The organism is Curtobacterium sp. 8I-2 (assembly GCF_902506155.1).
Lineage (GTDB): Bacteria > Actinomycetota > Actinomycetes > Actinomycetales > Microbacteriaceae > Curtobacterium > Curtobacterium poinsettiae.
The window spans coordinates 282,587-339,350 of the sequence record NZ_LR732826.1 but is presented as its reverse complement, the minus strand read 5'-3'; the positions used below and the strand labels follow the sequence as shown (position 1 = coordinate 339,350).

The window sequence follows — 56,764 nt, the reverse complement described above, 5'->3', positions numbered from 1 at the left end:
ATGGAAGCGCAATCATCGAGTCGCCCATATTGCGTACGCGGACCTATACTTCGGGCGCCTAGTGTCGAGCGAGCTCTTGGCTGCCCGCTGGGCCGAAGGGGCTCTCGAGGCAATGAGTGATAGGTGTGCGCTGGCAAGTCATATCGAGGCAATCCCTCCCGAGCAGATTGAAGATGCTCTGATCGCTCTTGGAGCGCTCGCCTCTGAGTTTCGACAAGAGATGGTGATCCCTTCGGCCGCAACCCTCCTATCGACTGTCGACCTCATTCCCGAGCGCGATCAGCGTGGGATGTTCGACATGATGCGCCCTGACTTGGTGGTGAGCAGGGTAGTGCTGCAGCTACTCCGCCTCCTCCCGACTGAGCCGGAACGAGAGGCGGCTGTGGAGGCGATTCTGCTGTTGCTAAATTCGTATTCGTCACAAGAGCTGCTCCTTCGCGATGTGGGCCACCAGGAAAACGTTGGGGCTAAACTGATTTCGGTCGCCGAAGCGGACCGGCTAGAGCATCAATTCGTGGCGAGCGTTATGGCCAAACATTCCGACGTACCCAGCCGAGAGTTCAGTCTCCTGAGAGTGTACTGGATTGCGGGCAAGCGCTTGGGTGACCGGTATGTACCGCCGACTTTCGAAAACGTTGACGAGATTCGTTCTCTACTACGTTCCGGTCGCACAGTCGCCCGAAGCCAGACGAGCGGATCACGACATGTGCGCACCGAGGCTCGTCTCTGGTGGGATGGCCTCATAGGCGTCTTCGGAGGGGAGGCACCGCTCCGGGCTGCTGTCGTTCGACTTGAGGAAGTGGATGGACAGTCGCCGCTCGTTGAACTTGGGATGCGGTATGCCGCGGGCTGGCGGCCGGATGACGAATAGAGTCACGTCTGGTTAATTAAGCCATATAGACCATCAGTGCAGTTAGGTGGCAAGCTGACATAAGAGCGCGCTATCGGCTCCGACGACGAAGGCCGGCTGACCGTGCGGGCAGGCGGCCTTCGTCGTGCTTTGTGGGAGTGGCGTCAATGTGCGGGGTCGTACGCGTCACGAACGGCCTGGCTGATCCGGCCACGGCTGGAGACTTCGTGGCCGTTCTCGTGTGCCCACTCGCGGATCCTTGAGAGGTTTTCCGAGTTGCCACGCTTCCCGGCGCTGGTACCCGCCCGTACCCCGAGGCCGTGATCACCTCGACGCAGACAGGCGCACCTGCCCATACCTAACATAATCAATGTTATCGGCTCGTGTGGTGGGTTCGCTCCGAGGAAGCACTGCCCGAGTTGTGTAGCAAGAGCCAATGTCGTCCGGCAGCGTTGAGGCAGGGCGGTGCCCCACCACGGGGGGTAGAACCATTTGGTCGTGACGTCCTACCGTGAGCGTGCGCACACCGAACATGAGATTTTTCGAGCGTTGCGTCACGGACTGCATCGAGCGTGGGGACGTCTTCGCTCGCAAAGCCCAACGGCATCCGGGGACATCATCCGTCGCTCGGCCGCGTTCGGCCGCGTCTCAACGAAGAAGGCACCATGTCCGATCCGATCAGCGCAGACACGGCAGCGGCTCCGAAGGGTCTTGGCGTCATCGGCCAGATCCGCGACCAGCTGAACCAGGTGCTCGGGGGAAACAACCCCAATCAATACTTCATGATGACCGTGCCGGGAACGATCCTGGACCCGTCGGAGTACGCGTACGACGTCACGAAAGCGAAACCCGTCGTTGTTGCGGCGAACGAATCGCGGCTTGTCGACCAATTGTTCGACGTCACGACGGTGAGTCCGGCACCGAACGGCCAGCGGCTCTCCTCGCAGTTCCTGCAAGCGCTGAGCGTGCTCGTCCCCAAGTTCGATCCGATGATGCCGCGGATCAAGAACAAGCTGCGGGCCTACCTCCATTCGCCTGCGCCGGCTTCAGCGACGGTGAGCGGTGAACCGTTCGTCGGCAACCTCGAGGAGTTCTACTTCGCCCTCTACGAAGCTTGGCTCGCCGAGAAGTCGAAGTGGGAGACCGAGGTCATCGAGCAGCGAGAGAAGTCGACTCCCGAGGTGTTCCTCGAGTGGTACGAGGAAGTCGCCGAGACTCGGCTGGCCATCGTCGACGCCGCAGAGGGCCGTCTCTTGGCCGTCTTCTCGCCGGCGGACATGAACGCGATCCTCGGAGCGCTTGCTGCTGGACCGGGCGGGGCGATCCAAGAAGCGTCGCAGCAGGTGATGGACCTGCGTGTGCCCTCACCCGACGGCGGCTTCATCTACCCCGTCAACTTGACACCCGACAACTGGTTCCTGGATCTCGCAAGCGATCAGGACCCAGTCGATCTGCTGCAAGACCCCGCGTTCATCGCACTGACGCTCACCGCCCGCCGGCAAGCTCTCAGCGCATCGGTGTCCCAGGTGCAGAATCTGGTCGCACAGATGCCATCCAACGCGGACCTCGCCGGCGCGGCCCGAGCCTTCTCCACAGCACAGACCGCATACGCGACAGCACAGTCCAACCTGCAGACGGCGTACACCGCGAACACCATCACCGCGGCGAACATGGCTGCCCGCTACGAAGCAAGCACGTCGGGCGTCGGCAAACTCGATGCAGACGTCGCCGAGGTGAGCAAAGCAGCGAAGGACACAGATGATGCCGTCCACGACAAGGCAGCCAAGGCCGATGGCACTGGGCTGAGCCCGAAGGACATGGCGGCCCTCACCGCGGGGATGAAGGCCGTGTCCGACGCGCAGACCGCGTTGCTCGCCGGGGCTCAGGGTCTCGTGAGTGCCGGGCTGACGCTCGGATCCGATCAAGCAGCGACCTTCGCAGATGCGCCTGTGTTGCTCAGTCGGCTTCAGCAGCAGCTCGCGGACATCACAACGCTGCAGAATCAGCTCGCCACCCCCCGCCCTCCCGTAACCACACCACCAGTAACCGCAGTGGTGACGGGCGACTCCCCCGCGACGATCAGCAAGATTCTCGCGGCGGCGGATGGACCGAGTGTTGATCCTCAGGCCTACTTGGCATCTGTAGGCGAGGCGCTTCCCTCGAACGTGACCCCTGATGCAAGTGCGGCTGCGAACACAGTCAAACCGGACGATACGACCAAGCCAGCTGCTGCAGACGTTGATCCTCCGCTGACATTCGCTGCTGTGCTCGCTGCCGGGTACAGCGCATGGGGCTCGGCGCTGAATGACGCGGTCTCTTTGGCAGACGACGATCTGACGACATGGATTGCCAGCGTGCAAGAAGCGCTCGACACAGCGAGCGCCGCCGCAGACGCGACCCCCGAAACGGTGAAGACAGCCATCGGTACAGCTGTCAATACGCCCCCTTCTGGCATGGCCGATATCGGGACATCCATCAGCACCGCCGCGGATTCGACGGCTGCGACCGAGGTGGCGACGCTGGCTCAGCTGATCGAAACTCAACTCGCCGCCATTGTTGCCAGGGCGAACAATTGGGTCGATGAAAGCGCGACGAAGCTGGCGCCTCTTCAAGCGGGTACGGCTGCCCCAGCGGACGTGAACCTTCTTGCGAGCTTCACAACTGCGCCCGCGCCAGCTGCAACAACGAACGTCGCCGGTGTCGACAGCTACGTGGAAGGCGTACTCAGCGGGCTGAAGGGAAGCGACATTGTTCCGCGGGTCAGGACGGCCGTCGAAGCTCGCGCGTCAAGTTTTGTAGCGGCGCCCTCCACGACTGGAGCGATGACGCCGGCTGTCACGTCGGATCGCTGGTTGAGTCTGCAGTACTCCGTGTCAACCGACGATGCAACCGACATCAGCAGCGCCGCGAGTTCGTCGTCGGAAACCAGCTGGAGTGTCGACTTGTTCCTCGGCAGTGCCAGCGGCAGCAGCAGCAGCTCGTCTGCGAGCGACAGCAAGTCGCAGCTTGACTCTTCAGTCAGCGTCGACATCGGTATGAAGGTCACCAAAGTGGAGATCGAACGGGGCTGGTTCGACCCTGGAGTCTTCAAGCTCAGCGGCGACATGAGCCGTATCTCGTCCCTGCCGATTTCCTTCGGAACCGTAGACGCCACCGACGAAGCCGTGGCGGGCACCGCCAACAAGGCGATCCTGCCGGCGTTCCCGGTCGCGTTCGTGGTGGCGAAGGACGTCACGATACGGTTCCAGGCGCACTCTGAGGCACTCGCTGACATCCAGACTGTTCTCGACAGCAAGTCGGCCGTTGGGGGCGGGTTCCTGTGCTTCAGCGCCTCGAGTGCATCGGCGGCGCACAGCGATGCGTCGTCGTTGCACACCAAGGTGACGGACACGGTCGTGAACATCTCGATGCCTGGCCCGCAGATCCTCGGATGGTTCAACGAGTTCACCCCCCATGACAAAAGCGTCATCATGGGACAGGCCGACCCGAACAGCACCACGGCCGATCAGCTCGACATCGTCGACTTCGTCGATCAGCTCCAGACATTCGCGGGAACAGCCGATCCTGCTGCACCTTCGACCTTCGCTAGCTGATGCTCACCTCGATCAGACAGCGCTGAGGGGGCGACAACATGGCCGGCGCAGTGCAACTGCACGTATGGGAGCTCGACACACACAGCGGCGACAAGATGGCTGAGGTGATGGCGGAGCGAGGGTCGTTCCCATGGGAGATGACACAGCTGCAGCACCTGCAGAAGCAGATAGCGATCCAGGCCTCATACCTTCGGGAAGCCATCGGGTCTCAACGCGTGGACGAAGTCCTCCCGGTCTTCGTCGCCCCCCAGTTCACATTCACGACGCAGGACAACGGCCCCTACGACAGGGGAACCGTGTACCGGGTGCTGCCCTACCTGGAACAGATCAGCAGGACCTACCCACACGTGTTGTGGTGTCCGGGAACCGTCTGGTGGCGGGAACGGGTGCTCGATCAGCGCTCCATCCAGTACCAGGTGCACGACACAACGCTCCTCTACCAAGGAGGCCGCCTGCTGCTCAGCTTGCAGAAATCGCTGATGTCGGAAATCGACCCGCCCGGCACCGCCTCACCCATGCTGTGGGACCAAGCTCACCCAGACGCAGCCGGGATCACCGAGAGCAGGCACAACCCGTTCTGTGAAGCCCGGATTCCAGGCACGCAACAGGCAGTCTCCGTGGGCATCGAAGTCGCACGGATGCACACCGCAAGCTGGGATCCACGGACGGGGCTTCCCTCTCCTCACGGAGCCCTGCGCACTCGCTACACCAACGGAGACCGCCACGACGCCGGCGTCGACATCCACCTCCTCCTTGGGGCAGCAACGCCTCTGCAGCCCGGCAACGTGGCCGCTCGTGACGGCGGTGCTGTGCTGCGTGTTGACGGGGCGGCAAACGCGTCCCCTCGCTCGCAAGCAGGAAGCGTCAGCCGCGACAATCCAGACGCAGCAACCGCACTTCACAGCTGGAATCCAACGATCGCAGACGAAGCGGCGACTTTCACGGGTGAGGACCCTGCCAACCGTTTCGCGGTCTTCCCACCGATCGTCCTGGGCTGACGAGAAGACGGCCGTCGCGTCGACGACGCCCCCGCAGCAACTTCTTTCTTCGACCGGAAGCACCGGTGTCCCCCGTGAATTGGGACTCCGGTGAATCGTTCTCAGTCTGCAAGCCGGCGAGTCTGGCCCAATTCGCCTCGATGAGGCGAAGCGTCTTGTTGTTGAAAGACACCGCCTTGAGCCCTCAGCGCCGCCTTCTGAGGACGGGCGCTCCGGCTGCGGCTCACCGCCGCCGCACCCCGAGCCCCACCACCGCAACCAGGTTCACCGCACTCCCGACCAAGAACCCCGTGGTGCCACCCGCGACACCTGCGACGGGCCCGAGCACTGCCATGAGCCCAGCGCCGACGACGAACCCGGCGACCGAAGCCAGTGCGACCTGCCGTGAGCGTCCAGCGGCGAGCAGCAACGCCGCCGGCACGAGCCCGACGGTGAACACCCACACCGCGACCATCAGGTACCGCAGGTCGGCGACGGCAGCGGCACCCTCGGCGGGGTAGACGATCGGCAGGAACCATCCTGCGAGCAGGGCGACCAGGCCGAACACGACGGCGGATACCGCCGCGAACCCGACGACGAGCAGCAGCGCTCCGCGGGAGCGCAACGATCCACCATCGGTCCGGTGTGCGAACGCCGGCACGAGCACCTGCCCCAGCGCCTGCCCGAGCATCGACGCCGGCGTCGCCAGGGTGAAGGCGGCGGCGTAGACACCGGCGTCGTGCGCGGACGACGTCACCTGCGCCGAGATCATCGTCAACTGCAGCAACCCGTTCGAAGTCACCACCGCCAGCACGTTCCACGCTGCGAACCCGAGCACCCCGGCAGCGGGTTTGTGCGAAGCCGGCGAGAAGCCGTTGCCCCGCGGCCAGCACGCGATCGCGAACACCGTGTACCCGATGGCCAGGGGCAGCAGCACGAAGGGCTCGAGCCGCGCGACGCATGCCACCACGAGCAACCCGAGCGCCAGCACGCTCGTCACGGAGTCCCACAGTGCGACCCGGGGTGCCCGGTCGTAGCCGAGCTGCGCGCCGCGGGCGTAGCAGTAGAGGCCGTAGCCGACGACGACCGCTGCACCACCGAGCACCATGCCGGGGCCGTTGCCCCAGGCCAGCGCGATCGGCACGGTGACCGCCGCGAGCACCACGCTCGAGACCAGCATCGACACCCCGAGCAGCCGGTTCACCGCGGCGTCCGACCGCCGACCCCGCAGCGCGATCGCCAGGAACCGCGATGCAGTGTTGCCCGCGGCGTTCGGCCAGAGCAGCGCGACGAACACCGAGAGCGACAGCAGGGCGGTGGTCTGCCCGAGGGTCTCGGTGCCGAACACCCGCCCGACGACGACGGTCACGAGCAGCTTCGCGACACCCTGCACCCCGATGCCGACCGTGGCGAGCACGGCCGACGAAGCCACCGAAGACGACGGAGCCGCAGGAGAACCAGGCCCGGCAGACGAAGCGGGCCCAGCCGGAGACGCCCCGCTCACCGCGCCAACGCCTGTTCCACCCAGCCCCGCCGGTGCGCCCGCACCCCGAGCGTCACCGCCCGGACCCCGATGTAGCCGAGGGCGAAGGCCGCCCACAATCCCGCGAGCGTCCCGCCGGCCCACCAGAGCAGCGGCAGGTAGACGACGAGGTTCACGCCTCCGGCGATGGCCAGGTACCGCGCATCACCGGCGCCGATCAGCACTCCGTCGAGCACGAAGACGTACCCGGCGACGGGCATCCCGACCGCGATGAGCACCAGCACGACGGGCAGGGCGTCCCGCACCGCCTGCGAGTCCGAGAACACCGGCCCGAGCACCCCGCTCACGGCCAGGGTCAGCACCCCGAGCAGCACACCGCCGGCGATTCCGAGCAGCACGAGCCGCCTGGTCACCAGTCGCACCCGCTCCGGGTCACGCCCGCCGAGCCCGTGCCCGACGAGCGCCTGTCCGGCGATCGCCAGGGCGTCGAGTACGAACGCCAGCGTCGAGAAGACGGTCAGCCCGACCTGCGTCGTCGCCAGTCCGGTGGTCCCCAGCCCGGCAGCGGCCCCGACGGTCGCGAGCATCGCGATCCGCAGCGACGCGGTCCGCAGGAACAGCCAGGCACCCGACCGCAGTGCTCGTGCGACGCCCGAGGCGCCGGGTCGCAGCGGCGCCCCCGACGACCGAGCGGCCCGCACCGCGATGCGCACGTAGACGACGGCCATCGCCCACTGCACGATGACGGTGCCGGCGGCGGATCCCTCGACACCCCAGCCGGCGCCGTAGATCAGGACGGCGTTGAGCAGCCCGTTCGCGACGAACCCGATGGTCGCGACGACGAGCGGGGTCTTCGTGTCCTGCAGCCCACGCAGCAGTCCGGTCGAGGCGGTCACCACCAGGATGCCGGGCAGCCCGATCAGCGAGATGGTCAGGTACGCGGTCGCGGCGGCCGACACCTCGGCCGAGGCGCCGAACAGGTCGACGAGCGGCCCGGCGAGCGGCCACCCGACCAGCGCCAGCACCACCCCCAGCACGAGCGCGAGCCACATCCCGTCGATGCCCGCGTGCACGGCTCCGCGACGGTCGCCACCACCGAGCGCCCGTGCCACGGCCGGCGTCGTCGAGTACGCCAGGAACACCAGCAGCCCGGTCACCGTCGACAGCACGGCACTCGCGAGCCCGACGGCCGCCAGCGGCGTCGCCCCCAGGTGCCCGACGAGCGCGGTGTCGGTCAGCAGGAACAGCGGCTCGACCACGAGCGCTCCGAGCGCCGGCACCGCCAGCCGCACGATGTCGCGGTCGACCGCGCGCCGCTCAGCGGTCACAGCGGGTCGCGTCGGTCGGTGCACCGACCCATTCTGTCGGCGATGCCGACCCGTCGTGGTCACGAGGCGGGGTGGGCGCGACCCCGGGACGGACTGGAGGCCCGTGGCCGTGTCCGCCACGGGCCTCCAGTCCGGTGGTCCCACGTCCTCGGGCTTGCGCCCCGCACGACCTCGTTCCGCGACGAGCCGATCCGCTGACGTCTGTAACGCTGGAGCCATGACCGGACACTCCAGAGTGTGAAGGACGAACAGGACGACGGCCCGCTGTGGACGCGAGCGGTCCGTGATGACGGGGCTGCGTTCGCCGCGCTGTTCGACCGGCACCGACCACGCATCTACCGACGGGCGTTGAGCCTGACGGAGCACTCCCACGACGCCGAGGACATCACCGCGGCGGCGTTCTACGAGCTCTGGCGCAAGCGCAAGAGCGTCGCTCTGGTGGCGGGTTCCGTCGCTCCGTGGTTGCTGGTCACGACGGTCAACCTGACCCAGAACCACCGACGCGCGGCGGCGCGGTACCGGAAACTCCTCGACGCGCTCCCTCGGGACGAGCCTCACGCTCCTGCCACGGACGCCGAAGACCTCGAGGCCCGCGATCGCCTCAGGACGACGATCCGGGGACTCGCGCCGCAGGACGCCGCGCTGCTGGTGCTCACCGGGGTCGAGGAGATGCCGGTCTGGCAGGCCGCGCAGGCGGTCGGTCTCAAACCGCCGGCGGCACGCGTGCGGTTGCACCGGATGCGCCAGCGCCTGCAACGCGACCTGCACGACCTCCGTCCCAGTGTCCGCAACGCACCGGAAGGCACCTACTGATGAGCATCGACATGAATCCCGACGCTGCTGCAGCGGTCCGCTCGGAGCTGGCCGCCATCGGGACACGACGGAGCGCCCTGCAGCGCCAGCAACGACGTGCACGCATCGGCGTCTCGATCGTCTCCGTCGCGGCGATCGCGGTGACGACGAGCGCCGCCGCCCTGGTCGTCGCCGGGCTCCCGGGGACCACGACGACGGCAGCAGTCGGGCGCACGACCACTGCGACGCACACCGGTCCCGCACTGGTCGACATCGGGCAGGCTCCCGACACCGCCGGTGCCGTGATCGTCGACATCACGTGCCGCAACGACGTCGGCATGGTCCGAGTCTCCACCGTCGGAGGGGGCGCATCCGGCCTGAGTTGTCGGGACGAAGGGACGATGCGCGTCGTCGACGGCCGGCTCCCGGAGCGAGGGACGACGACGTTCAGCATCGAAGCATCGGCGGGGACGAGGTGGACGGCGACGCTGCAGTACGCCACCGCGGTCACGTCGGACTGGGCGGTCAACGACAAGGGCCAGACCTACGGGGTCCCGAACGCGTCGGGTCACCCGGATCTGGTCCCCGGGAAGGCGGACAACGGCCGCGAGGGCTGGGTCCTGTGGAGCGAGCCGGACGGCGGCGACGTGTACGAGTCCGACGGCACCACCGTGGTCGGGCAGTGGACGGCGGGGGTCGCCGACGAGGTCCCGCTCGATCAGCGGTACATCGACGAGCAGGAGTCCGTGCAGACCGCGACCCCGTCGCCCAGCGCGCCGCGCTGAACCGGGCGAGGAGCGCGTTGCGGACCGGAGCGACCGACTGGGGGGCGTTCCGGTCCGCAACGCAGAACGGGACGGACCGGAGGCCCGTGGCCGTGTCCGCCACGGGCCTCCAGTCCGGTGGTCCCACGTCGTCAGGCGCGTGGCGACGGCCGGCCGACCACTCGCGTCAGTCGGCGCGCGGTTCCGCGGGGACTGCGCCGGTGGCGGCGTGCGCGGGGTCGGCGGCCTCGGTCGAGGGCTCGTCGGTGCCGCGGACCCGGCCGATGACGTCCATCACGTGGTAGACGACGATCGCGGCGATCGTGCCGACGATGATGCCGCCGAAGCTCGCCTGACCGAAGCGGAACGTGAAGTCCGCGATGCCGATGATCAGGGCGATGCCGGCGGTCAGCTGGTTCTTCGGCTTCGAGAAGTCGACGCGGTTCTCGACCCAGATCCGGATGCCGATGATGCCGATCAGACCGTAGAGGGCGGTGGTGGCGCCGCCGAGCACGCCGGCGGGCACCGAGGAGATGACCGCGCCGATCCTCGGCGACAGACCGAGCAGGACGGCCGCGATCGCGGCGACCCAGTAGGCGGCGGTCGAGAAGACGCGGGTGGCGGCCATGACGCCGATGTTCTCGCCGTAGGTGGTGGTGGCGGAGCCGCCGCCGATGCCGGCCAGCACGGTCGAGATGCCGTCGGCGAAGAGCGCGCGACCGGTGAGCGGCGTGAGGTCACGGCCGGTCAGCTGCCCGACGCCCTTGACGTGGCCGACGTTCTCGGCGACCAGCGCCAGGACGACCGGCACGAACGCCAGGTAGATCGGGAGCTGCGACGGGTCGAACGCGGGAGCGGTGAAGTCCGGCAGACCGATCCACGCCTTGTCACCGACCTTCGAGAAGTCGACCTGACCGCCGATGAGCGCGGCGACGTACCCGACGAGCACACCGATGACGATCGACAGGCGGCCGATCAGGCCCCTGAACAGGACCGTGACCAGGATGATCGTCGCGAGGGTGATGACCGCGATGACCGGGGCTTCCGTGAAGTTCTTCCGGGCCGACGGCGCCAGGTTGAAGCCGATCAGGGCGACGATCGCGCCGGAGACCACCGGGGGCATCAGCCGGTCGATCCACCCGGCGCCGGCCAGGTGCACGACGAGCCCGACGATCGCGAGCAGCGCGCCGACGACGATGATGCCGGACAGGGCGAGCGGGATGCCGCCGATCTTGGTCGCCGCACCGATCGGGGCGATGAAGGCGAACGACGAGCCGAGGTAGCTCGGCAGGCGGTTGCCCGTGATGAGCAGGAACAGGATCGTGCCGATGCCGCTGAACAGCAGCGTCGTCGACGGCGGGAACCCGGTGATCAGGGGCACCAGGAACGTGGCGCCGAACATCGCGACGACGTGCTGCACGCCGAGGCCGATCGTCCGGGGCCAGGTGAGCCGTTCGTCGGGTGCCACGATCGTCGTCGCGGAGACGGTCTTGCCGTCACCGTGCAGCTTCCACGGAAGTCCCATGCGATGACCGTACCGGCAGCCGTGTGCCGGTGACGACCCGGATCGACCTGCCCCATGGGGTCGGTGGCTATCGTGGACCGCATGACCGACGTCGCACGTGCCTCCGGCATCCACACTGACGAACTCGACCCCGCGGTGCGCCCCCAGGACGACCTGTACCGCCACGTGAACGGGACCTGGATCGAGGCGACGCCGATCCCCGACGACAAGGCCCGGTACGGCTCCTTCACGGTGCTGGCCGAGGCCGCCGAGATCGCCGTGCGCGACATCATCGAGCGCTCGCAGCAGGCCGCCCCCGGCACCGAGGAGCGCAAGGTCGGTGACCTCTTCACCTCGTTCACCGACGAAGCGCGGCTCGAGGAGCTCGGCACCGCACCGATCGAGCACCTGCTCACCGAGATCACCGAGATCCAGTCCGTGCCCGAGGTCATCGCCGCCGTCGGCCGCTTCGAGCGCATCGGCCTGCCGAGCTTCCTGCAGCTCTTCGTCGACAACGACCCGGGCGACCCGGAGTCCTACGTCGTGTTCCTGGAGCAGTCCGGCCTCGGGCTGCCCGACGAGTCGTACTACCGCGAAGCGCGCTTCGCCGACATCCGCGAGAAGTACCGCGAGTTCGTTGCGGCGATGTTCCCGCTCGCCGGCCTCGACGACGGCGGCGCCCGCACCGAGCACGTCATCGCGCTCGAGACGGCGCTCGCCGCCCAGCACTGGGACAACGTCACGACCCGCGACAGCCAGAAGACCTACAACAAGCTGCCCTGGGCCGAGGTCGCCGCGCTCGCGAAGGGCGTCGACCTGCAGACCTGGTGGCAGGCCATCGACGCCCCCGCCGGTGCGTTCGAGACCGTCGTGGTGCGCGAGCCCTCGTTCATCACCGGCCTGGCCGACCTGCTGAACGACCAGCCGCTCGAGGTCTGGAAGGACTGGCTGCGCTGGCAGGTCATCCGTGGCTCCGCCGCGTACCTGACGAGCGCGTTCTCGGCCACGAACTTCTCGTTCTACGGCACCGCACTCACCGGTGCGCCCAAGCAGCGCGAGCGCTGGAAGCGTGGCGTCTCGCTGGTCGAGGGTGCGATGGGCGAGGCCGTCGGCCGCATCTACGTGCAGGAGCACTTCGACGAGACCTCGAAGGCCAAGATGGACGACCTCGTCGCCAACCTGGTCGAGGCGTACCGGCAGAGCATCACGGCGCTCGACTGGATGACCGACGAGACCCGTGCCCGTGCGCTCGACAAGCTCGACAAGTTCACGCCGAAGATCGGCTACCCGGTGAAGTGGCGCGACTACTCGGCGCTGCCCGTCCTGTCCGACGACCTGGTCGCGAACGTCCGCGCCGTCGCCTCGTTCCAGGTCGACCGCGAGCTCGGCAAGATCGGCAAGCCGATCGACCGCGACGAGTGGTTCATGACCCCGCAGACGATCAACGCGTACTACAACCCCGGTTTCAACGAGATCGTGTTCCCGGCCGCGATCCTGCAGTTCCCGTTCTTCGACGCAGACCGCGACGCCGCCGCGAACTACGGCGCGATCGGTGCCGTCATCGGGCACGAGATCGGTCACGGCTTCGACGACCAGGGCTCGCAGTACGACGGCGACGGCAAGCTCGAGAACTGGTGGACCGAAGCGGACCGCGCGGCGTTCGAGGAGCGCACGAAGGCCCTCATCGCGCAGTACGACGCCCTGGTGCCGACCGAGGTGCCCGACAGCCACGTGAACGGTGCCCTGACGATCGGCGAGAACATCGGTGACCTCGGTGGCCTGTCGATCGCGTGGAAGGCGTACCTGCTGTCGCTCGACGGTCAGGAGCCCCCGGTCGTCGACGGACTGACCGGCGCCGAGCGCTTCTTCCTGAGCTGGGCACAGGCCTGGCGGATGGCGATCCGACCGGAAGAGGCTGCGCGTCTGCTGTCGATCGACCCGCACTCGCCGAACGAGTTCCGCTGCAACCAGGTGGTCCGCAACATCGACGTCTGGTACGACACCTTCGGCGTGACCGAGCAGGACGCGATGTACCTCGACCCCGCCGAGCGCGTCGCCATCTGGTGATGACGGAGTCGGACGCGGCCCGGTCGTCGCGCCGCCGGCGACCGGACGACCGCCCAGCGGGTGGCGGCCGCGGTCGTGGGCGGCACAGCGGCCGGGCCGACGACCGCTTCACCGCCACCACCGGGGCCCTCGGTGCGCTCGCGCTCGAGGGCGCCGGGGTGAGTGCCTCGGTGATCGACACGTCGAGCGGCAAGGCACTGCTCGGGATCGACGACACCCTGGTGCAGCCGGTCGCGAGCCTGGGCCGCGTCCTGCTGCTCATCGAGGTCGCCGCCCAGCTCGAGGACGGCCGCCTGCACGGTGACCGGCTGCAGCGGATGGCCCGCGACACCGCGACCGGCGCCGGCCTGTGGCAGTTCCTGCAGGAGCCGACCATGCAGGTGCCCGACCTGGCGACCCTGGTCGGGGCCACCGCCGATGCCTGGGCGATGAACGCGCTGCTGACGACGGTGGGCATCGACGCCGTCCGGGAGCGCGCGGAGTCCCTGGGCATCGAGCGCACGGCGTTGATCGATCGCGTGCGGGACCGCCGCGGGCCGGACGACGCCCCCGACGCGTCCGTCGCACCGACCGGGGAACTGTCGTGGGTGATGCGCGGCCTGGCACTCGGCGAGGTCGTCGACGAGGCGGTGTCGAACCGGGTGCTCGGCTGGCTGTCCCTGGCGAGCGACCTGAACCTGGTCGCCGGTTCCTTCGGCCTCGACCCCCTGGCACACCGTGCACTCGACCACGGGTTGCAGGTCGTCGCGGTCACCGGGTCGAGCACCGGCGTGCGGGCCGAGGCGGGGATCCTGCGGGGGCCCGGTTCGTCGGTCAGTTACGCCGTGACCGTCACCTTCGACGACGCTTCGTTGCAGCGGCGGTTGGCCGTGGTCGAGGCGCTGCGGACCATGGGCACCGAGGTGCTCGAGGCGGTGCACGCCCCGGCTCGTCGCTGAGCGCGCTTGCCGCTGCCGCTGCCGCTGCTGTTGCCGCTGCTCGTGCCGAGTCTCGGTCCGGCGGACAGATCGCGGGCGCAGCAACGGCGACACTGTCCGCGGGGCCGAGACTCGGGGAGCGCGGACGCTACGGACGGTGGCGGGTGCGGTGTCGCCGGGTCAGGGCCGCGGGACGCAGACCGACTCCGCGCGCAGACTCAGGCCGTCGACCGTGCCCCGGATGCTCGCCGTGGCAGGATCCGCATCCGAAGACGACGACCAGTAGTCCCGGCCCATCGCCCGACCGCTGACCTCGAAGCCCTCGGACGTCCACAGCGCGGTCACGGCGTCGAACGGCCCCTGCGCGTCGTCGACGATCTGGAACACCGGCACGACGCTGAACGCCGTCGCCCGGGTGCCGGTCGCATCGGGCGACCAGGTCGACCCGGACGGCGCGCACTGTTCGGTGCCCGTGGTGACGGTCGCGGGGACCCCGGCTGCGTCGGCCGAGCGCTCGAGGAACGCCCGGAGCGTCGCAGCGTGGTCGCTCACGTCGGCGGGCACCCAGGGGGCCGGCGTGGGGCTCGTCGTCGTGGTGCCCGGGGCGGTGGCGTCCTGCGGCTTCTTCGCGTCGAGGGGGAGTCCGAGCCAGCCACTCGTCCCGTCGAGGCCGACGGAGAACGCGGTGCGCGGAGCGCGGTGTGCGTCGGCGGCTTCGTCCTTCGTCCGGACGAGGACGTCGGCGACGGCGCCGAGTCCTCCGCCCGAGACCGACAGGGAGGGGCGTTCGGCCTCCCCGGCTGTGGCGGACTCGGCGGCGGCGGCGGCGTCGGTGGTGGCCTGCGCAGCGTCGGCGTAGGTCGTGCCCGGTGAGTAGGACAGGCGCTCGACGTGGTGGTCACCGTCGCCGTCCAACCCGTCGATCGTGCGCAGGAGTGCTCGTCCGGGGTGCGTCGCCGTGATCCCCACCGAAACGTCACCCCGGTCCAGCGAGGCCGGGTGGTCGCCGACGATCGGACGGGCCTGCGTGACGGCGTCGGTGAAGCTGACGCCCGGCACGAGCCAGATCGTGGAACCTGACGGGGTCACCCAGAGCCTGCGCAAGAAGGGCTCCGCACGCAGCCGTCCGGCCAGGTCGACGACGTCGCGGTCCATCGGATCGAGGACGACCGGTGCCGACGCGCGGCCGCGAGGCACGTCCAGGGTCACCGACAGCGTCGTGCCGCTGACACCCCGCGCCGCCGTGTGCCGGATCCGTTCGGCGACGGCGAGGTCGCTCGAGTCGGCCCGCACCTCGAGCGACGTGATCCAGTTGTGCGAGTCGTCCTTCGCGTCGACCTGACGGACCTCGCCCTCGGCCGTGTCGACGCCGGGCAACCGCTCGACCCGGGTGATGAGCTTCGCGAGCGCCGATTCCGATCCGGTCGGCGGTGGCGGAGACCACGTGCACGCGGCGAGTGTGAGCACGACGATGAGCGCGGTCGCGAGCGCTCCTGCTGAACGTGTCCGTGCGCGAGCCCCCATGCGTCCGAGTCTAGGAACGCCGTGGTGCCGCACGGAATCGGTCGCGGGACCCATCCCCGCTCAGCGCAGGAGCACGAAGGAGCGCAGCGGCTGGGGTTCGACGTCGTGGGCCTCGACGAAGCCACGCGACTCGTAGAACGCCCGCTGCCCCGCCTCGGTGTCGGTGAGCAGGACCGTCTGGCGAACGTCGGCGTACCGCTGCAGGACCGCGTCGAGGAGTGCACCGCCGACGCCCGACCGGTGCGCGGACGGCACGACGAGGACGTCCTGCACGTACACGATCGTCACGCCGTCGGAGACCGTGCGGAGCAGGCCGAGCAGGTGTCCATCGTCGTCGCGGGCGGTCAGCACGGTGTGCGAGCCGACGATCGCCGCGGTGAGGGCTGCGGGGTCCTGCGTGTACGCGGTCCACCCGACGGCGTCGTACAGCGCCACCAGTTCGTCGGTCCCCGGGCGTTCGTCGCTGATCGTCGTGCTCATGGAACCCATCGTGCCCGAGCTCACGGGGACGGGCGCGACCGGCGAGTCGTGCTCATCTATTCCTTGACGCCCGGTCGGATCCGGACGAGCATCGCTGCTGGCGACGCGCGGGGGCGAGCGTCGCCTGGCGCACGATGACGTGTGGTGTGAGCGCCGTCGTGTCGACCCGAATCCCCACGACGGCGCTCCTTGGCCTGTCCGTACCTGCGGTTCGCGGTGCCCACGGTCCGGAGCTCCCGCTCGTCGCGGACTGCGCCCCGCCCGCGATCACCACGCGGACGGGCCTCAGCTCAGGCCGGTGTCGACGTCAGGTAGGCGTAGAGGATCGCCGCGATGACGTCGTAGCCGGTGTCGTTCGGGTGGATCCCGTCGTACATGTAGGTGTTGCCCGTCGTGCCGGTCTGCCCGAAGTACGGCGGCACGTAGGCACCGAGGTCGAAGAACCCGATCTTGACACCCGGGTTCGCGGACCGGAACGTGGTCACCGCCTGCTGCTGTGCGGCGCGGTACTTCGCCCACTCGGTGGTCGACGCCTTGCCCAGCTGGTACGGCATGATCACGAGCAACGCCGAGTCCGGGCTGCGGTCGTGCACCAGGTCCAGGTAGTTGACCGTCTGCTGCGTCAGCACCGCGGGGGTGACCACGCCGTAGTCGTTCGTTCCCCACATCGACGTGATCAGGTCGGGCGAGAACCGACGGAGCGCATCCGCCCAGGTGTCGTTGCCGTTGGCGGCCGACGACGCGAGGGAGAACCCCTCGGTGCGCGAGGTCGACTGCGATGCCTCGAGGACGTGGAACCCACCGCCCTCGTCGCCGTCGAAGAGCTGCCAGCCCTCGAGGAACGGCTCGCCGCTCTGCCACGTCACCGTGACGGTGCGGACCGCGGAGGCCGACTTCGGGCTGGTCCAGGTCTGTTCACCGGTGGAGACCGCCGGCAGGGTGACCTTGGTGCCGTCGATGGTGACGGAGACGGCGTCACGCGTGCTCGTCGCCCGCCACGACAGCACGAACGACGTGCAGCGCTGCGTGAACGAGGCCGACCGGACGCCGGTGCCGGTCAGCGCGACGGCTCGTCGGCCGAGCCCGGACTTCGTGCTCCGGGCGCCGGCGTACGTGGCGGAGCGGAGGTCGATCGCGGCACCGTTCGCCCCGGTGTACGAGACGTAGGTCACCGTGGTCGGCGGCTTGTCGACCGTGGCGTACTGCGAGCGGGCGGGGACGTAGTCGAACCCGCCGGGTGCCTGCCCAGCACCGTTGCGGAGTCGTGCCCGCACCCGCGCCGGGTACCCCTTCTGCGGCGAGGCTGCGCCGAACGCCTCCGTGATCGAGTCGCCCGCCGTGACGATGGTCGCGGTGCCGGCGGCGACCTTGCGGAAGAACCCGGCGAGCGGGTCGCTCGCGGAGTAGGTCAGTCCCGACGGGATGAACGGCTTGGTGGCTGCCGCGGTCGCCGGTGACGCCGCAGCGCCGGCCAGGGCTGATCCGCCGATCGTGACGGCAGCGCCCTGCAGCAGACCTCGCCTCGAGATCCCCCGGCCGCTCTTCGAACTGTGATCCGTCATGTTTCCCCCAAGAGCATCGATGCGGTGGTCACGGCACGAGCGCACTCTCCGGTCCTGCCGACCTGCGGCAACCTGAGAGAACCCCCATCCCACGACGACCATAGGTCAGTTCCGTCGTGAGCAACAGACCTGTCCACTCCCGGGATCGGTGCACGCGGATCGTCCGACAGCTGTCGTCGAACATCCGACCGCTACGACGTCGCCTGCCCCTCCGGCACGAACGCCTGCACGGACAGCAGCGAGGCGTCGGCGGACGCGCAGGCCTTGTAGTCCGTGTCCTTCACGAACAGGGACTGCTTCGACCCGGGCGGGTACACACGGAAGCCGTCCGGGGTCTTCGCCGAGCAGTCACCCGACGGGTAGTTCTCGGCCCGGACGATCTTGAGCGGTGCGACGGCGGTCTTGCCGGGTGCGAGGGTCACGGTCGGGTGCGGCGCGCTCTTCTCCTGCGTCGCGGCCGCACCGATCTGCTTGCCGGTGCCACCCCCGACGAACGAGACGCCCGGCCACCCCTGCACGGTGCAGGTCGTCGACCCGGTGTTCTCGAGCACCAGGTGCACGATGACGCTGCCGGCGGCACCACCGCTGCCGGCCTCGATGCGTCCTGCCAGCGACGACACCGCGCACCGGTCACCGGAAGCAGAACCGGAACCGGCGGACGACCCGGAACCGGTGGACGGTGCCGTCGAGGCGGACTCGTCCGACGACTGCGGTGCGGACGCCGGCGCGGACGCGGACGGCGACGGCGCGGGCGCGGTGACCGTCTCGGTGGCGGCGGGCTGCCCGTCCGAGGCACACCCCGCCAGTGTCCCGACGGCGACGAGCCCGGTCACGACGAGCAGGAACTTGGATCGGCTGCTGCGTTGCATGCTGCACAGGCAACCACCGAACGCCGCATCCGGTTCGGTCGGCGTCCAGGGACCCCGAGCACACTCCGAGGCAAGCAACCCGAGCAGCGGAGGTCGGACATGACGGGCAAGCACGAACAGGCACGAGGCGACGAGGGTCGCGCGGACGGGGTCGAGCCCCGCGCCGGAGCCTTCACCGACAGCGAGATCCCGGGCGAGGAGCACGTCGAGTCGACGGAGCCCGTCGGCGAGTTCGTCTCGAGCGACATCCCCGGCGAGGCGCGTCCGAACGGCGCCGGGCCCGATGGCGAGTACGTCGACTCGGACATCCCCGGCGAGGCCGAGCCGGCACAGAACGGCGAGGTCGGGGAGTACACCGACACCGACAAGGCCTGACGGTCAGTCGATCAGCTCCGCCGCCACCAGGCGGCGGAGCGTCTCCACGCCCGCAGGCGGGCAGCGACCCGCGTCGGCGGAGGTGACCCACTCGACCTCGTCCACCTCGGCCGAGGCGACGGGCGTGGCGGAGTCCAGTGGGCCTCCCGGCCGGACCAGGAACAGCGTCATCGCGACCATCGTCCCCGGAGCCTGCCCGTGGGCGGGCTCGAACACGACGCCGAACGGTTCCACGTCGGCGGCGGTCAGCCGCAGGCCGGTCTCCTCGTACGCCTCGCGCACGGCGGCCTCGACGTCGGTCTCGTGCGGCTCCGCCTTGCCGCCGGGCAGGTAGAGCACGTCGCGCGCCCGGGCGCGCACCATCAGGACACGTCGGTCACGCACCAGCAGCAGCGCACTCACGCGCAGTGTGGGTGGTTGGGCGCCTGTCTGGAGGCTCAGCTCGCGTCCGCCTGGTCGTCGCGACCCGGACCCGCCCCGCCCCGCCACCGAGAAGCAACGCCGCGTCACACACTTGGCCGCGTGCGGTATACCGTGCCTAGGGTGGGGGCGTGAGCACTCCGCGCGTGTACGTCATCCACGAGAACCCCGAGTGGTTCCCGCCGCTCGCCGCCGCCTTCGAGGCCGAGGGCGTCCCGGTCGAGGAGATCCTGCTGACCGAGGGGCAGATCGACCTCGCGGCCGAGCCGGCACCCGGCGTGTACTGGAGCCGCATGTCCGCGAGCTCCCACACCCGCGGCCACGAGCACAGCAAGGAGTACACCCGCGCCGTCCTCGGGTGGCTCGAGCGAGCGGGTCGCCAGGTCGTCGGCGGCAGTCACGTGCTCGAGCTCGAGGTGTCGAAGGTCGCCCAGCACGGCCTCCTGCAGCAGGCCGGCTTCGACGTGCCCCGCACCACCGCCGTGTTCGGCACGACGACGCTCAAGCAGGCGGCGAAGGACTTCACGAACGGCCAGGACGTCCCGTTCATCACGAAGCACAACCAGGGCGGCAAGGGCCTGGGCGTGCGGCGCTTCGACTCGCTCGCCGAGTTCGACGCCTACGTCGACAGCCCCGAGTTCGAGGCCCCGGTCGACGGCATCACGCTGCTGCAGGAGTACCTGACGGCTCGCGAACCCTTCATCACCCGCGTCGAGTTCGTCGGCGGCGAGTTCGTCTACGCCGTCCGTGTCGACACCAGCGCCGGCAGCTTCGAACTGTGCCCCGCCGACGCGTGCGAGGTGCCCCAGGCCATTGCCGGCGCCGTCTGCGACGTGCCCGGTACCGAGACCGCCGGTGCGCCCCCGGCGTTCGCCGTCCGGACCGAGATCACCGCTGGCCACCCGCTGGTCCAGCAGCTCCGCACGTTCCTCGCCGACCAGCGAATCACCATCGCGGGCGTCGAGTTCATGGAGACGACGGACGGCCGCACCGTCGTCTACGACATCAACACGAACACGAACTACAACCCTGCTGTCGAGGAGTCCGCGCCGGCCTCCGGCCCGCGCTCCATCGCGAAGTACCTCGGCGGCCTGCTGGCGGCCGAGTACGCCGCAGAGCTCACGGCCTGAGACCGCAAGGACCACCGGACTGGAGGCCCGTGGCGGGCCCGCCACGGGCCTCCAGTCCCCTTTCCCACACCCCCAAGGAACCCACGTGCGATTCGGATACTGGACCCCGCTCTTCGGCGGCTGGCTGCGCAACGTCGACAACGAGAACATGCCGGTCACCTTCGACTACGTGAAGCGCCTGGCGCAGCGCGCCGAACGGATCGGCTTCGACCTGACGCTCGTGCCGGAGCTCAACCTCAACGACATCAAGGGCACGGCGGCGCCCTCGCTCGAGGCGTGGTCCCTCGCGGCGGCCATCGCGGCGACGACCGAGCGCCTGGAGATCATGGCGGCGATGCGTCCCGGCTACCACCTGCCCGCGGTGACGGCGAAGCAGGCGGCGACGATCGACGACATCTCGTGCGGCCGGTTCACCTTCAACGTCGTGAGCGCCTGGTGGGCGGAGGAGGCGAAGCAGTACGGCGGGATCTTCTCGGAGCACGACGACCGGTACAAGCGCACCGCGGAGTTCGTCGAGGTCATGAAGGGCCTGTGGCGCGAGACCCCGTACTCGTTCTCGGGTGAGTACTACGACATCGAGAACGCCCACCTCGAGCCGAAGCCCCGCGTGACGCCGCGCATCTACGCCGGTGGTGAGAGCGAGGCCGGCAAGGCCGCGATCACCGGGTACGCCGACGCCTACCTGACCCACGGCGGCACGGCCCCGGAGCTCCGCGCGAAGATCGACGAGATGAAGCGCCGCCGCGTCGACGCCGGGCTGCCGCCGTTCGAGGCGTTCGGCATGGCCGCCTACGTCATCGTCCGGGAGACCGAGGAAGAGGCGCAGGCCGAGCTCGCCCGGATCACCGACGTGCAGCACGGCACGGCGTACGAGTCGTACCAGGACTTCATCTCGAAGTCGCAGCTCGAGCACGTGCCCTCGCTCGAGGACTACTCGGTGTCGAACCGCGGCCTGCGCCCCGGGTTCGTCGGCACCCCCTCGCAGGTGGCCGACCGCATCAAGGAGTTCGAGGACGCCGGCGTCGACACGCTCCTGCTGCAGTTCTCGCCACAGCTCGAGGAGATGGACCGGTTCGGCGAGCAGGTCATCCCACTCGTCCGGCCGACGGCCCCGACGCCGACGACGGCCCCGACCACCCCGACCGCCGCGGGTGTCTCGGAGCCGGTCTCGTGAGCACCGAGGACGACTGGGCCTTCGAGACCCGCCAGATCCGCGCCGGCTTCAAGGCCGACCCGGGCTGGGGCGCGAACGTGCCGCCGATCGCACAGAGCGCCGCGTACGTGTACCCCTCGGGCGAGGACGCGGCCGCGCGCTTCATGCTCGACGCCCCCGGCCACACCTACACGCGGGTCAACAACCCGTCGGCGGCAGCACTCGAACGCCGGATCGCCGACCTCGAGGGCGGGATCGGCGCGCTGGCGCTGGCGTCCGGGCAGGCGGCGACCTCGCTGGCCGTCCTCGGTGTCGCACGCGCCGGCGACCACCTGGTGTCGAGCGCCTCGCTGTACGGCGCGACCTACACGCTGTTCGCGTCGACGCTGCGGGACCTCGGCATCACCTTCACGTTCGTGCAGGACCCGACCGACCTGTCCGAGTGGGCGGCGGCGGTGCGTCCGGAGACGAAGGCGTTCTTCGGCGAGTCCATCCCGAACCCCCGCGGGGACGTCCTGGACTTCGCCGGGGTCTCCGGCGTCGCGCACCGGGCAGGTGTCCCGCTCATCGTCGACAACACCATCGCGACGCCGTACCTGGTCCGCCCGATCGAGCACGGTGCCGACATCGTCGTGCACTCGGCGACGAAGTACCTGGCCGGACACGGCAGCGCCATCGCCGGGCTCATCGTCGACAGCGGGAACTTCGACTGGGCAGCCCACGCCGACGCCTACCCGCAGCTGGCCACGGCCGAGCAGTCCGGGTTCGCGAACACGAACTTCGCCGAGAAGTTCGGGCGGCGGGCGTTCATCCAGCGCACCCGCTCGAAGCTCTCCGCCGACCTCGGGCCCGCGATCGCACCGTTCAACGCGTTCCTGGTGCTGCAGGGCGTCCAGACCCTGTCGCTCCGCATGGACCGGCACGTGTCGAACGCCGCCGCCGTGGCCACCTGGTTGGACGCGCACGACCAGGTCGAGCACGTGCACTACGCCGGCCTGCCGGACTCGCCGTGGCACCACCTGCAGCAGCGCTACGTGCCGAAGGGGCCGTCGGCGGTGCTGTCGTTCGACCTGGCCGGCGGGGTCGCTGCAGGCCGGCGGTTCGTCGCGGCGCTCGAGCTGTTCGACCACGTCTCGAACCTCGGGGACGTCCGCTCGCTCGTCGTGCACCCGGCATCGACCACCCACGTGCAGATGACCTCCGCCGAGCGGGCGGCCGCCGGGGTGGGGGACGGACTCATCCGCCTGTCGATCGGCCTGGAGCACATCGACGACATCACCGCCGACCTGGCGCGGGGCTTCACGGCAGCTGCAGCGGGATAGGTTGGGGGCATGACCACGTTGGCCGCCCCGACCCGCGTGCGGACGCGCGCCCCCGGCAAGATCAACGTGTTCCTGTCCGTCGGGGCGCTGCAGGACGACGGCTACCACGACGTCGCCACGGCGTACCAGGCCGTGTCCCTGTACGAGGACGTCACCGCCGAGGCCGCCGACGACTTCTCGGTCACCTTCACCGGCCCGATCGACACGCGTGCCGTGCCGGTCGACGAGTCGAACCTGGCGATCCGTGCGGCCCGGCTCGTGGCCGACGCGGCCGGACACCGCGGTGGGGTGCGGCTGACCATCGACAAGCAGGTGCCCGTCGCCGGCGGCATGGGCGGTGGCTCCGCAGACGCGGCCGCGACCCTGCTCGCGGTCGACACGCTCTGGGGCACCGCGCTGGGGCGTGAAGAGCTGCTCCGGCTCGCCGCGCAGCTGGGCGCCGACGTGCCGTTCGCCTTCGCCGGCGGCACCGCCGTGGGCACCGGGCGCGGTGACGAGCTGAGCCCGGCGCTGGCCAAGGGCGAGTTCCACTGGGTCCTCGCCCTGAGCGACGACGGCCTGTCGACCCCCGCCGTCTACCGTGCGCTCGACGAGCACCGGGAGCGGTACCGCGCCGACATCTCCCCGGCGCCCTCGCACCCCGTGGTCGAGGCGAACGTGCTGCAGGCCCTGCGCGCCGGCGACCCCGACCTGCTCGCGGACTGCGTGCACAACGACCTGCAGGCGCCCGCCATGCGGCTGCAACCGCGGCTCGCGGCGACGCTGGAGCTCGGTGAGAAGTCCGGTGCCCTGGCCGGCCTGGTGTCCGGCAGCGGCCCGACTGTGGCGTTCCTGGTGGGGGACCGCGACGCCGCGCTCGAGCTGCAGGTCGAGCTCAGTGCCGCAGGGCTCGTCGCACTCCGTGCCACCGGACCGGTGCACGGCGCACGCGTGGTGCACTGACCCGTCGCTCGACCCGGTCGGCCGACGGTCGGCGTCCCACCGTCAGCGGCTGTACTTCCAGAGGATGACCGTGCCGGTGTGCCAGTAGCGCACGACGTGGAAGCCCTGAGCCACGAGCGTCTCGGTGACCTGCGGCCGGATGTTCCGTGACTTGCCGCCGACGAACCACACGGTGTCGATGCCGGAGAGCCGCGCGGGTACCGTCTCCGCGACGTCGCCGTTGACGTCCCAGAGCTGCCCGCGTGCGGCGCCGGTCTCCGTGACGGCGAGGTCCCGCATGCCGGTGAACGCGTCGGGGTAGGTGTCGGCGATGACCTGCGCGGTGGTGGTCGGGTGCCCCCAGACGCTGCCGAAGACGACGCCCTCTTCCTGGTCCGTGCGCCAGTCCCGCTCACGATCGATGATCGCCGCCGCGTTCGCCCAGTGCGAGTCCTGCTTGGCGTGGGGCAGGCGGACGGTCGTGCTCGTCGGCGCCGACACCAGCAGCATGCCGACGACCGCGAGCGCCACCCACCGGCGGGGACGGATCGCGGTGATCGCCAGGCCGATGAGCAGCGCGACGAACGGCAGGCTCAGGCTGGCGTACTTCGGCGTGTACAGGTGCTCGCCGGCCGCGGTCGCGCCGACCAGCAGCGCGGTGGGCAGGATCGTCAGCGGGACTGCGACGCGGACCGCCTGCATGCGCAGCGCTTCGCGGGCCGCGGGGGCGGGGCCCCGGGACGCGCGGACGGCGAGCACGACGGCGACGGCCATCAGGACCCACCCGAGCGCCGCGTACGGCCACACGGCCCCGAACCAGGCGGTCGCGACGACCTGTCGCACCGTTGCCCAGCCGACGCCGGTGATCCAGCCGACCTGCTTGGCCTGCCCGGCCGCCAGGACGATGAACGGTGACACCACGAGCGCGGCCCCGACGGCGGCGACGCCCCAGCGGACGAACGCCGCGCGGTCCACCATCGGCGCCGGCACCGGACCGGTGCGCTCGGACAGCACGGCGTCGCGCCGCGCGGCACGGTCGGCGACGGCCGTCCAGAGCAGCACGACCCCGTGCGTGACGACGGCCAGGGCCAGGTACACGTTGAACAGCACGGCCAGCACGGCGAGCAGCCCGTAGACGACCCACCACCGGGTCGCGTGGTGCCCGGACCGGCTGCGTCGGACCGCGGTGATGCCGACCAGGGTCAGCGCGACGGCGAAGGTCGTGACGGTGGCGTACGGGCGTCCTTCGCCGCCGGCCCAGGCGACGCGGGGCAGCAGCAGGAACACGATGCCGGAGACGACGCCCAGGCGGACGCCACCGAGCCGCCGGCCCAGGGCGACGACGAGTCCGGCGGACACCCCGATGGCGAGTGCGCTCGGGAACCGCAGGGTGAAGGGGGAGTACCCGACCAGGGTGAACCACACGTGCATCACCGCGTAGTAAAGACCGTGCACCGCGTCGACGTTCTGCAGCTCGGCCCAGAGCGCCGGCCAGCTCCGCTGTGCGCTCGCGACGGTCGCGGCCTCGTCGTACCAGACCGACGGCACCCAGGCGAAGGCGGCCACGACGACGACACCGAGCGCGCCGACGGTGATCTCGGGCGTCCGTGCGAGGGCCCGGACAGCGGCGACGACGAGCGCCCAGGCGCGTGCGTGCACCGACGAAGCCGACGTCGTGCGTCGGATCGGGACGGTGCCGGTACGCGGGGAACTCACGCCCGCGACCGTACCGATCTGCTCTGGGGATCCGCCGCGTCCGGGCGCTGAACTCTCACATGCACGAGTTCGGTGCGACGGGCCAGAATGACGGGATGGAACCCCTCGTCGCCCCTGTCTCCGCGCTGTCCCCGGGGCGGGCGCAGCTCGGTTCGCGCACCGCGGCGCTCGCCGACGTCGGGACGACCGGGCTGCGACGCCTGGCCACATCGCGCATCCTCGTCGTCGGGGCCGGCGGGCTCGGGGCGCCGGTGGTCGCGTACCTCGCCGGGATCGGTCGGCTCACGGTCGTCGACCCGGACGTCGTCGACGCCTCGAACCTGGCCAGGCAGACGCTCTTCACGGCGGCCGACGTCGGCTCGCCGAAGGCGCGGGTCGCGGTCGCCCGGGCCGTCGCCGTCGACCCGGAACTCGACGCGGTCGCGGTGGTCGGGTCGTTCACGCCGGACCTGGTCGCCGGGCACGACGTCGTGGTCGACGCCGCCGACTCGGTCGTGGTCACCCGCGCCGTCTCGGACGCCTGCGCCGCGGCCGGTGTGCCCTTCGTGTGGGGCACCGTGCTCGGCCACGACGGGCAGGTCAGCGTCTTCCGCGACGCCGGACGAGACGGTGTCGACTTCCACGACCTGCACCCCGACGCCCTGCCGGACGAGGGGTCGTGCGCCCTCGACGGGGTCGTCCCCGCCCTGTGCGGTGCAGTCGGTGCGGTGATGGCCGGGCAGGTCCTCGCGCTGGTCACCGGCACCGGCGACCCCCTGCTCGGCCGCGTCGTGACCGTCGACGCCCGCCGCTGGCGCTGGACCGAGAGCCCCGTCCGTCGCGGCCCCGCCTCGCGTCGCCCGGCACCCGCGGCCGCCGCCACGCCGCCGCGCATCGCGCCGTCCGCCCTGGCCGCACGGGTGGCGGACCCGGCGGACCCGCTGGTCGTCGTCGACGTCCGGACCGCCGAGGAACGCGCGGCCGGCGTGGTCGCCGGTGCCGTCACCGACGACACCGGCGGGGACGAGGTCGTCGTCTACTGCGCACGCGGACCCCGTGCGGACGCGTGGGCGGCCAGACAGCCGGCCGGGAGGCGCGTGGCGGTGCTCGACGGCGGGTTCGAGGCCTGGCGTCGCGAGGGGCTGCCCGTGGCGATCGAGCACCGGTCCTGACCCAGCCCGGTCACCAGCACTGCCCGGTCGCCGCATCCGCGGCTAGGATCGGTGGATCATGACGCAACTGCGGGTACGGGACGCTGCGGCCTTCCTCGGGATCAGTGACGACACCGTGCGTCGGCTCGTCGACGGCGGCACCTTCACCCGTGCCACGGACGACGCGGGGCGGGCGGTGGTCGACGGGCGCGAGGTCGCTGCGTACGCCCGGGAACGCAGCTCCGAGCTGACCGACCCGGCAGCGGCGGTGACGAGCTCGGCCCGCAACCGCTTCGTCGGGATCGTCACCGACCTGGTCGTCGACACCGTGATGGCGCAGGTCGAACTGCAGTGCGGCCCGCACCGGGTGGTGTCCCTGATGAGCGCCGAGGCCGTCCGCGACCTGGGGCTCGAGATCGGGTCCGTCGCGGTGGCGTCCGTGAAGGCCACGATGGTCGCGGTCGAGGCGCCCACCCGACACGAGGACGAGCGATGAGTCGTCGTCGCCTCCGGTCCGCCGCCGCACTGGCCCTCGCGGTTGCCGTCTCGACCGGGCTCGCCGCCTGCGCTGCGGACACGGGCCCGGGCGCGTCGACGCCGTCGGGCTCCGGTACCGAGGGACCGACCGGCTCGATCACCGTCTTCGCCGCGGCGTCGCTCCAGCAGACCTTCACGACCCTGGGCAAGGAGTACGAGCAGGCGCACCCCGGCGCCTCGATCCGGTTCTCGTTCGCCGGGTCGAGTGACCTCGTGGGCCAGATCCAGAACGGCGCTCCCGCCGACGTGTTCGCGTCGGCGGACGAGGCGAACATGGCGAAGCTGTCGTCGGACGACCTGGCGAGCGGATCGCCGCAGGACTTCGCCACGAACACGCTCGAGATCGCGGTCGCACCCGGCAACCCGAAGGGCATCTCGCGGCTCGACGACCTGCGCGCCCCGGGCGTGCAGCTCGTCACGTGCGCCGCCCCCGTGCCGTGCGGTGCCGCGGCCGCGAAGGTCGAGCGAGCCGCCGGTGTCGACCTGCGCCCGGTCAGCGAGGAGCAGTCCGTCACCGACGTCCTCGGCAAGGTGGAGTCCGGGCAGGCCGACGCCGGACTGGTCTACGTGACCGACGTGCGCGGCGCGGACGGCAAGGTCGACGGCGTGCCCTTCGACGAGTCCGGGGACGCGGTCAACACGTACCCGATCGGCGTGCTGCAGCAGTCCGCCGACCCGGAGCTCGCGAAGGCGTTCGCGGAGTACGTGCGCTCCGCCGACGGGCAGCGCGTGCTCTCCGCCGCGGGCTTCGGGCAGCCCTGACCCGTGGCGCCGCGCGCTAACGGACGGCCGCCGGTCGCGTGGTGGCTCCCGCTGCCCGCGGTGCTCGGCGGACTGTTCGTCGTCGTGCCGGTGCTCGCGATGCTCGGTCGGGTGGACTGGTCGTCGTTCGTCGGGCTCGTGACCTCCACTGCGTCGCTGACCGCGCTCGGGCTCAGCCTCGGCACGGCGCTCGCGGCCACGGGCGTCGCGTTCGTCCTCGGGTACCCGCTCGCCGTGCTGTTCGCGCGGTCGCGGTCGCGCTGGGTCGGCGTCGCCCGGGCCGTCGTGCTCCTGCCGCTCGTGCTGCCGCCGGTGGTCGGTGGTCTCGCCCTGCTCGCGGCCTTCGGTCGGCTCGGGGTGGTCGGGGCGTTCCTCGACGACCACGGCCTGCACGTCGCGTTCACCACGACCGCGGTGGTCATCGCCCAGACCTTCGTCGCGATGCCGTTCCTGGTGTCCTCGGTCGAGGGGGCGCTCCGTGTCGAGGGCGACCGGTACGAGCGGGTCGCCGCGACCCTGGGCGCCGGGCCGACCCGGACCTTCCTGACCGTCACGACGCCGCGGGTCCTGCCGGGGATCGTGTCCGGGCTCGTGCTCTGCTTCGCCCGGGCACTCGGCGAGTTCGGCGCGACCCTGACCTTCGCCGGCAGCCTGCAGGGGGTCACCCGGACCCTGCCGCTCGAGGTCTACCTGCAGCGCGAGGTCGACCCGGACACCGCGGTGGCCCTGGCCGTCGTGCTCGTGGTGGTCGCCGTCGTGGTCATCGGGGCGTCGTCGATCCGCACCCGCGGAGCACTGGCGTGACGGGCGCGGAAACCGTGGCCGTCCGGGCGCACGTCGTCGTCGGGTCGCGGGACGTCGACGTCACGATCGAGGTCCGTGCGGGGGAGTGCGTGGCGGTCATCGGGCCGAACGGTGCCGGCAAGTCCACGGTGCTCGAGGCCCTGGCTGGACTGCTGCCGATCGACGCTGGCCGGATCGAACTCGACGGCGTCCGGGTGTCGGACCCTCGGCACACCGTCCCCGCGCACCGCCGCCGGACCGGGCTCGTCGCACAGCGGCCCGACCTGTTCCCGTTCCTCGACGTCGTCGGGAACGTCGCCTTCGGACCCCGTGCCGCCGGCGCCGGTCGCGCCGCCGCCCGGGAGCGTGCCCGCGATGCGCTCGACGCCGTCGGGGTCGCCGACCTGGCCGCCCGCGACCCCCGGACGCTCTCCGGCGGTCAGGCGCAGCGCGTCGCGATCGCCCGCGCGCTCGCCACCGACCCCGCGGTGCTGCTGCTCGACGAACCGACCTCGGCGCTCGACGTCGGCGCGCAGGACGAGGTCCGCGCAGCGCTCCGGACCGCGGTCGCCGGCCGGCCCGCCGTGCTCGCGACCCACGACCCGGTCGAGGTCGTCGCCCTGGCCGACCGCGTCGTCGTGCTCCAGGGCGGTCGGGTCGTCGAGCAGGGCACCCCCGCGGCCGTGCTCGGTCGTCCGACCAGCGCGTTCGCCGCGACGTTCTCCGGGCTCGCGCTGGTGCGCGGGACCGCCACCGGGGGTGGGATCGCGATCGACGGCGGGGGCGCGCTGACGTCGGGGACGCACGCCGTGCCTCCCGGCCGGCCCGCCCTGGCCGCCTTCCACCCGACGGCCGCCGTGCTGACGCGGGACGGCGCCGGAGCCGTGCGCACCGTCTCGTCGCTCGAGCCGCGCGACGGACTGGTCCGCGTCCGCGCCGGCGACCTGGTGGCGGACCTGACGCTCGCCCGGCTGACCGCGCTCGGCATCGTCCCCGGCGACGCGGTGCGCATCGACGTCCCCGCGGCCGAGGTGGCGGTGTACGCGCCCCGCGGTTGAGACAATGGTCCGATGACCTCCTGGTTCCCCAAGGTGTGGCCCGTGGCCACGCCGATCCTGGCGGCCGTCGTGCTCGCGTTCTCGTACGGCCGCTACGGACTCGGCACCGCCGTGGTGGTCGTCGTCGCCGTCGTGCTCGCGGTCACGGTGCTCGCGGCCGTCCACCACGCCGAGGTCGTCGCGCACCGGGTCGGGGAACCGTTCGGGTCGCTCGTGCTGGCCGTCGCCGTGACGATCATCGAGGTCGCGCTCATCATCTCGCTGTCGAGCTCCGGCGGTGCGCAGGCCGAGACCCTGGCGCGCGACACCGTGTTCTCGGCGGTGATGATCACGATGAACGGGCTCGTCGGCCTCGCGATCCTGATCGGGACCCTGCGGCACAACACCGTGCGCTTCAACCAGGAGGGTGCGAGCGCCGCGACCATGACGGTGGCCGCGCTCGCCGTGCTGACCCTGGTGCTGCCGACGTTCACCACCGGCACCGACGACGCGTCCTTCACCGGGACGCAGCTCGTGTTCGTCGCCATCGCGTCACTCGTGCTCTACGGGTTGTTCGTCGTCACGCAGACCGTGGCGCACCGCGACTTCTTCCTGCCGGTCAACCGTGCCGGCGGGGTGCTCGTCGAGTCCGAGGACGCCCACGCCGCACGCCCGTCCGGCCGCACCACGATGGTGTCGCTCGGGTTGCTCGTCGTCGCGCTCGTCGCCGTGGTCGGACTCGCCAAGGTGGAGTCGCCCGCGATCGAGGCCGGGGTCGCCGCCGTCGGCTTCCCGCCGTCGTTCGTCGGCGTCGTCATCGCGCTGCTCATCCTGCTGCCCGAGGGCATCGCCGCGTCGAAGGCCGCCGCGCGGAACCGGATCCAGACGAGCCTGAACCTGGCGATGGGGTCCGCGATGGCGTCGATCGGGCTGACGATCCCGTCGATCGCGGTCGCGTCGCTGTTCATGCCGGGGACCCTGCTGCTCGGCCTCGGGCCGTCGCAGATCGTGTTGCTCGCGCTGACGATCGTCGCGGCGGTGCTCACGGTGCTGCCCGGTCGTGCGACGCGACTGCAGGGCGGGGTGCACCTGGTGATCTTCGCCGCGTTCATCGTCCTGTCCGTCTCGCCGTAGGGCGCGGGCGGGGCGGGCGTGGGGCGGGCGCCTGGTCGTTTCGGGCGTGCCTGGTCGAATCGGGCGTACCTGGTCGGAAGTTCGCACCAGGTATGCCCGGAAGCACCAGGCATCGCGGGTGTTCTGGGAAGGAACGGGCGCGCCGCTCAGCCGCCGAACTCAGCCCCCGGCGAAGGGCGGCATGACGTCGACGACCTCCACGCCCGACAGCGAGGTCGCCCGGTCGCGCGTGGTCACACCGTCGACCAGGTACGAGCAGCGCTCCTGCAACGCACTCCAGCGCGCAGGATTCGCCACGGCAGCCTCGTCGATCGCTCCGAGGGCCGCGTCGATGGTGGCGCCCGACGTGGTCAGCGAGTCGACACCCACGGCAGCCCGGGCCGCGGCGAAGAACCGGATCGTGGTCATGGCTCAGCCGCCGATCGCGCTCATGCCGCGGGTCGGGTGCACGAGCTCGTCGCTGTCGTCACCGTGGTCGCGGGGCTTCGCCCACATCGCGAGCCGCCACAGCTCGGCGACCTGGTCGTCGTCTGCCCCGGAGCGCATCGGCCCGAGCAAGTCGGTCTCCTCGTCGGAGAACAGGCAGCTGCGCACGTGGCCGTCGGCGGTGAGCCGGGTGCGGGTGCAGTCGGCGCAGAACGACTCGGTGATGCTCGCGATGATCCCGACGGTGCCGAGCGGTTCGCCGGTGACGGCGTCGTGCACGCGGTACCGCTCGGCCGGGGCGCCGTCGCGCGGGGCGTCGTCCGGCGTGAGCACGAACGACGTCGCCAGCAGCGCGCGGGTCTCGGCCGCGGTGATCATCTCGGTGCGGTCCCAGGCGTGGTCGGGGTCGAGCGGCATCTGCTCGATGAACCGCAGCTCGTAGCCACGCTGCAGGCACCAGCGGAGGAGCTCCGGGGCGGCCTCGTCGTTGATCCCGCGCAGCAGCACCGCGTTCACCTTGATGTCGAGCCCGGCGTCGTGCGCGGCCGACAGCCCGGCGATGACCTTGTCGAGGAACGGGCGTCGGGTCACGGTGGTGAAGACGTCGGGGTCGACGGTGTCGAGCGACACGTTCACGCGCCGCAGTCCGGCGTCGTACAGGCCCTGGGCGCGGTGGGCCAGGCCGATCGCGTTCGTGGTGAGCGACAGCTCCGGGGCGTCGGGCAGTGCGGCGCACCGGGCGATCACATCGACCAGGTCGTGCCGCAGCATCGGCTCGCCGCCGGTGAACCGGACCTTGCGGACACCGAACCGCGCCGAGCCGATCCGGACCAGCCGCTCGATCTCGGTCGCCGTCATCAGGGCCTCGTCGGGGGCGAACGGCAGCCCGGCCGCGGGCATGCAGTACGTGCAGCGCAGGTTGCAGCGCTCGGTGAGCGAAACCCGAAGGTCGACGGCGCGACGCCCGAAGCGGTCGACGAGCCCGGTGGGAGCCGGGTCCACGGAGCCGGTCGTGCCGAGCAGGGTCGCGGGTGCCATGGTCGTCAGCGTACGTGCTCCACGCGCCGGAACGTCAGCCGCTCCCACCACCGGCGCCAGTCCGACCGGCTCGTCCGCAGCAGCGTGACGACCACGATGACCGCCACGGCCGCGAGCAGCCACCACCGGTAGGCGTCCGCCGACGGCCACACCCCGCGCAGCGCGATGGCCAGACCGATCGACAACCACTCCCACCGCCCGGACAGCACCACGAACGGGATGAGCAGCAGCGCGTACCAGGGGTAGCGCGGGGTCACGGCGAGGAACGTCACACCGATCATCAGGACCTCGCCGGACCAGGGGCGCGCCGGGTCCGACAACCGCCACGCGACGAACGCCGCCAGCAGGACCAGGAGCCCGACCGCCAGGGTCCCGGCGTCGCCCTTGACCACGAGCGACACCAGCGCGAAGCGGGAGCCGTCCTCGTAGCCCTCCTCGTTCAGGTAGCCGGGCAGGTACCCGAGCACGTCGAGTCCGGTCGTCAGCACGTACGGCACGTAGAGCAGCCCGAACACTGCGATGCCGATCGGGATCGCCCACCACGCCCGCCCGCGGCCGAGCAACGGTGGGTACACGATCGCCGGGATGAGCTTCGTCGCGGTCGCGGCCCCGAGCGCGATCCCGCCCCAGATCGGCCTGCCGAACGCGACGAGCACGACACCGGCCGTGGCGAGTGCGGCGCCGACGACGTCGACGTGCGAGTTGGTGACCGCCTCGGACGCGACGAGCGGCGACCAGGCCCAGAGCGCCGCCCACCAGGTCGGACGGCCGATCCGGCGGAGCACCACGACGAGCCCGATGGTCACGCCGAGCGACACGAGCAGGCCGGCGACCTGGAACGGCAGGTACTGCGCCGTCGCCGGCACGAAGAACCGCACCGCCGCGAACCACAGCTGCGCCATCGGCGGGTAGATCGTCGTGACGTCCGGCCGGTTGATCGCGGTGCAGTGCCCGTCGGCGCCGTCGCCGAGTCCGCGGAACCGGGGCTTCAGCGGGTCGCACGTGCCGTCCACCTTGTCGGGGAACAACCAGTCGGGTCGCAGACCGGACAGTGCCGCGGACTGGGGGGTGTGCGCGTACGGTGAGACACCGGCATGCTGGACGATGCCGTCCCACGCGTACCGAGCGGAGTCGGTGCTCGTGTTCGGCGGGCCGACCAGGGCAGCGATGCCGATCACCACCGCTCCGCCGATGACCATGGTGGTCATCCACCGGACGGGCACGAAGCGCACCGCGAGCACGGCGATGACGAAGACGGTCCAAGCGATCAGCGTCCACGCAACGAATGCAGAACGATGGCCCGATCGGAGGAACCCCAGATGCGTGACGCCGACGGCGATGACGCCCGACAGGGCCAGCACTCCGACGACGGCCAGCACGGTGCCGATCCGCGCGGCGGTGCCGTCGGCCAGGGACGGTCGGAGGGCACGCAGTCGGTCGCTCATGGTGCGTCGAGGCTATCCGGCGTCCAGCGTCTGCTGCACGACGGACGAGCAGCTCTGGCGTCCCCCAACCGCAACGCCCGTTCGGCGGTGGTGCTCGGACGCCTGCTCGGCATCGCGTTCCTGATCTGCTTCGGCACCGGGATCTACAGCCACCTGCTGCAGGAACCGCTCGGCTGGATGCGGTTCCCGACACGGCCGACGCAGCTGTACCAGTTCACGCAGGGCCTGCACATCACGACCGGTATCGCGATCATCCCGCTGCTGCTCGCCAAGCTCAACACCGTGATGCCCGCCCTGGTGCAGGTGCCGCCGGTGCGCGGCGTGCTGCACCTGCTCGAGCGGCTGTCGATCGCGGTGCTCGTGTCCGCGTCGATCATCCAGGTCGTCACCGGCCTGCTCAACACGTACCAGTGGTACCCGTGGCCGTTCCCGTTCCGCCAGGTGCACAACGCGATGGCGTACGTGATCATCGGCTCGCTGGCCATCCACATCGCGGCCAAGCTGCGGGTCATCGCCCGCTACTGGCGGAAGCGCGACTCCTACGACGTGCACGGCCGGTTCATCGCGGACCCCGCGTCCGGCAGTGAGCTGCTCCCACCGGGCCTGGACGATCGTGGTGCGTCCGCCCCGAGCGCTGCGGTCGCCGAGACCGCCGGGTCCACCGCCCCCGGCCTGCTGGGCCGCGTGTTCCGCTGGATCGACGGCGTCGACGGCGTCGACGGCGTCGACGGCGTCGACGCCGCCGCCGGCGGCGCCGAGTCCCGTCCCACCGGACCGGACGCGGCCCCGGAGACCCGCGAGGTGTCCGAGGAGCCGAGTCCCGCCCAGCCGACGGCCGACGTGCCGGAGCCGGACCGGGCCTCCCGGCCGACGCCGGAAGCAGCCACCGGACGACGCCAGCGCATCGCCCGACGCGGGTTCTTCGCCGGTGTGACGGCGGCGACCGTGGGGGTCGTCGCGCTCACGGCGGGGCAGTCCTCGAAACTCGCGGAGCCGTTCAACGTCTTCGGCGCCCGTGGGCGTGGCATCGGCGCGAACGGCCTGCCGGTCAACCGCACCGCGCGTGCCGCCGGCGTGCTCGCCAGCGCGACCGCAGCCGACTGGACGCTCACCGTCGTCGGCCACGACGTGAGCCGGACCTTCGTCCGGGCGGAACTCGTGGCGCTCGGCACCGCGCAGGTCGACCTGCCGATCTCGTGCGTCGAGGGCTGGAGCCAGATGGGTACCTGGAAGGGCGTGCGGATGCGCGACCTGCTCGACGCCGTGCAGGCGCCGCAGGGATCGCACGTGCGGGTGACGAGCCTGGAACGGCACGGCGGCTACCGGATCATGGACATGGGGCCGGAGTACGCCGAGGACCCGACGACGCTCGTCGCCCTCGAACTGAACGGCGCGACACTCGACCTGGACCACGGGTTCCCGGCGCGGATCATCGCTCCGGGGCGGCCCGGTGTGCTGCAGACCAAGTGGATCGAGAAGATCGAGGTGCTCCGGTGAAGGCCGCGCGGATCGTGCTCGTGGTGATCGGTGTGCTGGTCATCGCGTTCGGGGCGTACGTGCTCGTGACGTCCGTCACGCCGAAGCGCATCGGCGGGCTCGGGGTGTGGCTGCTCGCGGCGGTGGTGCTGCACGACGCGATCCTGTCGCCGTTCGTGGTCGGTGCCGGGCTGTTGCTGCGTCGGGCCGGACGCTCGTTGCGGGCCTGGGTGCTCGTCGTCGTGCAGGCGGCGATCGTGCTCGGCAGCGTGCTCGCCCTGGTGGTGCTGCCGGAGATCGCGGCCAAGGACCACGGGCAGAAGAACCCCACTGTGCTGCCGTTCGACTACGGCACGCGGCTGCTGCTCGTCGAGGGGGCGCTCGTCGTCGTCGTGGTGGTCGTGCTCGTGGTCGGGGTGCTGCGGTCGCGTCGCGCAGGTGGGCCGTCTGGTTCGGCCGGTTCGTCCGCGGTACGCAGCACTGGTTAAAGGGACAACCTTTCGGTATGATCAGGCCATGACCGAGGAGACCCCGTGGCTCACCCGCGAGCAGCTGCGCGCGTGGATGAAGCTCGTCGCGGTCATGGAACTCCTGCCGGCGGCGCTCGACCAGCAGCTCCAGCGTGACGCCGACCTGACGCACTTCGACTACATGGTCATCGCGATGCTCTCCGAGACCGACACCAGGACCCTGCGGATGTCCGCGCTCGCCTCGGCCACGAACGCCTCGTTGCCGCGGCTGTCGCACGTGGTGTCCCGGCTCGAGAAGCGCGGGCTCGTCACCCGGTGCCCGTCGACCTCCGACCGCCGGGCCACCGACGTCCGGCTGACCGACGCCGGCTACGCCACCATCGTCGACGCCGCTCCGGACCACGTCCGCACCGCCCGCCGGGTGGTCATCGACGCGCTCTCCGACGAGCAGGTCGCGCAGCTCGACGGCATCGCGGCGTCGCTCCTGACGCGCCTCGACCCCGAGGGGCGGTTCGCGGCGCTGACCTACCCGCGCGAGGACGACGACACCGCGATCTGCGAGCAGCGGCTGACGGGTGCGGCGACGGACTGAGCGGCCCTGCGCGGTGCGCTGCGGCCGATCGTCGGTCGTGGTGCTTGCAATAGGCTCGCCCCATGACCGACCCCGCCGCGCCGTCCGACACGTACTCCTACCTCGGACCCGCCGGCACCTTCACCGAGGCGGCCCTGAAGCTCGTCGAGGCCGCCGCCGGCAAGCCCTGGCGGAGCGTCAACAACGTCGGTGAGGCCCTGGACGACGTCATGTCCGGCCGCTCCGTCGGGGCCGTCATCGCGATCGAGAACAGCGTCGACGGCGGAGTCAGCGCCACGCAGGACGCCCTGGCCCGGATCCCCGGCGTGCGGATCGTGGGGGAGTACCTGGTCCCGGTCGACTTCGTGCTCGTCGCCCGACCCGGCACGACCCTGGCCGACGTCCGCACCGTGAACGCACACCCGGTCGCCTACGCGCAGACCCACAACTGGCTCGAGGCGAACCTGCCCGGCCACGGCCACATCCCGGCGTCGTCGAACGTCGCCGCGGCGCTCGCCCTGCTCGAGGCGGACCCCACCGCCGACGCCGCCGTCGCACCGCCCGGCATCACCGACCACCACGACGTCGTCGTGCTCGCATCATCCATCGGCGACAACGCCTCGGCGGTCACCCGGTTCGTGCTCGTGTCGAAGACGCTCGCGCTGCCCGAACCGACCGGAGCCGACAAGACGAGCGTCATCGTCGAGCTGCCCGCCGACCACCCCGGCGCCCTGGTCGACATGCTCGAACAGTTCGCGACGAGGGGCATCAACATGGGGCTGCTGTCGTCACGGCCGATCGGTGACGAGCTCGGCCGCTACCGGTTCGTCATCGACCTCGACGGGCACGTGCGCGACGAGCGGGTGGCGGACGCGCTGCTCGGCCTGCGGCGGTTCAGCCCGCGTGTGACGTTCCTCGGGTCGTACCCGCGGGCAGACGGTGCCCGCCCCGAGGTGCCGGCGCGCTACTCGGACGCCGCCTTCGTCGAGGCGCGCGACTGGTTGCGCGCCATCGTGTCCGGCGAGCCCGGGGCGCGGTAGCGCGGCCCGCGGCCCGCGGCCCGCGGCCCGCGGCCCGCGGCCCGCGGCCCGCACGACAGGGTCAGGCTCAGGGCACCTGGCGCGAGCCGTGGCGGTCGTCCGCCGGGTCCGGCACGCGCACGGAGAGCCCCATCGGATCGATCCGCGAGCGGAAGGCGATGACCTCGCCCACCGGGTCGCCGTCGATCTCGAACTCGTCGGGGCGCTCGAGCCGCGCCGTGAACTCCTGCCCACGCAGGTAGCGCAGGGGCCGTTCCTCGCGCGAACGCGACACGATCTTCTTGCCGACCGCGGTCTTGCCCAGGTTCGACCGGCGGAACGCCCGCAGGATCCCGTTCTCCCAGAACACCCGCGCCCCGATCCGGACCCAGCCGAAGAACCCGCGGGGACGCATCACGGCGATGTCGAACACGCCGTCGTCGATCTCGGCGTCGGGCAGCAGGATCGCGCCGGCCTGCAGCATGCCGCAGTTGCCGACGATGAGCGAGTGCGCCCGGAGCGAGTGGTTGCCGTCGTCGTCGAGCTGGTAGCGGAACTCGAACGCGTTCGCGTCGCGCACCGAGCGGAACAGCGAGTCGACGTAGGCGAGCCAGCCGACCTTCTTCTTCAGCTCGGGCCGGGTGTTCACGAGCATCCGGGCGTCGAGCCCGAGGCCGGCCATCACCAGGAAGCCGAAGCGTTCGCGCTCGCCGCCGGGACGCTCCACCTTGAGCATGCCGAAGTCGATCTTGCGGTCGTCGCCGTGGAAGATCGTCCGGACGCTCGCAGCCAGGTCGTCGAGGGGCAGCTTCATGTTGCGCGCGAGCAGGTTGCCGGTACCGCTCGGCAGCAGGGCCAGGGTCGAACCGGCCTCGTGCACGACCTCGGCGACCGCACGGACCGTACCGTCACCACCGGCCGCCGCGACGACGTCGGCACCGGCCTCGATCGCTTCGCGGGCCATGCCGCCGCCCGGGTCTTCTTCCGAGGTCTCGAACCACAGGGTCTCGGCCCAACCGGCCTGCTCCTGGTGTTCCTGGACCGTGCGCTTGAAGGTCGGCAGGTGCACCTTGACCGGGTTGTAGACCACCGCGGCCGTCCGCTGCTCGGTGGGGAGGGCGTCCTGGTCCGCGGGCGCGGTCTCCGAAGGGCTCGACATACGTCCACGCTACCGATCGAGGCTGCGTGCGGTTGCCCCTGTCTAGGATGGAGCGGTGATCGATCCACAGCTGCTCCGCGACAACCCGGACGTCATCAAGGCTTCACAGCGGGCACGCCGTGCCTCCGAGGCCGTCGTGGACGAAGCCGTGGCCGCCGATTCCGCCCGCCGCAGCGCGATCACCTCGTTCGAGTCGCTCCGCGCCGAGCAGAACGCGTTCGGCAAGACCGTCGCCAAGGCCCCGAAGGACGAGAAGGCCGCGCTCGTGCAGCAGGCCCAGGCCCTCGCCGCCAAGGTGAAGGAGGCGCAGGCCACCGTCACCGCGGCCGAGGACACCTTCAACACCGTCGTCCGCAGCATCCCGAACGTCGTGCTCCCCGGGGTCCCCGAGGGCGGCGAGGACGACTTCGTCACACTCCGCACCGTCGGCACCAAGCCCGAGTTCGACTTCGAGCCGAAGGACCACGCCGACCTCGGCGAGCACCTCGGCATCATCGACATCCCGCGCGGCGTGAAGGTCTCCGGCTCACGCTTCTACTTCCTGCGCGGCATGGGCGCCCGGCTCGAGATCGCGCTGATGTCGCTCGGCCTCGACCGTGCGATCGCCGCGGGCTTCGAACCGCTCATCACCCCGACGCTCGTGCGCCCCGAGACGATGGCCGGCACCGGGTTCCTCGGCGAGCACGCTGCCGAGGTCTACCGGCTCGAGGCCGACGACCTGTACCTGACGGGCACGAGCGAGGTCGCCCTGGCCGGCTTCCACGCCGACGAGATCCTCGACATCGAGAAGACCGCGCACCGCTACGCCGGCTGGTCGACCTGCTACCGGCGTGAGGCCGGGTCGGCGGGCAAGGACAACCGCGGCATCCTCCGCGTGCACCAGTTCAACAAGCTCGAGATGTTCACCTACGTGCACCCCGACCAGGCCGAGGCCGAGCACGAGAAGCTCGTCGGGTACCAGGAGCAGATGCTGCAGGACCTCGGGCTGCACTACCGCGTGATCGACGTCGCCGGCGGTGACCTCGGCACGAGCGCCGCGAAGAAGTACGACATCGAGGCCTGGGTCCCGACGCAGGGCACGTTCCGCGAGCTCACCTCGACGTCGAACTGCACGACCTACCAGGCCCGCCGCCTCGACATCCGCTACCGCACCGAGAGCGGCAAGACCGCCCCGGTCGCCACCCTGAACGGCACCCTCGCCACCACCCGCTGGATCGTCGCGATCCTCGAGACGCACCAGCAGGCCGACGGTTCCGTCGTCGTGCCGGAGGTCCTGCGCCCCTACCTGGGCGGCGTCGAGGTGATCGAGCCCCGATGAGCACCCAGGGGCGGTTCGTGGACGGATCCGAGCAGGGCGCGGGCGCCGAGGCACCCGCGCGCACCAAGCGCTGGCTGGTCGCGCTCGACATCGACGGCACCACCATGCGCGAGGACGGTGTCATCACACAGGCGGTGGTCGCCGCCGTCCGGAACGCCGAGGCCGCCGGCCACGAGGTCATGCTCTCCACCGGCCGCAGCGAGGGCATGACCGTGCCCCTGCTCGAGACCCTCGGCATCCGGCCGAAGTACCTGGTCTGCGCCAACGGTGCGCTCGTCCTGGCCCGTCGCGCCGACGGCTCCTACGTGCGCGAACACGTCGAGCGGTTCGATCCGTCCGAGGTGCTGCAAACCATCCACGGTGCGCTCGAGAACGCCGCGTTCGGTGTCGAGGACGAGACCGGCCACTTCCTGCTGTCCGGCAACTTCCCCGACGACACGATGACCGTCGAAGGTGAGCACGTGCCGTTCGAGCAGCTGCTCGGCGTCGAGGCCACCCGCGTCGTCGTCATCTCGCCCGGCCACGACACCGAGGACTTCCTGCAGATCGTCGAGCAGATGGGCCTGCACAAGGTCTCCTACTCCGTCGGCTGGACCTCGTGGCTCGACATCGCCCCCGAGGGCGTCACCAAGGCCACCGCCATGGAACGCGTCCGCGAGTGGCTCGACATCCCGCGTTCCCGCGTCTTCGCCGCGGGAGACGGCCGCAACGACATCGACATGCTCCGTTGGGCCTCGACCTCCGGTCGCGGCATCGTCATGGGCCAGGCCCCCGACGACGTCGTCGACGCCGGCAACGAGCTCACCGGCGGCATCGCCGACGACGGCTTGGCAGCGGCGCTCGACTCGCTTCCGCGCTAGTCCGCCTCCGCGCGCACCCCTGCCTGGAGGCCCGTTAGACTTCCAGGGACGCGATCACGTCTCGCCACGTGGTCGCGTCACTGGAGGGTTGTCCGAGCGGCCGATGGAGCCTGTCTTGAAAACAGGTGGGCAGAGATGTCTCGTGGGTTCGAATCCCACACCCTCCGCGATGGGGCCTTTCGGAATTCGGAAGGTCCCATTTTCGAAGTTCCTCGGGGTAACCGCCTGTTCACTGCGGACTAGCGGCGACTTTTCCCGGCTGACGGGCGGTAGCCCGGCGAGCTTTTCTTCCGCAGCGCAGCGCGTCCGGGGCCGGTTAGATTCGTCGTTGCAAGGCCTGACCTGGGGTTTCATGGCTCATCGCAGGTGGTGGGCGGTCGTATGCAAGTTCGAGATTGCGGGCGGGTTGGAGTGCGCGGTCTGGGCGGTTTCGCCGCGACTTGTTCGGCTTCGTGGCACCCGCACCCGCACCCGCGGCCGCCGAGAACGCACGCACCGAACTAGGCTGCGCCGCCACTATGAGCGCGAGCCTACTGGGCTCCGCATCGAATTTGAGACTGGGGGAGAGCGCCGTAGAGACTTCGCTCGGCGACTCAATCCTGTTGTCCAGCTAACCGATTTGGGCTTGGAGCCGATAAGGCGCGATTGGGGGAGATGTATGACGACAACACGCGCGATCTCGGTGATGACGCTCGCCGACGTCCTTCGGCACAGTGATCTTCGATTCGCCCATGCCGACACGGACCCGCTCCCTGCGTCTCCCGGTGTCTACTGCCATGTGGACCCTTCGGACGGTGCAGTCCTCTATATCGGCTCCGCCGCAGGCAATCACGGTCTGCGACGCCGACTCGGCAGCGAGCTGAACTGGATCGCTGCCACAGCCGGTGATGATGGCTATCTATCCCGCCGCACCAATCGTGCAGCTGTGATAGCCGGCCTGGTCGAGCACCGGACGCAAGCGCATTACGCGATCACCTCGACGGGGGCCGACGCGCGCGCCTGGGAGCGTCGTCTAGTGCACCTGAGCGTGTTGCTGACCGGCGCGCCGCCGCTGCTTCGGGGTTGGGACGTTCGAGGTGCTTCCGCGGAGGCCTTCCATTGGGCCCGAGCGCGTCTACAGCCCTGATTACCTGTCCACCTATGCAGAAAGTTCTCAATGCCCACCTTCAAGTACGTCGTCCCGAACGACGCCCAGTCGCTCACGGACCTGATCGTCGCCAAGCCGACCAACGCCGCGCTCATCCAATTTGATGCACTCCAACCAGCCGAGCAGCGTCTTGTTCGCGCTGAACTCACCGCACGCGCAGAAGATCGCCAGCAAGGTCGGGTGCTGACCGTCCTGGTTGCAGCAGCCACACTGGTCATCGGATTCCTCGGGCTCATCTTCAACGTCGCGTTCTCCGCTCATGGAGCAGCGCTGTCCTGGGAAGGGCCGGCTCGGATCATCGGCCTCTTGGTCCTGGTTCTGCTCGCCAGCTACGTAGGCATCTGGATCCGAATCGAGTACCTCGACTCGCGCGCCCTCCGCGCCCGCGCCATGCTCGAAGCACTTCGCCCTGCAGAGTGATCTGTGATCACATAGTTGGTCGACGGACCTGTAGTGCTGCCGAGCACGCGAGCACGCGAGCGCGGTGTACGCGGGCACGGAGATGTTGGGGACGGGAGCGGTTGCCCCTATGACAGCGGTGATGCGTGTGTGCCTCTGAGAGGCTGACTCGCGCGAGGCGTCGGTTCAAGCGCGACATGCCTATTTGACTGCGCGCTGATGGAGCGATCTGCCCGCGGACCCCTACAGTAGGGTTTATTGACGATGCGTCAACAACGATGGCGTGTCCCTCTCGATCGGATTGACATGGCGCGCACCTACCGCCCGTTCCTCGCCGCGAAAGCAGGCGAGGCCACCGCGTTGTCTAGCTTCTCAGCGTGGTCAAACTTCGAGCCGGTTCTTCGTATTCCGCCGCAGGACAAGGATTGGGTTGCTGGCGGCTACAAGAAGACGCTTGACCACCATTTGGATGCGGTCATCGAGCGGATCACCAACGCGGTTGGGGCACACAGCGTGTACATCGACATCGAGCCGCTCGGCACGGAAGGGTCCACCCGCGGCGTGCACCCGCTGGAATGGGTGTTGTCCGAGTGCGCACGCCTTGGAATGAACGTTCGGCCGGTGCTTCGGGCTACGTCATCGTCGGCTGCCCTTGCGGCTGCTCGCGCCCATCACGCCGCGGCGGGTACCGGCGTTGGAGTGTACGTCGCCATCGACGACTGGGAGACTGGAGCCAGCGCTGCTGGCCGCGGGCTGATTTCCTCCATCGGCCTCGCTGACGCGGTGATCGACCTCTTCGTGGATGCGGGTCCCGCGCCGTCGACGGCGTCCCCGGTGGACCTCGACGCCGAAGTTGACGCGCTGACAGCAGGACGCTCGTTCCGGTCTGTCACTGTCGGGTCGGCGGGCTTCGTGGATGCCCGTGCTGTGCCGAAGGGCCAGATGTTGCATCCGCGCCTCGACCTGACGACATGGCTGTCGACGTACGGCCTCCGTGCCGGGCTCGGGAAGTCGACCGTGGACTTCTTCGACTATGGCATCGAGAACCCGTGGTACTTCGGCGGGGAGGTGAACCCGGCGTTCCTGTCCTTCAGCGCGTTCTTCCGGTATACGGCGGGGCGGCAGTGGGTCCTCGCGAAGGGAGACCTCTATAAGGGCAGTGGCGGCTCTGGCCGCGGAGGTGAAGCGATGGTAGATGCGCTCACCGATTTGACCAGGCATCCGCTCTACAAGGATATGTTCGCGACCGAATCGGATGCTTGGATTGATCAGGTCGTCGCGAGGACGACCGGTCCCAGCAACCCGCAAGGTTGGCGGAGGTGGGGCACGCTTCGCCACATCGCAATCACTGAGCGGCAGGTCTCCAGTCTCGCCTGAGCTGCAGACGCGATCTGACAGCGTCGCGGAGGGCGTTCGTTGAGGCCTGCTCCACAAGCGCCCTTCGGAGCTGGGTACCGTTCTTCGAGCGCATGCCTCGATCTGATCCGAGTAACGCGAGTACTTCCAGCGCTTCATCTCGCCAGAGCAAGCTGGTCAGGTACCACGGGTCGAGGGTCCTGTTCCGGCGTGCTTGCGAGCGTCGGACCAGCCGCATCCCACTGCGTGTGGTGCGGGCCTCCGTCACTCCCCACCAATCTGGAATGATCCGGCGCGCACCGTCGAGGTGGCGGGTGTCGACAACGAGCGTGACGTAGTCAAACACGCGTGAGTACACCTCGACCTGCGTTGGCAGACGGCGAAGCGAGTCGCGTTCGCTTTTGATCTCGAATCCGTGCAAATGGTCGCCGATAAGAGCGACGTCGACTCGGGCCTCGCCGGCGATACCCATCTCCTCGACGATGTACTGCTGCCGCCGCGCGCGCGCGAGTTGCGACAACAACGCAGCACGCAGGTCTGCATCGGTCGTTCCAGCCGACCGTTCGGAGGCTGCCATCGAAGGTGCGATGGCGGTCATGCGGACTCGATCACGGTCACGGGAGTGGGCATCCTCTGAGGCGTCGGGGCAGCATGCCGCCAACTCTAGTTCCGAGCGTCCGGCTGTGCGGTCCCTCCGTGCGGTCGTCGTTCACTTCTGAACGGATGCCGTCGAGTGCACCCTCGCTGGGCATGAGGTGCTTGATCGGCACGTTCACACTCGCCAAAGACCTCAGATGAGGCAGCTGCAAGCGGGGGCCATCGAATTGTGACACGATGCCGACGTGGGGGTGTCGCCATGAGCGGTGAGGCGCGTCGCGCATGGGTGCGTCGAGTTGCGAGTTGCGTTCTATCGTCCCTGCCTCCACGGCAGCGAGCGAAGTGGGAAGCCGCATCGCAGGGTTACTCGGAGCTGGACCGGGCTCTCGCCTATGTGCACATCGGGCTAATGCACCAACGGGGTGTCGCTTCGGATGCGATGGGGATGCCAGTCGACCTGTTGGACACAGCTGTGATCCGCGATGTGGGCGTGCACGGGTGGCGCATTGGGTCGGCCGACATTCGGGTTGTCCTCACGCTTGAGGAAACATGGCAGGCCTTGTTCGAGCTTGGCAGCGAGTTTGGGCTGCTGTCGCCAGCATTGAAGTCCCATCTTCGGTCTTGGCTGCCGACAGTCCCGCGACCGCAACCGCGCGGCGATGGTTCGGCACCGCGAACGGAGGCTCCGTCGGTGTCCGGGCCGGATCCGCATCCGCTGTCCGATGTCGATCCATGGCTTCAGCGATTGAAGTTGAGCGGAGTGCCTGAGGATCAGATTCCTGCGACGCAGTTGGAGCAGTTCTGGTGTGAACCGCGGGATGTTGCAGTTTCGGCGTGGGCGCTCGACACGGTTGCGAGGGTCATCGAACTGCCGAAGGTGATCGGGTGGCCGGACGACGGTGCGGCCATCCCACCGTGGCTGCGGGACCTCGTGGTCAGCGTGAATGGACGTGCGCTGGTCGCTTCCACCGGTGCTGTGTCCGAATGGGTGGTGGTTGCCGAGAACGATGAGGAAGCGGCGGCGTATCGCCGTTCCGCGTACAACCCCGACGTGCGGGTTGGAATTGACCGTGGACGCAACGTCATGATCTACCACGTGCCGTTCGACGATGAAGAACCAGCGGTCATGACTTTCGGGTACCCGTTGCACAGTCAGCAGGACGTCGCCGAGCTTGCGCTGCTCGGCGCGACTGGTCGGATCCGAATGGACCTGCTTCAACTGGATCAGTCGGGCACAATGCAGTACCTCGGATCCTGGTACGTCGACCTGACCGACGACGTCGTAGCGATCATCGGCATCCTCGTCCAGCGCGCCCGCGACGCTGCGATGCCTCGAATGATGTGGTGGGCGAGCGAGCAGGAGCGCGTACTAGACGGTGCGGCGGCCGCCGAACGCGCGGCATTCGAAGCACTCTGGGCCGTTGACGACGTTGCGAGCAGTGCGCCCGAAAGTCCTCTCCGAACGCGGTGGGACGAGTATCTGCGTGCACAGTCGGCCGCAGCAGCAGCAGCCTCGCTCGGAGCCCCCATCGACGCGGATCTGGTCGCGGCAACTCGACAGCGTGTCATCGCGGAACGCAACCGGCTACCGCGACCTGACCATCACCTCGCGCACCACCACCTGCAACGCGGCGAAGCGTACCTCGTCTTCACCTACTCCGAAGACGCGTCCGCGCAACTCGGCGTGCGCGCAGTCTGGACGACCGACAGCGGCCCTCAGGGACGTGAATTCGACGTCTCCGAGCACGTCCATCTGCTCGCCGGCACCCACGACGTCAACGACCTCTGCGGCCGCCTGGCGACCGTCCTGTCCGACCTTTCGGAACTCATCAGCGACGGCGTTCACCACGTGTTCGTGAACGTCGCAGGCGCGATCTATGCGCTTCCGTTTCACGAGTCGCTCCTCCGAGTCGGGTTCGATCGAGCCACGTACACGCACACCCTTGACGTGGTTGTGCCAACCTCACGTGCTGATGAACCCACGGTGACGGTCTACGGTTCCGCTGGCGATGGCCCGAACCACCTCGACACCCTCGACCTCGAACTGCAACTCGTCGCCAATGCCTGGTCTACAACTCGCGCAACAGCTCTCGACCTCAGCCAGCCGGGCACGATCCTGCACCTCGCCGGGCACGGCCACACCGGACCCGCACAATCGGACATCTCGCTCCAGATCGATGGACCACAACGCACGCCCCTATCAGCCACCGACGTGCTTCTCACCCGCTTCGACACGCCCCCAGCGCTCGTCGTCCTCTCAGCCTGCTCCACAGGCGCGGGCCGGTACGGCACCCTCCAGCCGATGGATGCTGTCCCCCTCGACATAGCTTTCCTCCAACGCGGCGCCGGCTGCGTCATCTCCACCGCCGCACCCGTCAACGACTTCATCGCCACGTACTTCGCGATCATCCTGCACACCGAACTCGCAGCACACGGAGACATCTGGGCCGCATACGCGTTCACTCGCCGCTGCTGCGCCAACCCCGACGTGGTAGACGAGGACGCCACACTGCGAGCCAAACTTGACGCCCTCTGGCCAAATTGGCGAAGCCAGCTCGCCGCTGTGCCCGCCGATCAGCGGAGCGACTGGATGCTCTATCGGCTCTCCGGACGGCCCGGCACCTTCTCCTGACAGCCCGACACACCCCGGCACCGCCGCCGGAATGTCCGCTCGCTACCGTGATCGTATGCAAAGTCACCCCTCGCGCGTATGCAAAACCGGCGATGGCCCGTCGCGGATCGCTGCTACGACGCCCGAGAAGCGAATTGCAAAAACCCCCGCGATGGACACACGGTTGCGCCCACTCCGCCTCGACGACGCGGCCGTCCTGGCTGCGGTCATCACCGAGAACGCCGACCACCTGCGACCGTGGGAACCGGCCCGTGCACCGTCGTACTTCACCGAGTCCGGGCAGCGGGACGTCATCACGCAGGCCCTCGCCGCGCAGCGGTCCGGCAACGCGGTGCCCTTCGTCATCGAGTCGACCGACGGGGAACTCCTCGGCCGCATCACGCTGAGCGGTGTCGTCCGTGGCGCCCTGCAGTCGTGCGCGATGGGGTACTGGATCCGCGCCGACCGCACGCGCCAAGGCCACGCGTCCCGCGCTGTCCGCGCGGCCGCCGATCACGCGTTCGACGTGCTCCGTCTGCACCGGGTGCAGGCCGAGACCCTGCCCGAGAACGTCGGCTCGCAGCGCGCGCTCGAGTCGGCCGGCTTCACCCGGTACGGCTTCGCGCCGGAGTACATCAAGATCGACGGGGTCTGGCGCGACCACGTCATGTTCCAGCTCCTCGCGCCGACGCCGGCCCCGTGATCGAGGTCGTCGAGTACCGGGGTGAGTGGCCCGAGCGGTTCCGGCAGCTGCACGATGCGTACGCCGCCGCACTCGACGACGCCGACGTGCCGTTCCGGAGCATCGAGCACGTGGGCAGCACGTCCGTGCCGGGCCTGGCGGCGAAGCCCGTGCTCGACGTCGACGTCGTGGTGGACACCGATGACGTGCCGGCCGCGGTGGCGGCGATGGCGACGATCGGGTTCGCGCCGCGTGGTGACCTGGGGGTTCCGGGGCGGCAGGCGTTCCGGGCTCCGGAGCGCTTCGCCCCGACGAACACCTACGTCGTCGCAGCCGGGTCGCTCGCGCTGCGGAACCACCTGGCCGTCCGCGACGTGCTGCGTGCCGACCCGGCGCTCCGCGACGAGTACGCCGCGGTGAAGCGCCGGGCAGCCACGGAGGCCGAGGACATCGACGACTACATCGAGCGCAAGAGCGAGGTGCTGGGACGGATCCTGGGCGTCGGTGGCCTGTCCGACGACGAGCGCGCCGCCATCACCGCCACGAACCGTCGGATCACGGACCGCGGCGCGGGCGGCTGACGCGATCGGGGCGGGTGGCGGTTCTGGTTCAGGAATCCGGGTGATCGTGAACCAGAACCGTCAGCGCCCGAACGGGAACAGGTCTCAGGCGCTGGCGAGCATCGGGTAGAGCGCAGTGAGCGGGGCGCTCAGGCCGGCACGGACGTCGCGGCTGACCTGGTCGGCGAGGACCTCGTGCTCGCCGGCCTCGACCGCGTCCCAGATCGAACGCACGATGTCGGCGGGGTCGGACTTCTCGACGTCGAGGTCGGCGATCATGCCGGTGTCGGTGTAGCCGAGGTGGGCGCCGACGACCTGGGTGCCCTGGGGCGCGAGCTCGAGGCGCAGGGAGTTCGTGATCGACCAGAACGCAGCCTTCGACGCCGAGTACGCGCCGGCGAGGGCGACCCAGCTCAGGGCGGAGTGCACATCGATCAGCGCACCGTTCGCGATCGAGGGGGCGAAGGTCTTGGCGACGCGGAGTGCGCCGAAGACGTTGGTGGCGAAGATGCGCTCGACCTCTTCGACGGAGACGTCGACGAGCGGGTCGGAGCCGGCGATCCCGGCATTGTTCACGACGACGGTCACGTCAGCCGCGGCGCGGGCTGCGGCGTCGACGCTCTCCTGGCTCGTGACGTCGAGGGCGAGCGGGACGATGCGCTCGTCGTCCCAGGTGCGCGGGTTGCGGGCGGTCGCGTAGACCTTGGTGGCGCCACGCTCCAGTGCCTGGCGGACGAACTCGGCGCCGAGGCCGCCGTTCGCTCCGGTGACGAGGACGACGGCGTTGGTGAGGTTGGTCACGAGTGCTCCAGAGAAGAGAAGATGAGTACGGAAACCGAACCTAGCACGTTGTGTCCGGAAATCGAACCCAGCTAGGATGAACACATGCTCGGCATCCTCGGCGGCGACGAGCGCTGCCCCATCGCACGCTCCCTCGACGTCCTCGGCGAGAAGTGGACGCTCATGATCGTCCGCGACGCCCTCGGCGGCTCGACCCGCTTCAGCCAGTTCCAGCAGAGCCTCGGCATCCCGCGCGAGGTCCTGACCGCACGCCTGGCCTCACTCGTCGACGGGGGAGTGCTCGAGCGCACGACCTACAAGCCCGAGGGAGCCCGTGCCCGCGAGGAGTACGTCCTGACCGGCGCCGGCCGCGACCTGTCGCTCGTGCTGCTCGCCCTCGGTGGCTGGGCCGACCGGCACCGCCCGTCCGAGCGGCCGTCGGACCTGCGCTTCGTCGACGCCGTCAGCGGCGAGGCGGTCGAGGCCGCCGCCGTGACGGTGGATGCGCAGCAGCGCATCCCGACCGCGCGCCTGCGTGCCGTCATGGAGCCGGCGCCCTGAACGCGACCAGCTGACGGACAGGAGGCCCGTGGCGGCCCCGCCCCCGAACCTCCAGTCCGCTTTTGGGTGCGTCAGCGACGCACGTCGCACCCGCAGCTCGCGCCGAGGACCAACTCGGCGGGGACCAGGTCGCGGTGCCACTGGTTGTCGGCGTCGAGGCCGAGCACACGGTCGACCGCGGCGACCGCCATCGTCTCGATCGGCTGCCGGACCGTGGTGAGCTGCGGGTTCGTGTAGTCCGCTTCGGCCGCGCCGTCGAACGACACGATCGCGACGTCCTCGGGGACCCGCAGACCGAGCTCCCACAGTGCCCGCATGACGCCGATCGCCTGCATGTCCGAGCTGACGAAGACGGCTCGGGGCCCGGTCTCGTCGGCGAACATGCGGAGTCCGGCTTCGTAGCCACCGCGGCGGGTGAAGTCGGTACGAACGATGGGCCCGTCGGGCAGGCCGGCCTGGCGCAAGGCACGCATCCAGCCCTGCTCGCGGAGCTCCATCGAGCCGGTGTGTCCCATCACCAGCCCGATCGAGGGGTAGCCGTGCTCGACCAGGTGGCGGGTCCCGTCGAGGGCGCCGCGCAGGGCGTCGACACCGATGCTCGCGTACTCGGGGACCTCGAAGAACGTGTTGAGCAGGACCATCGGCAGGCCGGGGTCGGTGACGGTCGACAGGTCCGGGTGGGTCATGATGCTCGTCACGATGACGCCGTCGACCTGGCGGGCTGAGAGGCTGCGGAGCCGCTCACGCTCCTGGGCGGCATCGCCGTCGCTGTTGGCGAGCAGGACGTCGTAGCCGCGTGCTGCGGCGGCGTGCGTGACGGCGACGGCGAGCTCGGACCAGAAGGGGTTGTCGAGCTCCGGAACGATCAGGCCGAGCATCTTCGACGAGCCGGTGCGCAGGGCCTGGGCGCTCGCGTTCGGGCGGTAGCCGAGGACGCGGATGGCCTCGCGGACACGTGCGGCGGTGGCGGCGGCGACGGGGCGGGGGCCGTCGTGCACGACGTAGCTGACGACGGAGGTGCTGACACCGGCGTAGCGGGCGACGTCCGCGCGGGTGACCGCCCTCGGGTTCGTCGGGACGGTCACGGGTGCCACCTTCGTCGGGTCCGGGAGCGTCGTTCGGGTGCCGGCCACGACGGACCGGCACCCGAACGACACGTGTTACTCGGACGCGATCGTAGCCGACGACGTGCTGCCGGCTGACGTCGGTGCGCTCGTCGGCGTCGCGGGCGTCGCTCCGGCGTTCGTCGTCTCCGGGGCGTCGCCGAAGTCCGGCACCTCGAGCCGGGCGCCGCCCTGCAGCGCCGACTGGTGGGCGATGATGCCCGGCAGGGTGAAGCGCGCGGCGGTCCAGGCGTTCACCGGCGGCAGGGTCCGGTCGACGACGGCGCGGACGAAGTCGTCGGCCAGGAACTGGTGGCTACCCTCGTGCCCGGTCGGCACGCCGTCGTACTCGGCGGGCAGACGGTCGGTGTCGTGCACCTCGGCGTAGCCGGACACGAACGCGTCACGCAGGGACGGGTCGACGTCGGCCAGGCGCGGGTCGTCGAGGGACATCGTCGCCTGGGTGTCGATCTTGTCGCTGATGTCGTACGAGTCCTCCTTGTCCTGCCACACGCTCGTCTTCGCGAGCTGCTCGAAGCTGGCCTCGGTGCCGAAGTAGCGGAAGCGCGACTCGCGGATGTGCGACGGGTAGCCGACGCGACGCATCTCGTTGATGCGCATGACCCCGCCGTTGTCGAGCTCGAACAGGGCGGTGGCGTTCGAGAAGTCGTTGTCGAACTGGCTGACGTCCTTGTCGAAGACGCCGTCGCCGCGGTCGTCCTTCACGCCGATGCAGCTGACGCTGACCGCGTGCCCGGGGATCGCGCCGAGGACCCCGCCGACGGAGTGCGTCGGGTAGAGCATGGGCGGGTAGCTGGCGGTGCGCTTCCACTCGTCGCCGCCGCTGTACTGGTACGCGGCGTAGAAGCCGAGGTCCATGTCGTGCACGTAGTCGCCCTCGGCGTAGAAGACCCGACCGAAGGCGCCGGCGGCGACCTGCTTGCGGGCGAACACCGTCGCGGGGTTGTAATAGCTCGTCTCGCCCATCATGTAGGTCAGGCCGGTCTCGCGGACCGCCTGGATGATGTCGCGGATCTCGTCGACCGAGATCGCCATCGGAACGGCGGAGTACACGTGCTTGCCGGCGCGCAGGGCCTTGACCACGAGCGGGCCGTGGGTCCAGCGCTGCGTGAAGATCGCGACGGCGTCGACGTCCGAGGCGAGGACGGCGTCGAAGTCGTCGAAGGTGCCGTCGAGGTGCTGCGTCTCGACGAGTTCGGACGCCCGCTCGTCGACGAGGTCCGTGACGTAGACCCGGTCGACGTCGGGGTGGAGCTTGAACAGCTTGGCGAACTGGGGGGCGAACTGGCCCGCGCCGACCATTCCGACAGAGATCATCAGTGACCTTTCCAGGGGTGTGGGATGCGTCGCCGAGCGGGTCGCTCCGATGCGATCGAGCGCCATCCTGACACACGCTGTCTACACGTGACAACCCCTGTCCACAGCCCGGAAAAAGCCTCTTGCGAGCCGGGGTCCCCACGTGTAGATTCCCGGCTCACGGACTGCTGCACGTCAGTCCACCGCAGACGAAGGAGTCGCGATGGCAACCGAGAGCCCTGTGTCGTCACCCTTGACGACCGCCAGCACGAGACGGAGGAGTCGGTCCGCCGACCTCGCCCGTGCCCGCACCACCGCACCGCGGCGCCGCCCCAGGAACGACCTGTGGCTCGCGCTCGTCTTCATCGCCCCGGCAGCCGTCGGGTTCGCGGTGTTCCTCGCCTGGCCGACCGTGCGGGGCATCTACCTGAGCTTCACGTCGTACAACCTGCTCACCGAGCCCGAGTTCACCGGCCTGCAGAACTACGCCCGACTGGTGCAGGACTCGATCTTCTGGCACTCGATGGTCGTGACGATCGAGTACGTCCTCATCAACATCGTCATCCAGTCCGTCGTCGCGCTGTTCATCGCCGTGATGATGCACCGGCTGACCAAGTCGACGTTCGTGCGTGGCATCGTGCTCGCGCCCTACCTGGTGTCGAACGTCGTCGCCGCCCTGGTCTGGCTCTGGATCCTCGACACCCAGCTCGGCATCGGCAACGAGATGCTCGCAGCGCTCGGCCTCGACCGCATCCCGTTCCTGCAGAGCGACGTCTGGGGCATCCCCTCGATCGCGCTCATCAACGTCTGGCGGCACGTCGGCTACACGGCGCTGCTCATCTTCGCCGGCCTGCAGTCCCTGCCCGAGACCGTGTACGAAGCCGGGCGCATCGACGGTGCGAGCGAGTGGAAGATGTTCTGGCGCATCACGGTGCCGCTGCTCCGCCCGATCCTGTCCCTGGTGCTCATCATCACCGTGATCGGGTCGTTCCAGGTGTTCGACACCGTCGCCGTCACCACGCAGGGCGGCCCCGCGAACGCCACGAACGTCGTGCAGAACTACATCTACAACCTGGCGTTCGGTCGGTTCCAGTTCGGCTACGCGTCCGCGGTCTCGGTCGCGCTCCTCATCGTCCTCAGCATCATCACGATCATCCAGTACCGACTCACCCGCTCGGGTGAGTCCGACCTGGACTGAACGGAAGCGCCATGACCACGACCCTCACCCGCTCCGTCACCACGTCCCGCCCGCCCCGGATGGGCGCCGGCCACCGTCGCCGCCCGTCGCTCGGCCGGGTGCTCGCCTGGGTCGCGATGATCCTCGTCATCGTCGTCACCCTGTTCCCGTTCTACTGGATCCTGCGCACCGCGCTGTCGTCGAACACCGCGATCAACTCCGACCCCACCTCGCTGCTGCCCGTCGGGTTCAGCCTGGGCGGGTTCGAGCGGGTCTTCGGCCTGCAGTCGACCGAAGAGGCGTTGGCGCAGGGCGGCTCCGGCGCCGCGCTGAACTTCTGGCGGTACCTGCTCAACTCGATCCTGGTGTCGACGCTCGTCACCGTCGGCCAGGTGTTCTTCTCGGCAGCGGCGGCCTACGCCTTCGCCCGGCTGCGCTGGCCCGGCCGCGACAAGGTGTTCGGGGTGTTCCTGGCCGGGCTGATGGTCCCCGCGATCTTCACGCTGCTGCCGAACTTCACGCTCATCAAGCAGCTCGGGCTCGTCGACAACCTGCTCGGCATCGCCCTGCCGACGATGTTCATGACCCCGTTCGCGGTGTTCTTCCTGCGCCAGTTCTTCCTCGGCATCTCGAAGGAGGTCGAAGAGGCGGCGCTCATCGACGGCGCCGGCAAGGTCCGCGTGTTCTTCCGGCTCGTCATCCCGATGGCGGCCGCCCCGATCGCCACCCTCGCCGTGCTGACGTACATCACGAGCTGGAACGACTACTTCTGGCCGCTCATGGTGTCGTACACCGACAGCTCGCGGGTGCTGACCGTCGCGCTCGGCGTCTTCAAGTCGCAGACCCCGCAGTCCGGCACCGACTGGGCCGGGCTCATGGCCGCGACCCTGGTGGCGGCGCTCCCGATGATCCTGCTGTTCGGCGTCTTCGCCAAGCGGATCGTCAACTCCATCGGCTTCTCCGGGATCAAGTGACCCGGCTGTCGGACAGGACGAACACCATGACGAACCAACTGACCCGCCGCACGCTCTTCGCCGGCGGCGCCTCCGCCCTGGCCCTCGGTGCGCTCGCCGCCTGCTCGTCGCCCGGTCGGCGCGCGACCAGCCGATCGGGTGCACGGACCGTGAGCTACTGGTTGTGGGACGCGAACCAGCAACCCGCCTACCAGGCCGTCGCCGACGCCTTCCACCGCGCGAACCCGGACATCACCGTGAAGATCACCCAGCTCGGGTGGAACGACTACTGGACCAAGCTCACCGCGGGGTTCATCGCCGGCACCGCGCCCGACGTCTTCACCGACCACCTGACGAAGTTCCCGCAGTACGCCGACCTCGACGTGCTCTACAAGCTCGACGAGCTCGACGCGACCAAGGGCATCCGCGACGACGACTACCAGTCCGGGCTCGCCGAACTGTGGAAGGGTCAGGACGGCCACCGCTACGGGTCCCCGAAGGACTGGGACACCGTCGCGATGTTCTACGACAAGAAGGCGATGGCGAAGGCCGGGGTCTCCGCGGAGGAACTCGGGTCGCTCGAGTGGAACCCGGACGACGGCGGCACGTTCGAGCGGATGCTCGCCCGGCTGACGGTGGACTCCAAGGGTCGACGCGGCGACGAGGACGGCTTCGACAAGGACGACGTCGCCGTCTACGGCATCTCGTCGAACGGGTCGGGCGGCGACGGCTTCGGACAGACCCAGTGGTCGCCGTTCACCGGGTCGGTCGACTGGTTCTACACGAACGAGAACCCCTGGGGTGACAAGTTCCGCTACGACGAGCGGGTCGTGCAGGACACCCTCGCCTGGTACTACCGGCTGGCCGAGAAGGGCTACATGGCGAAGTACGGGGTGTTCTCCACCACGACCGGGCCCGAGGTCCAGCTCGGCGCTGGCAAATGCGCGCTGTCGTTCAACGGCTCGTGGATGATCGGCTCGTACCTCGGCATGGACGACCTCGACGTCGCCGTCGCCCCGACCCCGATCGGTCCGGCGGGACACCGCGCGTCGATGTTCAACGGGCTCGGCGACTCGATCACGAAGCAGGCGAAGGACCCCGAGGCCGCGGCGAAGTGGGTGGCGTTCCTGGGCAGCGACGAGGCGCAGCGGATCGTCGGTCGGAGCGGGATCGTGTTCCCCGCTCGTCCCGCGGGCACCGAGGCCGCGGTGGCGTCGTTCCGGAAGCGCGGACTGGACGTCTCGGCGTTCACCCGGCAGGTCGAGGAGGAAACGACGTTCCTGTTCCCGGTCACGAAGAACCCCGCCGACGTGCAGGCGTTGCTGCAGCCCGCCTTCGACGACGTCTACGCGAACGGCAAGCCGGTCTCGACGCTGACCGGGGTGAACGAGCAGGTGAACAACCTGCTCGCCCTCACCTGATCGCGCGCGGTGCGGGTCGGCCACGGGCCTCCGGTTCGGCGGTGTGCACGGTGCGTGTGTGGTGACTGGGTGCGGGGTTGGTGGCGTGGTGCGGCGCGGTAAGCGCGCACGGGGCGGGCAAGCTCGCACCGGGTGGCGAAGCCCGCACGGTGCGGCGGCCGGGAGGCGCGGTGCGGGCCCGCCACGGGCCTCCCGTCCGGTGGTGCGCATGGTGCGTATGTGGTGACTGGGTGCGGGGTTGGTTGCGTGGTGCGGCGCGGTGAGCGCGCACGGGGCGGGCAAGCTCGCACCGGGTGGCGAAGCCCGCACGGTGCGGTGGCCGGGAGGCGCGGTGCGGGCCCGCCACGGGCCTCCCGTCCGGCGGTGCGCACGGCGCGTGTGTGGTGACCGGGTGCGGGGTTGGTGGCGTGGTGCGGCGCGGTAAGCGCGCACGGTGTGGGCAAGCTCGCACCGGGTGGCGGTGGGCGCACGGTGCGGTGGCCGGGAGGCGCGGTGCGGGCCGGCCACGGGCCTCCCGTCCGGCGGTGCGCACGGTGCGTGTGTGGTGACTGGGTGCGGGGTTGGTGGCGTGGTCCGGCGCTGTAAGCGCGCACGGTGTGGGCAAGCTCGCACCGGGTGGCGGTGGGCGCACGGTGCGAAGCCCGCACGGTGCGGTGGCCGGGCGGCGCGGCGCAGCCGACGGGTCAGAGGTCGTGCAGCTCGCGGTCGCGGAACCACTTCAGCAGCCAGGCCGCACTGGTCCGGTCGAACGAGCGCGGGAAGTCCATCGTCCCGGAGAGGAAGGGACTGAAGCCCGCTTCTGACCGGATGTCCGAGTCGTCGAGTGCTCGGTACGCCATCGACCAGCCGTCGAAGCGCCGGCGCTCGATGTCCTCGCGCACGAGCGACTTGACCTCACCGTGCCGCCGGTCCTTCGCGATGACGTCGTACCGGTCCTGCACGCTCCACGCCGGCCCCTCGAGCAGCTGCATGAACCGGCCACCCTTGGCGAGCAGGAGCCCGGAGACCCCGAGCGCTTCGTTCCGCAGCCGGGACTCAGCGAGCAGCACCGCCATGGCCTGGTCGTCGAAGGGCACGACGGCACGACTCATGTAGACGATGGAGACGAGCACTCCTCCATACTGCTGGGTGGCAGGCCGTTGCGCGAAGTGGATGTCCGCAACGCGCCCCACGGATCGGCGCCGCGGA

General features: G+C 69.9%; 53 protein-coding genes and 1 tRNA gene (1 of these 54 only partly in view). 35 read left to right on the top strand and 19 right to left on the bottom strand.

Annotated features, from left to right (window positions below; all coding sequences use genetic code 11):
* Nucleotides 1-871, top strand: partial view of a KAP family P-loop NTPase fold protein gene (locus BOSE127_RS01650; RefSeq protein ID WP_159556063.1) — the 3' portion only. The gene continues 1,193 nt to the left of window position 1, outside the view; only the last 871 of its 2,064 coding nucleotides appear in the window; its start codon lies beyond the left edge, outside the window; it ends in the stop codon at nt 869-871.
* Nucleotides 872-1,014: 143 nt separating this feature from the next.
* On the opposite strand, the gene BOSE127_RS01645 is transcribed toward BOSE127_RS01650, so the two are convergent.
* Nucleotides 1,015-1,206 carry an Lsr2 family DNA-binding protein gene (locus tag BOSE127_RS01645; RefSeq protein WP_328698923.1) on the bottom strand — a complete coding sequence of 64 codons (192 nt, stop codon included), beginning with the start codon at nt 1,204-1,206 and terminating at the stop codon, nt 1,015-1,017.
* A 309-nt stretch (nt 1,207-1,515) separates the two neighbouring features.
* On the opposite strand from BOSE127_RS01645, the gene BOSE127_RS01640 reads away from it, so the two are divergent.
* Together BOSE127_RS01640 and BOSE127_RS01635 are read left to right on the top strand one after the other, a co-directional pair.
* On the top strand, nt 1,516-4,443 hold the full coding sequence (locus tag BOSE127_RS01640; protein WP_159556061.1) for a hypothetical protein: 2,928 nt from the start codon (nt 1,516-1,518) through the stop codon (nt 4,441-4,443).
* 38 nt (nt 4,444-4,481) lie between these two features.
* On the top strand, nt 4,482-5,441 hold the full coding sequence (locus tag BOSE127_RS01635) for a hypothetical protein (RefSeq protein WP_159556060.1): 960 nt from the start codon (nt 4,482-4,484) through the stop codon (nt 5,439-5,441).
* A 223-nt stretch (nt 5,442-5,664) separates the two neighbouring features.
* Here the strand turns inward: BOSE127_RS01635 and BOSE127_RS01630 are convergent, their stop codons facing one another.
* Nucleotides 5,665-6,852, bottom strand: coding sequence for a lipopolysaccharide biosynthesis protein (locus tag BOSE127_RS01630; RefSeq protein WP_159556059.1), 1,188 nt, complete (start codon nt 6,850-6,852; stop codon nt 5,665-5,667).
* Between the two features lie 68 nt (nt 6,853-6,920).
* A complete protein-coding gene (locus BOSE127_RS01625) occupies nt 6,921-8,231 on the bottom strand; it encodes an MATE family efflux transporter (protein ID WP_159556058.1) in 1,311 nt (436 codons plus the stop codon).
* A 237-nt stretch (nt 8,232-8,468) separates the two neighbouring features.
* Between BOSE127_RS01625 and BOSE127_RS01620 the strand changes: the two genes are divergently transcribed.
* Together BOSE127_RS01620 and BOSE127_RS01615 are read left to right on the top strand one after the other, a co-directional pair.
* Nucleotides 8,469-9,044, top strand: coding sequence for an RNA polymerase sigma factor (locus tag BOSE127_RS01620; RefSeq protein WP_159556057.1), 576 nt, complete (start codon nt 8,469-8,471; stop codon nt 9,042-9,044).
* Entirely contained in the window at nt 9,044-9,808 is a 765-nt protein-coding gene (locus tag BOSE127_RS01615) for a hypothetical protein (RefSeq protein ID WP_159556056.1), read from the top strand. Before BOSE127_RS01620 ends, BOSE127_RS01615 begins: the two co-directional genes overlap by 1 nt.
* Before the next feature lie 166 nt (nt 9,809-9,974).
* Here the strand turns inward: BOSE127_RS01615 and BOSE127_RS01610 are convergent, their stop codons facing one another.
* Complete coding sequence (locus BOSE127_RS01610; RefSeq protein WP_159556055.1) at nt 9,975-11,312, bottom strand: uracil-xanthine permease family protein; 1,338 nt, start codon at nt 11,310-11,312, stop codon at nt 9,975-9,977.
* An 81-nt stretch (nt 11,313-11,393) separates the two neighbouring features.
* Here BOSE127_RS01610 and BOSE127_RS01605 point away from each other — a divergent pair, with 81 nt between their 5' ends.
* Nucleotides 11,394-13,358: a M13 family metallopeptidase gene (locus tag BOSE127_RS01605; protein ID WP_159556054.1), complete on the top strand. Its 1,965-nt coding sequence runs from the start codon at nt 11,394-11,396 to the stop codon at nt 13,356-13,358.
* The gene (locus BOSE127_RS01600; protein ID WP_159556053.1) at nt 13,358-14,296 is read left to right on the top strand and encodes a serine hydrolase; all 939 of its coding nucleotides are present in this window, start codon (nt 13,358-13,360) and stop codon (nt 14,294-14,296) included. The genes BOSE127_RS01605 and BOSE127_RS01600 overlap by 1 nt, the downstream gene beginning before the upstream one ends.
* Before the next feature lie 159 nt (nt 14,297-14,455).
* On the opposite strand, the gene BOSE127_RS01595 is transcribed toward BOSE127_RS01600, so the two are convergent.
* From BOSE127_RS01595 to BOSE127_RS01580, 4 genes are all read right to left on the bottom strand, one after another.
* A complete protein-coding gene (locus tag BOSE127_RS01595) occupies nt 14,456-15,799 on the bottom strand; it encodes a hypothetical protein (RefSeq protein WP_159556052.1) in 1,344 nt (447 codons plus the stop codon).
* A 60-nt stretch (nt 15,800-15,859) separates the two neighbouring features.
* Complete coding sequence (locus BOSE127_RS01590; protein WP_159556051.1) at nt 15,860-16,279, bottom strand: GNAT family N-acetyltransferase; 420 nt, start codon at nt 16,277-16,279, stop codon at nt 15,860-15,862.
* A 290-nt stretch (nt 16,280-16,569) separates the two neighbouring features.
* On the bottom strand, nt 16,570-17,841 hold the full coding sequence (locus tag BOSE127_RS01585; RefSeq protein WP_159556050.1) for an SGNH/GDSL hydrolase family protein: 1,272 nt from the start codon (nt 17,839-17,841) through the stop codon (nt 16,570-16,572).
* Between the two features lie 191 nt (nt 17,842-18,032).
* A complete protein-coding gene (locus BOSE127_RS01580; protein WP_159556049.1) occupies nt 18,033-18,710 on the bottom strand; it encodes a DUF4232 domain-containing protein in 678 nt (225 codons plus the stop codon).
* 99 nt (nt 18,711-18,809) lie between these two features.
* On the opposite strand from BOSE127_RS01580, the gene BOSE127_RS01575 reads away from it, so the two are divergent.
* Nucleotides 18,810-19,085, top strand: coding sequence for a hypothetical protein (locus BOSE127_RS01575; RefSeq protein ID WP_017887732.1), 276 nt, complete (start codon nt 18,810-18,812; stop codon nt 19,083-19,085).
* A gap of 3 nt (nt 19,086-19,088) precedes the next feature.
* Here the strand turns inward: BOSE127_RS01575 and BOSE127_RS01570 are convergent, their stop codons facing one another.
* The gene (locus BOSE127_RS01570) at nt 19,089-19,487 is read right to left on the bottom strand and encodes an NUDIX hydrolase (protein WP_017887731.1); all 399 of its coding nucleotides are present in this window, start codon (nt 19,485-19,487) and stop codon (nt 19,089-19,091) included.
* 149 nt (nt 19,488-19,636) lie between these two features.
* On the opposite strand from BOSE127_RS01570, the gene BOSE127_RS01565 reads away from it, so the two are divergent.
* The 4 genes from BOSE127_RS01565 (at nt 19,637) to BOSE127_RS01550 (ending at nt 24,052) form a co-directional block, all read left to right on the top strand.
* Nucleotides 19,637-20,635 (top strand): ATP-grasp domain-containing protein, encoded by a 999-nt coding sequence (locus tag BOSE127_RS01565; RefSeq protein WP_042540556.1) that lies wholly within the window; start codon nt 19,637-19,639, stop codon nt 20,633-20,635.
* 85 nt (nt 20,636-20,720) lie between these two features.
* On the top strand, nt 20,721-21,809 hold the full coding sequence (locus BOSE127_RS01560) for an LLM class flavin-dependent oxidoreductase (RefSeq protein WP_056070206.1): 1,089 nt from the start codon (nt 20,721-20,723) through the stop codon (nt 21,807-21,809).
* Entirely contained in the window at nt 21,806-23,110 is a 1,305-nt protein-coding gene (locus BOSE127_RS01555) for an O-acetylhomoserine aminocarboxypropyltransferase/cysteine synthase family protein (RefSeq protein ID WP_056070208.1), read from the top strand. Before BOSE127_RS01560 ends, BOSE127_RS01555 begins: the two co-directional genes overlap by 4 nt.
* A gap of 9 nt (nt 23,111-23,119) precedes the next feature.
* Nucleotides 23,120-24,052, top strand: coding sequence for a 4-(cytidine 5'-diphospho)-2-C-methyl-D-erythritol kinase (locus tag BOSE127_RS01550; protein ID WP_042540561.1), 933 nt, complete (start codon nt 23,120-23,122; stop codon nt 24,050-24,052).
* Nucleotides 24,053-24,094: 42 nt separating this feature from the next.
* On the opposite strand, the gene BOSE127_RS01545 is transcribed toward BOSE127_RS01550, so the two are convergent.
* Nucleotides 24,095-25,747 carry a glycosyltransferase family 39 protein gene (locus tag BOSE127_RS01545; RefSeq protein ID WP_159556048.1) on the bottom strand — a complete coding sequence of 551 codons (1,653 nt, stop codon included), beginning with the start codon at nt 25,745-25,747 and terminating at the stop codon, nt 24,095-24,097.
* A gap of 95 nt (nt 25,748-25,842) precedes the next feature.
* On the opposite strand from BOSE127_RS01545, the gene BOSE127_RS01540 reads away from it, so the two are divergent.
* From BOSE127_RS01540 to BOSE127_RS01515, 6 genes are read left to right on the top strand one after another with little or no spacing between them, the layout of a single operon-like run.
* Nucleotides 25,843-26,898 (top strand): ThiF family adenylyltransferase, encoded by a 1,056-nt coding sequence (locus tag BOSE127_RS01540; RefSeq protein WP_042540562.1) that lies wholly within the window; start codon nt 25,843-25,845, stop codon nt 26,896-26,898.
* Nucleotides 26,899-26,956: 58 nt separating this feature from the next.
* On the top strand, nt 26,957-27,373 hold the full coding sequence (locus BOSE127_RS01535) for a TOBE domain-containing protein (protein ID WP_017888282.1): 417 nt from the start codon (nt 26,957-26,959) through the stop codon (nt 27,371-27,373).
* A complete protein-coding gene (modA, locus tag BOSE127_RS01530; protein ID WP_159556047.1) occupies nt 27,370-28,176 on the top strand; it encodes a molybdate ABC transporter substrate-binding protein in 807 nt (268 codons plus the stop codon). Before BOSE127_RS01535 ends, modA begins: the two co-directional genes overlap by 4 nt.
* A gap of 3 nt (nt 28,177-28,179) precedes the next feature.
* The gene (locus BOSE127_RS01525; protein ID WP_159556046.1) at nt 28,180-28,980 is read left to right on the top strand and encodes an ABC transporter permease; all 801 of its coding nucleotides are present in this window, start codon (nt 28,180-28,182) and stop codon (nt 28,978-28,980) included.
* The gene (locus BOSE127_RS01520) at nt 28,977-30,017 is read left to right on the top strand and encodes an ABC transporter ATP-binding protein (protein ID WP_159556045.1); all 1,041 of its coding nucleotides are present in this window, start codon (nt 28,977-28,979) and stop codon (nt 30,015-30,017) included. Before BOSE127_RS01525 ends, BOSE127_RS01520 begins: the two co-directional genes overlap by 4 nt.
* Before the next feature lie 12 nt (nt 30,018-30,029).
* Entirely contained in the window at nt 30,030-31,130 is a 1,101-nt protein-coding gene (locus BOSE127_RS01515) for a calcium:proton antiporter (protein WP_017888287.1), read from the top strand.
* Between the two features lie 159 nt (nt 31,131-31,289).
* Here the strand turns inward: BOSE127_RS01515 and BOSE127_RS01510 are convergent, their stop codons facing one another.
* Genes BOSE127_RS01510 through BOSE127_RS01500 form a run of 3 tightly spaced genes read right to left on the bottom strand, consistent with a single transcriptional unit; the run spans nt 31,290 to nt 34,039 of the window.
* Nucleotides 31,290-31,538 carry a MoaD/ThiS family protein gene (locus tag BOSE127_RS01510; protein ID WP_159556044.1) on the bottom strand — a complete coding sequence of 83 codons (249 nt, stop codon included), beginning with the start codon at nt 31,536-31,538 and terminating at the stop codon, nt 31,290-31,292.
* 3 nt (nt 31,539-31,541) lie between these two features.
* The gene (gene moaA, locus BOSE127_RS01505; RefSeq protein ID WP_159556043.1) at nt 31,542-32,594 is read right to left on the bottom strand and encodes a GTP 3',8-cyclase MoaA; all 1,053 of its coding nucleotides are present in this window, start codon (nt 32,592-32,594) and stop codon (nt 31,542-31,544) included.
* Between the two features lie 5 nt (nt 32,595-32,599).
* Entirely contained in the window at nt 32,600-34,039 is a 1,440-nt protein-coding gene (locus BOSE127_RS01500; protein WP_071250655.1) for a glycosyltransferase 87 family protein, read from the bottom strand.
* An 87-nt stretch (nt 34,040-34,126) separates the two neighbouring features.
* Here BOSE127_RS01500 and BOSE127_RS01495 point away from each other — a divergent pair, with 87 nt between their 5' ends.
* The 4 genes from BOSE127_RS01495 (at nt 34,127) to pheA (ending at nt 37,596) form a co-directional block, all read left to right on the top strand.
* Entirely contained in the window at nt 34,127-35,536 is a 1,410-nt protein-coding gene (locus BOSE127_RS01495; protein ID WP_159556042.1) for a molybdopterin-dependent oxidoreductase, read from the top strand.
* Nucleotides 35,533-36,003, top strand: a complete 471-nt coding sequence (locus BOSE127_RS01490; protein ID WP_017888292.1) for a hypothetical protein — start codon at nt 35,533-35,535, stop codon at nt 36,001-36,003. Before BOSE127_RS01495 ends, BOSE127_RS01490 begins: the two co-directional genes overlap by 4 nt.
* A 28-nt stretch (nt 36,004-36,031) precedes the next feature.
* Entirely contained in the window at nt 36,032-36,577 is a 546-nt protein-coding gene (locus BOSE127_RS01485) for a MarR family winged helix-turn-helix transcriptional regulator (RefSeq protein ID WP_042540579.1), read from the top strand.
* Between the two features lie 62 nt (nt 36,578-36,639).
* Nucleotides 36,640-37,596, top strand: coding sequence for a prephenate dehydratase (pheA, locus tag BOSE127_RS01480; protein WP_017888294.1), 957 nt, complete (start codon nt 36,640-36,642; stop codon nt 37,594-37,596).
* 67 nt (nt 37,597-37,663) lie between these two features.
* Here pheA and BOSE127_RS01475 read toward each other — a convergent pair whose 3' ends face one another.
* Entirely contained in the window at nt 37,664-38,734 is a 1,071-nt protein-coding gene (locus BOSE127_RS01475; RefSeq protein ID WP_159556041.1) for a diacylglycerol/lipid kinase family protein, read from the bottom strand.
* Nucleotides 38,735-38,789: 55 nt separating this feature from the next.
* Here BOSE127_RS01475 and serS point away from each other — a divergent pair, with 55 nt between their 5' ends.
* The 6 genes from serS to BOSE127_RS01450 all read left to right on the top strand — a co-directional run bounded on the left by serS (nt 38,790) and on the right by BOSE127_RS01450 (nt 43,835).
* Nucleotides 38,790-40,052 carry a serine--tRNA ligase gene (serS, locus tag BOSE127_RS01470; RefSeq protein ID WP_159556040.1) on the top strand — a complete coding sequence of 421 codons (1,263 nt, stop codon included), beginning with the start codon at nt 38,790-38,792 and terminating at the stop codon, nt 40,050-40,052.
* Nucleotides 40,049-40,912: an HAD family hydrolase gene (locus BOSE127_RS01465; RefSeq protein ID WP_156463825.1), complete on the top strand. Its 864-nt coding sequence runs from the start codon at nt 40,049-40,051 to the stop codon at nt 40,910-40,912. The genes serS and BOSE127_RS01465 overlap by 4 nt, the downstream gene beginning before the upstream one ends.
* An 82-nt stretch (nt 40,913-40,994) precedes the next feature.
* Nucleotides 40,995-41,079: transfer RNA gene (locus BOSE127_RS01460), tRNA-Ser, on the top strand.
* Between the two features lie 491 nt (nt 41,080-41,570).
* Nucleotides 41,571-42,038, top strand: a complete 468-nt coding sequence (locus BOSE127_RS17270; protein WP_236559478.1) for a hypothetical protein — start codon at nt 41,571-41,573, stop codon at nt 42,036-42,038.
* A 30-nt stretch (nt 42,039-42,068) separates the two neighbouring features.
* Nucleotides 42,069-42,479, top strand: coding sequence for a hypothetical protein (locus BOSE127_RS01455; RefSeq protein WP_159556039.1), 411 nt, complete (start codon nt 42,069-42,071; stop codon nt 42,477-42,479).
* 285 nt (nt 42,480-42,764) lie between these two features.
* Nucleotides 42,765-43,835, top strand: a complete 1,071-nt coding sequence (locus BOSE127_RS01450; RefSeq protein ID WP_159556038.1) for a beta family protein — start codon at nt 42,765-42,767, stop codon at nt 43,833-43,835.
* Here the strand turns inward: BOSE127_RS01450 and BOSE127_RS01445 are convergent.
* Nucleotides 43,804-44,412 carry a sce7726 family protein gene (locus tag BOSE127_RS01445; RefSeq protein ID WP_159556037.1) on the bottom strand — a complete coding sequence of 203 codons (609 nt, stop codon included), beginning with the start codon at nt 44,410-44,412 and terminating at the stop codon, nt 43,804-43,806. The two genes, BOSE127_RS01450 and BOSE127_RS01445, sit on opposite strands and share 32 nt — an antisense overlap.
* A gap of 444 nt (nt 44,413-44,856) precedes the next feature.
* Between BOSE127_RS01445 and BOSE127_RS01440 the strand changes: the two genes are divergently transcribed.
* From BOSE127_RS01440 to BOSE127_RS01430, 3 genes are all read left to right on the top strand, one after another.
* Complete coding sequence (locus BOSE127_RS01440) at nt 44,857-47,043, top strand: CHAT domain-containing protein (RefSeq protein ID WP_159556036.1); 2,187 nt, start codon at nt 44,857-44,859, stop codon at nt 47,041-47,043.
* Between the two features lie 163 nt (nt 47,044-47,206).
* Nucleotides 47,207-47,725: a GNAT family N-acetyltransferase gene (locus tag BOSE127_RS01435; RefSeq protein WP_236559477.1), complete on the top strand. Its 519-nt coding sequence runs from the start codon at nt 47,207-47,209 to the stop codon at nt 47,723-47,725.
* On the top strand, nt 47,722-48,285 hold the full coding sequence (locus BOSE127_RS01430; protein ID WP_159556035.1) for a GrpB family protein: 564 nt from the start codon (nt 47,722-47,724) through the stop codon (nt 48,283-48,285). Before BOSE127_RS01435 ends, BOSE127_RS01430 begins: the two co-directional genes overlap by 4 nt.
* An 84-nt stretch (nt 48,286-48,369) precedes the next feature.
* Here BOSE127_RS01430 and BOSE127_RS01425 read toward each other — a convergent pair whose 3' ends face one another.
* Nucleotides 48,370-49,065 (bottom strand): SDR family oxidoreductase, encoded by a 696-nt coding sequence (locus BOSE127_RS01425; protein ID WP_017888299.1) that lies wholly within the window; start codon nt 49,063-49,065, stop codon nt 48,370-48,372.
* An 84-nt stretch (nt 49,066-49,149) separates the two neighbouring features.
* On the opposite strand from BOSE127_RS01425, the gene BOSE127_RS01420 reads away from it, so the two are divergent.
* The gene (locus BOSE127_RS01420) at nt 49,150-49,605 is read left to right on the top strand and encodes a winged helix-turn-helix transcriptional regulator (protein WP_140448843.1); all 456 of its coding nucleotides are present in this window, start codon (nt 49,150-49,152) and stop codon (nt 49,603-49,605) included.
* 71 nt (nt 49,606-49,676) lie between these two features.
* Here the strand turns inward: BOSE127_RS01420 and BOSE127_RS01415 are convergent, their stop codons facing one another.
* Nucleotides 49,677-50,699 carry a LacI family DNA-binding transcriptional regulator gene (locus BOSE127_RS01415; protein ID WP_042540619.1) on the bottom strand — a complete coding sequence of 341 codons (1,023 nt, stop codon included), beginning with the start codon at nt 50,697-50,699 and terminating at the stop codon, nt 49,677-49,679.
* A 66-nt stretch (nt 50,700-50,765) separates the two neighbouring features.
* Nucleotides 50,766-52,046, bottom strand: a complete 1,281-nt coding sequence (locus BOSE127_RS01410; RefSeq protein ID WP_081612345.1) for a Gfo/Idh/MocA family protein — start codon at nt 52,044-52,046, stop codon at nt 50,766-50,768.
* 202 nt (nt 52,047-52,248) lie between these two features.
* Between BOSE127_RS01410 and BOSE127_RS01405 the strand changes: the two genes are divergently transcribed.
* The 3 genes from BOSE127_RS01405 to BOSE127_RS01395 are packed head-to-tail and all read left to right on the top strand — an operon-like array spanning nt 52,249 to nt 55,576.
* The gene (locus BOSE127_RS01405) at nt 52,249-53,223 is read left to right on the top strand and encodes a carbohydrate ABC transporter permease (protein WP_236559476.1); all 975 of its coding nucleotides are present in this window, start codon (nt 52,249-52,251) and stop codon (nt 53,221-53,223) included.
* An 11-nt stretch (nt 53,224-53,234) separates the two neighbouring features.
* Nucleotides 53,235-54,176, top strand: a complete 942-nt coding sequence (locus BOSE127_RS01400) for a carbohydrate ABC transporter permease (RefSeq protein ID WP_027466099.1) — start codon at nt 53,235-53,237, stop codon at nt 54,174-54,176.
* 26 nt (nt 54,177-54,202) lie between these two features.
* Nucleotides 54,203-55,576, top strand: a complete 1,374-nt coding sequence (locus BOSE127_RS01395; RefSeq protein ID WP_201300413.1) for an ABC transporter substrate-binding protein — start codon at nt 54,203-54,205, stop codon at nt 55,574-55,576.
* Between the two features lie 683 nt (nt 55,577-56,259).
* Here BOSE127_RS01395 and BOSE127_RS01390 read toward each other — a convergent pair.
* Nucleotides 56,260-56,688: a BLUF domain-containing protein gene (locus BOSE127_RS01390; protein ID WP_017888306.1), complete on the bottom strand. Its 429-nt coding sequence runs from the start codon at nt 56,686-56,688 to the stop codon at nt 56,260-56,262.
* Between the last annotated feature and the right edge of the window lie 76 nt (nt 56,689-56,764).

Bases quoted from the DNA above. Each gene is read 5' to 3' on its own strand.
- BOSE127_RS01645 (WP_328698923.1), bottom strand. From the start codon at position 1,206: ATGGGCAGGTGCGCCTGTCTGCGTCGAGGTGATCACGGCCTCGGGGTA.
- BOSE127_RS01640 (WP_159556061.1), top strand. From the start codon at position 1,516: ATGTCCGATCCGATCAGCGCAGACACGGCAGCGGCTCCGAAGGGTCTT.
- BOSE127_RS01635 (WP_159556060.1), top strand. From the start codon at position 4,482: ATGGCCGGCGCAGTGCAACTGCACGTATGGGAGCTCGACACACACAGC.
- BOSE127_RS01615 (WP_159556056.1), top strand. From the start codon at position 9,044: ATGAGCATCGACATGAATCCCGACGCTGCTGCAGCGGTCCGCTCGGAG.
- BOSE127_RS01610 (WP_159556055.1), bottom strand. From the start codon at position 11,312: ATGGGACTTCCGTGGAAGCTGCACGGTGACGGCAAGACCGTCTCCGCG.
- BOSE127_RS01605 (WP_159556054.1), top strand. From the start codon at position 11,394: ATGACCGACGTCGCACGTGCCTCCGGCATCCACACTGACGAACTCGAC.
- BOSE127_RS01600 (WP_159556053.1), top strand. From the start codon at position 13,358: ATGACGGAGTCGGACGCGGCCCGGTCGTCGCGCCGCCGGCGACCGGAC.
- BOSE127_RS01595 (WP_159556052.1), bottom strand. From the start codon at position 15,799: ATGGGGGCTCGCGCACGGACACGTTCAGCAGGAGCGCTCGCGACCGCG.
- BOSE127_RS01590 (WP_159556051.1), bottom strand. From the start codon at position 16,279: ATGAGCACGACGATCAGCGACGAACGCCCGGGGACCGACGAACTGGTG.
- BOSE127_RS01585 (WP_159556050.1), bottom strand. From the start codon at position 17,841: ATGACGGATCACAGTTCGAAGAGCGGCCGGGGGATCTCGAGGCGAGGT.
- BOSE127_RS01580 (WP_159556049.1), bottom strand. From the start codon at position 18,710: ATGCAACGCAGCAGCCGATCCAAGTTCCTGCTCGTCGTGACCGGGCTC.
- BOSE127_RS01575 (WP_017887732.1), top strand. From the start codon at position 18,810: ATGACGGGCAAGCACGAACAGGCACGAGGCGACGAGGGTCGCGCGGAC.
- BOSE127_RS01550 (WP_042540561.1), top strand. From the start codon at position 23,120: ATGACCACGTTGGCCGCCCCGACCCGCGTGCGGACGCGCGCCCCCGGC.
- BOSE127_RS01540 (WP_042540562.1), top strand. From the start codon at position 25,843: ATGGAACCCCTCGTCGCCCCTGTCTCCGCGCTGTCCCCGGGGCGGGCG.
- BOSE127_RS01535 (WP_017888282.1), top strand. From the start codon at position 26,957: ATGACGCAACTGCGGGTACGGGACGCTGCGGCCTTCCTCGGGATCAGT.
- modA (WP_159556047.1), top strand. From the start codon at position 27,370: ATGAGTCGTCGTCGCCTCCGGTCCGCCGCCGCACTGGCCCTCGCGGTT.
- BOSE127_RS01515 (WP_017888287.1), top strand. From the start codon at position 30,030: ATGACCTCCTGGTTCCCCAAGGTGTGGCCCGTGGCCACGCCGATCCTG.
- BOSE127_RS01510 (WP_159556044.1), bottom strand. From the start codon at position 31,538: ATGACCACGATCCGGTTCTTCGCCGCGGCCCGGGCTGCCGTGGGTGTC.
- moaA (WP_159556043.1), bottom strand. From the start codon at position 32,594: ATGGCACCCGCGACCCTGCTCGGCACGACCGGCTCCGTGGACCCGGCT.
- BOSE127_RS01500 (WP_071250655.1), bottom strand. From the start codon at position 34,039: ATGAGCGACCGACTGCGTGCCCTCCGACCGTCCCTGGCCGACGGCACC.
- BOSE127_RS01485 (WP_042540579.1), top strand. From the start codon at position 36,032: ATGACCGAGGAGACCCCGTGGCTCACCCGCGAGCAGCTGCGCGCGTGG.
- pheA (WP_017888294.1), top strand. From the start codon at position 36,640: ATGACCGACCCCGCCGCGCCGTCCGACACGTACTCCTACCTCGGACCC.
- BOSE127_RS01475 (WP_159556041.1), bottom strand. From the start codon at position 38,734: ATGTCGAGCCCTTCGGAGACCGCGCCCGCGGACCAGGACGCCCTCCCC.
- BOSE127_RS01465 (WP_156463825.1), top strand. From the start codon at position 40,049: ATGAGCACCCAGGGGCGGTTCGTGGACGGATCCGAGCAGGGCGCGGGC.
- BOSE127_RS17270 (WP_236559478.1), top strand. From the start codon at position 41,571: ATGACGACAACACGCGCGATCTCGGTGATGACGCTCGCCGACGTCCTT.
- BOSE127_RS01455 (WP_159556039.1), top strand. From the start codon at position 42,069: ATGCCCACCTTCAAGTACGTCGTCCCGAACGACGCCCAGTCGCTCACG.
- BOSE127_RS01450 (WP_159556038.1), top strand. From the start codon at position 42,765: ATGGCGCGCACCTACCGCCCGTTCCTCGCCGCGAAAGCAGGCGAGGCC.
- BOSE127_RS01445 (WP_159556037.1), bottom strand. From the start codon at position 44,412: ATGACCGCCATCGCACCTTCGATGGCAGCCTCCGAACGGTCGGCTGGA.
- BOSE127_RS01440 (WP_159556036.1), top strand. From the start codon at position 44,857: ATGCCAGTCGACCTGTTGGACACAGCTGTGATCCGCGATGTGGGCGTG.
- BOSE127_RS01420 (WP_140448843.1), top strand. From the start codon at position 49,150: ATGCTCGGCATCCTCGGCGGCGACGAGCGCTGCCCCATCGCACGCTCC.
- BOSE127_RS01410 (WP_081612345.1), bottom strand. From the start codon at position 52,046: ATGATCTCTGTCGGAATGGTCGGCGCGGGCCAGTTCGCCCCCCAGTTC.
- BOSE127_RS01405 (WP_236559476.1), top strand. From the start codon at position 52,249: ATGGCAACCGAGAGCCCTGTGTCGTCACCCTTGACGACCGCCAGCACG.
- BOSE127_RS01400 (WP_027466099.1), top strand. From the start codon at position 53,235: ATGACCACGACCCTCACCCGCTCCGTCACCACGTCCCGCCCGCCCCGG.
- BOSE127_RS01395 (WP_201300413.1), top strand. From the start codon at position 54,203: ATGACGAACCAACTGACCCGCCGCACGCTCTTCGCCGGCGGCGCCTCC.